At 40.2% G+C, this 57,671-nt stretch carries 49 protein-coding genes (1 of these 49 running past the window's edge); 42 read left to right on the forward strand and 7 right to left on the reverse strand.

Going from position 1 to position 57,671, the window contains the following annotated elements; translation table 11 throughout:
• The first annotated feature begins 277 nt into the window (after positions 1-277).
• The 19 genes from AAV98_RS12875 to AAV98_RS12970 all read left to right on the forward strand — a co-directional run bounded on the left by AAV98_RS12875 (position 278) and on the right by AAV98_RS12970 (position 26,363).
• Positions 278-841, forward strand: coding sequence for a hypothetical protein (locus tag AAV98_RS12875; RefSeq protein ID WP_060665978.1), 564 nt, complete (start codon positions 278-280; stop codon positions 839-841).
• Between the two features lie 396 nt (positions 842-1,237).
• A complete protein-coding gene (locus AAV98_RS12880) occupies positions 1,238-1,888 on the forward strand; it encodes a hypothetical protein (protein WP_060665979.1) in 651 nt (216 codons plus the stop codon).
• Between the two features lie 11 nt (positions 1,889-1,899).
• Positions 1,900-3,939, forward strand: coding sequence for a DUF6792 domain-containing protein (locus AAV98_RS12885; RefSeq protein ID WP_060665980.1), 2,040 nt, complete (start codon positions 1,900-1,902; stop codon positions 3,937-3,939).
• 59 nt (positions 3,940-3,998) lie between these two features.
• Positions 3,999-4,283, forward strand: coding sequence for a hypothetical protein (locus tag AAV98_RS12890; RefSeq protein WP_156317758.1), 285 nt, complete (start codon positions 3,999-4,001; stop codon positions 4,281-4,283).
• A 192-nt stretch (positions 4,284-4,475) separates the two neighbouring features.
• Positions 4,476-4,769 carry a WXG100 family type VII secretion target gene (locus tag AAV98_RS12895; protein ID WP_010192515.1) on the forward strand — a complete coding sequence of 98 codons (294 nt, stop codon included), beginning with the start codon at positions 4,476-4,478 and terminating at the stop codon, positions 4,767-4,769.
• 108 nt (positions 4,770-4,877) lie between these two features.
• Positions 4,878-5,117, forward strand: coding sequence for an EsaB/YukD family protein (locus AAV98_RS12900; RefSeq protein WP_060665982.1), 240 nt, complete (start codon positions 4,878-4,880; stop codon positions 5,115-5,117).
• A gap of 14 nt (positions 5,118-5,131) precedes the next feature.
• Positions 5,132-6,319, forward strand: a complete 1,188-nt coding sequence (gene essB, locus AAV98_RS12905; RefSeq protein ID WP_060665983.1) for a type VII secretion protein EssB — start codon at positions 5,132-5,134, stop codon at positions 6,317-6,319.
• A 26-nt stretch (positions 6,320-6,345) separates the two neighbouring features.
• Positions 6,346-10,767, forward strand: a complete 4,422-nt coding sequence (gene essC, locus AAV98_RS12910) for a type VII secretion protein EssC (RefSeq protein WP_060665984.1) — start codon at positions 6,346-6,348, stop codon at positions 10,765-10,767.
• Positions 10,764-13,625 carry a type VII secretion protein EsaA gene (gene esaA / locus AAV98_RS12915; RefSeq protein WP_060665985.1) on the forward strand — a complete coding sequence of 954 codons (2,862 nt, stop codon included), beginning with the start codon at positions 10,764-10,766 and terminating at the stop codon, positions 13,623-13,625. The genes essC and esaA overlap by 4 nt, the downstream gene beginning before the upstream one ends.
• Positions 13,615-14,097: a type VII secretion protein EssA gene (gene essA / locus AAV98_RS12920; protein WP_060665986.1), complete on the forward strand. Its 483-nt coding sequence runs from the start codon at positions 13,615-13,617 to the stop codon at positions 14,095-14,097. Before esaA ends, essA begins: the two co-directional genes overlap by 11 nt.
• Before the next feature lie 181 nt (positions 14,098-14,278).
• Positions 14,279-16,027, forward strand: a complete 1,749-nt coding sequence (locus tag AAV98_RS12925; protein WP_060665987.1) for a sigma-54-dependent Fis family transcriptional regulator — start codon at positions 14,279-14,281, stop codon at positions 16,025-16,027.
• A gap of 383 nt (positions 16,028-16,410) precedes the next feature.
• The gene (locus AAV98_RS12935; RefSeq protein WP_060665989.1) at positions 16,411-17,934 is read left to right on the forward strand and encodes a class I adenylate-forming enzyme family protein; all 1,524 of its coding nucleotides are present in this window, start codon (positions 16,411-16,413) and stop codon (positions 17,932-17,934) included.
• Positions 17,935-17,946: 12 nt separating this feature from the next.
• A complete protein-coding gene (locus tag AAV98_RS12940) occupies positions 17,947-19,122 on the forward strand; it encodes an acyl-CoA dehydrogenase family protein (RefSeq protein WP_060665990.1) in 1,176 nt (391 codons plus the stop codon).
• Between the two features lie 18 nt (positions 19,123-19,140).
• Positions 19,141-20,289: a thiolase family protein gene (locus AAV98_RS12945; protein ID WP_060665991.1), complete on the forward strand. Its 1,149-nt coding sequence runs from the start codon at positions 19,141-19,143 to the stop codon at positions 20,287-20,289.
• 172 nt (positions 20,290-20,461) lie between these two features.
• Entirely contained in the window at positions 20,462-22,036 is a 1,575-nt protein-coding gene (locus tag AAV98_RS12950) for a fatty acid--CoA ligase (RefSeq protein ID WP_060665992.1), read from the forward strand.
• Positions 22,033-23,139, forward strand: a complete 1,107-nt coding sequence (locus AAV98_RS12955) for a CaiB/BaiF CoA transferase family protein (protein ID WP_156317760.1) — start codon at positions 22,033-22,035, stop codon at positions 23,137-23,139. Before AAV98_RS12950 ends, AAV98_RS12955 begins: the two co-directional genes overlap by 4 nt.
• A 29-nt stretch (positions 23,140-23,168) precedes the next feature.
• Positions 23,169-24,791, forward strand: a complete 1,623-nt coding sequence (locus AAV98_RS12960; protein WP_060665993.1) for a long-chain fatty acid--CoA ligase — start codon at positions 23,169-23,171, stop codon at positions 24,789-24,791.
• 441 nt (positions 24,792-25,232) lie between these two features.
• Positions 25,233-25,901 carry a DNA alkylation repair protein gene (locus AAV98_RS12965; protein ID WP_060665994.1) on the forward strand — a complete coding sequence of 223 codons (669 nt, stop codon included), beginning with the start codon at positions 25,233-25,235 and terminating at the stop codon, positions 25,899-25,901.
• 177 nt (positions 25,902-26,078) lie between these two features.
• A complete protein-coding gene (locus AAV98_RS12970; protein ID WP_060665995.1) occupies positions 26,079-26,363 on the forward strand; it encodes a hypothetical protein in 285 nt (94 codons plus the stop codon).
• 84 nt (positions 26,364-26,447) lie between these two features.
• Here AAV98_RS12970 and AAV98_RS12975 read toward each other — a convergent pair whose 3' ends face one another.
• Complete coding sequence (locus AAV98_RS12975) at positions 26,448-26,876, reverse strand: VOC family protein (RefSeq protein WP_060665996.1); 429 nt, start codon at positions 26,874-26,876, stop codon at positions 26,448-26,450.
• Between the two features lie 94 nt (positions 26,877-26,970).
• On the opposite strand from AAV98_RS12975, the gene AAV98_RS12980 reads away from it, so the two are divergent.
• From AAV98_RS12980 to AAV98_RS13000, 5 genes are all read left to right on the forward strand, one after another.
• Entirely contained in the window at positions 26,971-27,621 is a 651-nt protein-coding gene (locus AAV98_RS12980; RefSeq protein WP_060665997.1) for an RNA polymerase sigma factor, read from the forward strand.
• A 44-nt stretch (positions 27,622-27,665) separates the two neighbouring features.
• The gene (locus AAV98_RS12985; protein ID WP_060665998.1) at positions 27,666-28,544 is read left to right on the forward strand and encodes an alpha/beta hydrolase; all 879 of its coding nucleotides are present in this window, start codon (positions 27,666-27,668) and stop codon (positions 28,542-28,544) included.
• 90 nt (positions 28,545-28,634) lie between these two features.
• Positions 28,635-29,492 (forward strand): STAS domain-containing protein, encoded by an 858-nt coding sequence (locus AAV98_RS12990; RefSeq protein ID WP_060665999.1) that lies wholly within the window; start codon positions 28,635-28,637, stop codon positions 29,490-29,492.
• 64 nt (positions 29,493-29,556) lie between these two features.
• A complete protein-coding gene (locus AAV98_RS12995) occupies positions 29,557-30,444 on the forward strand; it encodes a TIGR01777 family oxidoreductase (protein WP_060666000.1) in 888 nt (295 codons plus the stop codon).
• Between the two features lie 65 nt (positions 30,445-30,509).
• Positions 30,510-30,884: a TraR/DksA family transcriptional regulator gene (locus AAV98_RS13000; RefSeq protein WP_060666001.1), complete on the forward strand. Its 375-nt coding sequence runs from the start codon at positions 30,510-30,512 to the stop codon at positions 30,882-30,884.
• Positions 30,885-30,953: 69 nt separating this feature from the next.
• On the opposite strand, the gene AAV98_RS13005 is transcribed toward AAV98_RS13000, so the two are convergent.
• From AAV98_RS13005 to AAV98_RS13015, 3 genes are all read right to left on the reverse strand, one after another.
• A complete protein-coding gene (locus AAV98_RS13005; protein ID WP_060666002.1) occupies positions 30,954-32,228 on the reverse strand; it encodes an ATP-binding protein in 1,275 nt (424 codons plus the stop codon).
• 312 nt (positions 32,229-32,540) lie between these two features.
• Positions 32,541-33,902 carry an MFS transporter gene (locus AAV98_RS13010; protein ID WP_060666003.1) on the reverse strand — a complete coding sequence of 454 codons (1,362 nt, stop codon included), beginning with the start codon at positions 33,900-33,902 and terminating at the stop codon, positions 32,541-32,543.
• A 20-nt stretch (positions 33,903-33,922) separates the two neighbouring features.
• Complete coding sequence (locus tag AAV98_RS13015) at positions 33,923-34,768, reverse strand: patatin-like phospholipase family protein (protein ID WP_060666004.1); 846 nt, start codon at positions 34,766-34,768, stop codon at positions 33,923-33,925.
• Between the two features lie 470 nt (positions 34,769-35,238).
• Here AAV98_RS13015 and AAV98_RS13020 point away from each other — a divergent pair, with 470 nt between their 5' ends.
• The 12 genes from AAV98_RS13020 to AAV98_RS13075 all read left to right on the forward strand — a co-directional run bounded on the left by AAV98_RS13020 (position 35,239) and on the right by AAV98_RS13075 (position 50,018).
• Positions 35,239-36,033 (forward strand): (2Fe-2S)-binding protein, encoded by a 795-nt coding sequence (locus AAV98_RS13020; RefSeq protein ID WP_060666005.1) that lies wholly within the window; start codon positions 35,239-35,241, stop codon positions 36,031-36,033.
• 119 nt (positions 36,034-36,152) lie between these two features.
• Entirely contained in the window at positions 36,153-37,415 is a 1,263-nt protein-coding gene (gene ilvA, locus AAV98_RS13025) for a threonine ammonia-lyase IlvA (RefSeq protein ID WP_060666006.1), read from the forward strand.
• Positions 37,416-37,943: 528 nt separating this feature from the next.
• Positions 37,944-38,888: a branched-chain-amino-acid transaminase gene (gene ilvE / locus AAV98_RS13030; protein WP_060666007.1), complete on the forward strand. Its 945-nt coding sequence runs from the start codon at positions 37,944-37,946 to the stop codon at positions 38,886-38,888.
• Positions 38,889-38,992: 104 nt separating this feature from the next.
• A complete protein-coding gene (gene ilvD / locus AAV98_RS13035; RefSeq protein WP_060666008.1) occupies positions 38,993-40,660 on the forward strand; it encodes a dihydroxy-acid dehydratase in 1,668 nt (555 codons plus the stop codon).
• 27 nt (positions 40,661-40,687) lie between these two features.
• A complete protein-coding gene (gene ilvB / locus AAV98_RS13040; RefSeq protein ID WP_060666009.1) occupies positions 40,688-42,403 on the forward strand; it encodes a biosynthetic-type acetolactate synthase large subunit in 1,716 nt (571 codons plus the stop codon).
• Complete coding sequence (gene ilvN, locus AAV98_RS13045; RefSeq protein WP_010192589.1) at positions 42,400-42,657, forward strand: acetolactate synthase small subunit; 258 nt, start codon at positions 42,400-42,402, stop codon at positions 42,655-42,657. Before ilvB ends, ilvN begins: the two co-directional genes overlap by 4 nt.
• A 199-nt stretch (positions 42,658-42,856) precedes the next feature.
• A complete protein-coding gene (gene ilvC / locus AAV98_RS13050) occupies positions 42,857-43,882 on the forward strand; it encodes a ketol-acid reductoisomerase (RefSeq protein WP_060666010.1) in 1,026 nt (341 codons plus the stop codon).
• On the forward strand, positions 43,869-45,419 hold the full coding sequence (locus AAV98_RS13055; RefSeq protein ID WP_060666011.1) for a 2-isopropylmalate synthase: 1,551 nt from the start codon (positions 43,869-43,871) through the stop codon (positions 45,417-45,419). Before ilvC ends, AAV98_RS13055 begins: the two co-directional genes overlap by 14 nt.
• Positions 45,416-46,507 (forward strand): 3-isopropylmalate dehydrogenase, encoded by a 1,092-nt coding sequence (leuB, locus tag AAV98_RS13060; protein ID WP_060666012.1) that lies wholly within the window; start codon positions 45,416-45,418, stop codon positions 46,505-46,507. The genes AAV98_RS13055 and leuB overlap by 4 nt, the downstream gene beginning before the upstream one ends.
• A gap of 221 nt (positions 46,508-46,728) precedes the next feature.
• Positions 46,729-48,150: a 3-isopropylmalate dehydratase large subunit gene (gene leuC, locus AAV98_RS13065; protein WP_060666013.1), complete on the forward strand. Its 1,422-nt coding sequence runs from the start codon at positions 46,729-46,731 to the stop codon at positions 48,148-48,150.
• Positions 48,150-48,740: a 3-isopropylmalate dehydratase small subunit gene (gene leuD / locus AAV98_RS13070; RefSeq protein ID WP_060666014.1), complete on the forward strand. Its 591-nt coding sequence runs from the start codon at positions 48,150-48,152 to the stop codon at positions 48,738-48,740. The genes leuC and leuD overlap by 1 nt, the downstream gene beginning before the upstream one ends.
• A gap of 312 nt (positions 48,741-49,052) precedes the next feature.
• Entirely contained in the window at positions 49,053-50,018 is a 966-nt protein-coding gene (locus AAV98_RS13075; protein ID WP_060666015.1) for a DUF6612 family protein, read from the forward strand.
• Positions 50,019-50,061: 43 nt separating this feature from the next.
• Here the strand turns inward: AAV98_RS13075 and AAV98_RS13080 are convergent, their stop codons facing one another.
• Positions 50,062-50,613, reverse strand: coding sequence for a hypothetical protein (locus tag AAV98_RS13080; RefSeq protein ID WP_060666016.1), 552 nt, complete (start codon positions 50,611-50,613; stop codon positions 50,062-50,064).
• 106 nt (positions 50,614-50,719) lie between these two features.
• Here AAV98_RS13080 and AAV98_RS13085 point away from each other — a divergent pair, with 106 nt between their 5' ends.
• The 4 genes from AAV98_RS13085 (at position 50,720) to AAV98_RS13100 (ending at position 53,789) form a co-directional block, all read left to right on the forward strand.
• Complete coding sequence (locus AAV98_RS13085) at positions 50,720-51,646, forward strand: phosphatidate cytidylyltransferase (RefSeq protein WP_060666017.1); 927 nt, start codon at positions 50,720-50,722, stop codon at positions 51,644-51,646.
• An 85-nt stretch (positions 51,647-51,731) separates the two neighbouring features.
• Positions 51,732-52,664, forward strand: coding sequence for a nucleoside hydrolase (locus AAV98_RS13090; RefSeq protein ID WP_060666018.1), 933 nt, complete (start codon positions 51,732-51,734; stop codon positions 52,662-52,664).
• Positions 52,665-52,700: 36 nt separating this feature from the next.
• On the forward strand, positions 52,701-53,264 hold the full coding sequence (locus AAV98_RS13095; RefSeq protein ID WP_156317764.1) for a sugar O-acetyltransferase: 564 nt from the start codon (positions 52,701-52,703) through the stop codon (positions 53,262-53,264).
• Positions 53,265-53,396: 132 nt separating this feature from the next.
• Entirely contained in the window at positions 53,397-53,789 is a 393-nt protein-coding gene (locus tag AAV98_RS13100; RefSeq protein ID WP_060666020.1) for a hypothetical protein, read from the forward strand.
• A gap of 20 nt (positions 53,790-53,809) precedes the next feature.
• On the opposite strand, the gene AAV98_RS13105 is transcribed toward AAV98_RS13100, so the two are convergent.
• On the reverse strand, positions 53,810-54,952 hold the full coding sequence (locus tag AAV98_RS13105; RefSeq protein WP_060666021.1) for a glycosyltransferase: 1,143 nt from the start codon (positions 54,950-54,952) through the stop codon (positions 53,810-53,812).
• A 456-nt stretch (positions 54,953-55,408) separates the two neighbouring features.
• Here AAV98_RS13105 and AAV98_RS13110 point away from each other — a divergent pair, with 456 nt between their 5' ends.
• Entirely contained in the window at positions 55,409-56,206 is a 798-nt protein-coding gene (locus AAV98_RS13110) for a nucleotidyltransferase domain-containing protein (protein WP_231687744.1), read from the forward strand.
• A gap of 132 nt (positions 56,207-56,338) precedes the next feature.
• Positions 56,339-56,983: an SDR family oxidoreductase gene (locus tag AAV98_RS13115; RefSeq protein WP_060666023.1), complete on the forward strand. Its 645-nt coding sequence runs from the start codon at positions 56,339-56,341 to the stop codon at positions 56,981-56,983.
• Between the two features lie 373 nt (positions 56,984-57,356).
• On the opposite strand, the gene AAV98_RS13120 is transcribed toward AAV98_RS13115, so the two are convergent.
• Positions 57,357-57,671 carry the 3' end of a GerAB/ArcD/ProY family transporter gene (locus AAV98_RS13120; protein WP_060666024.1) on the reverse strand. The gene runs 768 nt beyond the window's last position, so only the last 315 of its 1,083 coding nucleotides appear in the window; its start codon lies beyond the right edge, outside the window; its stop codon occupies positions 57,357-57,359.

Here is a 57,671-nt window from a genome sequence, read left to right on the forward strand (position 1 = left end):
GGCGTCTCAAGCCCGGAAGCAGTGGAAGAGAAGTTCAAACGGTAAGAGAGAAGGCGTCTCAAGACCTAAAGCAGTGGAAGTTAGTTTATACGGACGTGAAACCTAGTACAAGTAGTACTAAAGAAAGATGTTATTTTTTTAGAAAAGTTTTACTATGATAAGGTCCCATATAAGTGTTGTAACTTCAAATATTTACAATAAAAGGGGATTATTTGTTTAATACATAGGGAATCGTTTTATAGAAATTTAAAGATTGATTGTTGAAAGAAGGTAAACAATGAATATAAAGATGTTATTAGGAGTTTTAAGTTTAGTAACAATACTAGTTGGTTGTGGGATGCAAAATAAAGAAGATGTGCCTGATACAGTAGCTTTCCAAGATGAGTTTACAAAAGACTTTCTACAATCGTCTGAAGAAGTTGTAGAGGGACACTATCTCTTTAAGTCCCGAACGGACGGATATACCGTTCTCTTCCCTGTAAATGCTTCAATGGACAAAGCTGTATATGAAAGAACAGGAGATGAATTTGAGTCAGTAGGTTTTGTAGAAAATGTTGAAGAACAAAATCTATCATTCGTCTACAACATTTATTACGATGACCAACCAAGAGCAAACGATATTGAATTTAAGTTAAGTTTGTTTGAAACTTATATAAATTATACGGGGTATTTTGAAGAGTATACAAAAGATAAAATTTCCTACTATTATGCAGAAAATATATTTGAATATAAAGGCATGAAGAGCTACAGGTATTTTGCATATATTAAGCCAGACATTAAAAATAAAGGGATTAATTTCATTGGTAGAATAACTTGTATAGATAATGGTAAATCCTACTAAATGAACTATATTCTGTCTATTCTCCTTTTGTAAAAAGATAGTAAAAATGATTCGTAAGACCCGAAATTATATTTACAAATTAAAATCTATAAATTTTTAAGTAAAAAATCTACATTAATAAACAATTAATCATGCTAATGAACTATAAAATACGTACAACATTAATTTCCGGTTAGTTCCTAACTAACAGACAGGATTCGACAATTGTTTCAGTCAAATTGACTACTTTTAAATCACGTGGTAATTATTATATAGCTATAAAAAAGACCGAAAAAATCTTTTTGTAAATTAATATATTTTTTAATAAAAGGGATTATTTGTATAACGTATAGGGAATAAGTCTTTTAGAAAATACATATTATGCCACGTTGATGGCGTTGCCTAGGGGGAAGGGCTATGAAGAAATCAATGCTTCTAGGACTAATAAGTTCCATATTTTTGCTGGGAGGGTGCGGAGGAATGGTAAACCAAAATGGTTCAGAAAATTTCACAGATGCTCCAGATACTGCAGCATTTAAGGATGAGTTTACAAAAGACTTTTTAGTTTCTAATAAAGAGGTTAAAGAAGGCTTTTATTTATTTGATTCCGCAACAAAAGGCTATCAATTTCACTTTCCTGTCAACGGGTTCATTGAGAAGGAAATTTATGAAAGAAATGGAGACGAATTCGAATCTGTTAGCTTTTTTGATAACAAATTAAAAGAAGAGAATCTTCTGATGTACTATCGAATTATTTATGAAGATAGTAAACTTTCGAGTGATATTGAATTAAGCCTAGACCTACTCAAATCTAAGGTGGATTTTGAGGGAGAATACGAAGAATATACCATTAATAATAGTACATATTACTATGGCGAGAATATATCTGAATATGAGGGGCATAAAAGTTATCTTTTTTTCACCCTTATAAAACCCGATGGTAATGACAAAGGAGTTAGCTTTGTTGCAGAAATAAGTTGTGATGATATTTCTAAACAATGTACACCGGACAGTAGTCATGTAAAAGATAGAATAAAAGAAATAATGCATTCTTTTGACTTTGAATAATGGTGATAGAAATGAATGAGAATAAAGAAATATTATCAGAAATACTTAAAGCAAGAGTTGCTGAGATAGAGTATCGAGGCATAACTATTGAAGATATTAGAAGGATCTATATCGAAGAAACCGGTGAGGAACCTCCAGCTGAAATCACATTATATCATGCTAAGGATTATGCCCAGATCAATAATCAAGTAGATTCTGGATTTGATGGAACAGTAATTCATTTCTTAAATATAGAAACTGGCATCAATCAATCCTTTACAATTATAAGAGGTAGTGAAAAAAGAGAAAATTATGGTGAACCTGCAGAAGGGCCCCCTCATGATTGGTTTTATAACATGTTTGGTATTTTTGGAGGGAATATTCAAAGCCAATACAATCATGCAGAGGCATTTGATAAAAAGGTCACAGAAGAAATTAATGAAATGGTAGAAAAAGAAATGAACACATTAAGAAATGAAGGGAAGCCTGTAGCTGAAGTTAATTTGGTTAAACAAGGAATTGGGCATTCTCTAGGGGGGAATTTAATTCAAACTTTGCAAATCATTGAACAACCTTTTGAAGGGGTGTTTGTAATTAATGATGCACCTCCAAGTGTTTACCAACTCGCATATATAGATAGGAACTTTAGACAGGCAATTCGGATCAAGCTCGGGGCAACTACTATGAATGATATCTATAAAATGAATCCAAGAAAACTTACTGAATTTGGGGAAAAGTATTACAAAGAACGTGGCAAAACAATTCATCATCTTACAGTGCAAGAAGATATTTTGTATTCTTTGTTATCTTTAAGAGGATTTATGGATCTTGGTACACGAAGAGTCCTGGATACTTATCATTATACAGATGGCATTGCAAGATATATGAACAAAATATCAGACCAACATTTACACAATATCCAACAATTCGTCGCCAAACACGCCCCAGCCTATGAAAAAGCAGGAGTAGACGGCCTTAATAGAAGCATGTTCGGGTTCGACCAGGAATTCTTCACTCTCATTAGTAACATGAAACAGGATTGGAAAAAAATCTTCGAACCGCCGAAATGGAAGCGTGGAGCGGTACCGATGACGATTGGTGTCATCGGATTTGGAAGCTTTACAGTGGACATGCCGTTCGCATATCCAGTTAAAGAATTTCCAAGTGATTTCTTTTCGAGACAACAGGAGTTTGTCTCAAGGGCTTTAGAGATCAGAGCTAAACTGCAAGATTTGACAGAAGTTCTTCCTTCCTTACTTGCCTTGGTTGGAGAGATTAGTGAGGACCTGTTAAAGCTGATTAAGGTTCATGTAGAGGAAATGTCAGGTAGCATAGAGCGTATGATTGAAGCAATTGGCGGTGCTGCATTGGACATTGGAAAGAATCTGGTTAAAGGTTCCTTTACCAATAACTTGTCTCAACATGAGAATATCCTGACCTTAATTGAGCTGTCAGAAACAATAAAGCTTGAAAGCGGTAATATTCAAAATAGCTATCAAGCAATTATAAACGATACGAATGACTTTGTTGGAGAGTTTGGGGATGCTGCCCATGCACATGGCATGGAACATGTAGTTAACTCATTAAATCAGGTAAAAGGAAGACGGTACGAGGGATCTGATTTAATTCGTTATAAAAACGCCACAGATGGTAGGACCATTGAGGTCAACCTTTCTTCTGCTGTAAGGATTTATCAACTTGGTCTCGATAAATGCATGGAAAAGGAAGAAGCACTCTCTGCCTGGAGGAGACTGTATTATACGGAATATGTCGACGACCTGGAATTCAGGAAACAACGTGTGATGAACTCTATTCATCAGATGGAAGCAAACCCAAGGAATTACAGCCACCTTCTCCCGGTTTCAAATATTGATGTGAAAGTTACCAAGATTAATGTTCACGATTTTTTAAGGCCCCTTGATCCTATGTTTCAGGATTCCTTTGAAGGAATGTATCACTACCTTCGGGAGGAAATTGAAAAAAATAAAGCCATGATTAGCCGGGTCCGAAAGTCTATTGAAGAACTGTTTGAAAAAGATCAAAGTATTTCAAAGTTGTTTGAATTAAGGTAAAGGGGGTGGTAGGAATAGGACAGTATAAAACTTCGTATGTTTTTGCACCATATGAGGACTTGAGATTTAAGTATTTTCCTTTCAATGCCGAGTTAGGAAGAGTTCGAGAAATCAGTGATGAGTTGGCAAGTATTATCAATGCGGAACTCGAACTAAGTAAAGGTAAGTTTATTGAACAATCATTATTAGAATTTAATAAAAATCACCGGCTGTTTACGATTATCGCCAGTGATCAGTTAAGGCTGATGACTACCCTTTCCAACAAATACCACGAACATGTGGACGAGATGAACAGGCAAGAGTTGACAATCTTCTATGAAGAGGTCAATGAAACCATCCGTTGATACAATCAAAATATTTAGAAAAATAGCAATCTGTGAAAAAAATACTATTCTTAGAGGTTTTGTTTTTTTGAGTTAGGGGTATGAGTGGGTATATATTACTTATTTTACTAAAATTCCTAGTTGTAAATTGACCTTTAAGTTGTGTGTTTTTTACAATAAAAGTAACCTATTAAAGAAATGGAGCGATGTTAAATGTCAGGAATCATTCGCGTTACCCCTGCAGAGTTAGTTGGAATGTCCACTCGTTACAGAAGTGAAAGCAGCCAGGTTGGAGATCAAATCAACCGTTTGGATAACATGATTCGTGAGCTTGAAAGTGTATGGGAAGGTGAATCTAGCCGCGCATTCAGCGATCAATACCAATCCTTGAAGCCTTCTATCATTCAAATGCAACAATTACTTGAGGATATCTCCGTTCAGCTTAGCAACACAGCTAGAGCTCTTGAAGATGCTGATACTCAAATTGCAAGCCAGATCCGCGGGTAAATTGTTCTAATACAAATAGCTCCCTTCAAAAAAGGGCAGCCAAAAAGGAAGAAGGAGCGCCATTCTATAACAGTTGAATGCGTTCCTTCTTTTATGAGGTGAAAAACAATGTACATAGAAATAACAATCGATCTGAAAAACTACCAAAAGGAATCGTTTGATCTTCGTCTATCTAATTACCATACCGTGAAAAAAATGGTCGATATCGTGTGGCAAGCCGTTTCTCTCGCATCACCTCCAAGGGATGGGGAATGGGTAAGAGTAGTAAACAAACAATTGATATTATCAGGCTCAGACAAGCTTGTAGACCATGGTATTACGTCTGGCGACCGTTTGGAAATTTTATAAAGGAGCAATCTATCATGGCAGATCAAAGTCGAACATATCTGGAAGAAGAAATAGGCGCAACACTTTCTAGAGAAGGTGAAACGATCAAGCTGGTCTTTCAAAAAGAGAAAATCAAATTGGAAGATGCTGCTGAAATTCGGATGCTTCAAGAAATAAACTCAGTCATACATAAGAAAATGAAAGAAACAGAAGACGAGTTAACACTCATCTATCATCCCCCTCCTGCCTTTTCGTCTTTTGCAAAACTAAAAAAGAAGGATGAGAAAAGCAGATGGATTTTTTCCTCTCAATTAATTAAGAGTGTTAGGAATCACTCTCTTTCAAGACTACATCTTCTTATTTGTCCCGAAAATATGGTGGTGGATGAAAGTTTAACGCCCTATTTTCTTCACTATGGGGTGATGGAAAGTCTACCACCTTATGAAAAAGAGTCAGAAAAGCTATGGCAGGAAACCAAATCGGTCATTGCTTCTGCCATTGACGGGAAATACTCCTTTAAAGAATATCTCAAACTCTACCAAACATTGGAACTTTCACCTGCAGCCAAATCCATTATGAACGCTAAGGACGAAGAAGAACTATTAACATTTATCCATAATGGAATAAAAGGGTTGGAAGAGAAGGAGAAACAATTTATTCGACTACCTGAAAAACGATGGAAGTTCACCAAGTATGCCACCATCGGACTGACTGTTCTTTTGTTACCTGCGCTCGTATTAGTGATATATTCCTTTCTTTTCGTTCAACCGAAACAGGCGGCGTATGTACAGAGTTCTGAACATTTTTTACAAAGTGAATACAGTGAGGTAGTCGATACATTAAATGGATATGAGGCACAAGAGATGCCAAGAGTGGTGCAATATAAGTTGGCAACATCCTATATCATTAATGAATCTTTAAATGAAGAGCAAAAAGATGCTCTCCAAAACAGGATAACCTTGCAATCCGATCCGCAGTACTATCAGTATTGGATACATATTGGTCGCGGAGAGGCACAAGCGGCGTTAGATATCGCGAGATCTTTAGAAGATTCGGAGATTATTCTATATGGCTTATTGAAATATAAAGAACAAATCAGAGCTCAGGACGATCTTACAGGGGAAGAAAAACAGAATCAACTTAAAGAAGTCCAAGATGAGATTGATGAGTATGCAAAGGCAATTCAAGCTTTAGAAGAAGAGCAAGAGGAAGAGTCCAACTAACTGTAAGGTTGAAATGAGGTGAGTATATGAGTAATTTCTGGTTGTTCTATCAAGACAACTATCAGAAGCTATCTATAGAGACTGGGATTATAAGTGTAGGTTCTGAGGTTGAGGACCAACTTACTGTACGTAATTTTCCATTTTCGGAGGGCCCTTTGCTTGTCGATATCCAACATGACAAATTCACTGTAAAACAAAAGGGTGGAATGATAGGAAGCGGTACATACGCTCAACCGTTTGAATGGAAAGATAAAGAGAACGAGTTAAAAATGGTACTTTCTCCTAGTCCATTCTATTCCAAAACCTATTATTTAGGTAGTAGAGAACAGGTAGATTTTTCCTTCCGTGAAGGAGAAATGATTTCGTTTACTAGAAACTTTTCAAGAAAATGGGTTGTCCATATTACGGATGAAAATTGTTTCTTGAATGGCCATAAGCTTTATCAAGATATAATTCTAGAGGTAGGGGATCTTCTGCTCTTTTCTTATATGGAGATAAGGATCAGAGAAGAGGATATATTGGAAGTTTCAAGCTTCAAAGAGTATGACACAGACCTCTCTGAGATAATGTCACCACAATCAGAAATGCAAAAGAAGTATCCAAGCTATCGTCGAACTCCGAGGATGGTCTATGAGCTGCCTGATGATAAGGTTTCGCTGCAATTTCCTACACAGGAATCGGACGATAATAATAAGGGTCTGTGGCTGATTATCATGCCTCCCCTTATCATGCTTATTGTAATGGGAGTGGTTGCTCTTGTTGCACCGCGGGGCATATTCATCATCATTTCCATGGTTATGTTTATGACCACACTTATTACGTCCACGGTCCAATTCTTTAAAGAAAAAGCAAACCGTAAAAGAAGCGAAGAGCGTAGAAAAAGAGTTTATACCCTTTATTTGGAAAATAAGCGAAGAGAGCTACAAGCGTTAGCAGATAAGCAGACTAATGTACTCACGTTTCATTTCCCATCCTTTGAACGAATGAAATATCTGACAAGACAAATTTCCGATCGAATATGGGAAAGGTCATTGGAAAGCCATGATTTCTTACAATTCCGTTTAGGACGAGGCAAAGTACCATCCAGTTATGAAATATCCATTAATTCCGGTGATATGGCTAATAGAGAGATTGATGATTTACTAGAGCAATCTCAGCATTTAGAAAAGGTTTATAGGGAAATAGACCATGTTCCGGTGGTAGCGGATTTATCTAAAGGTGCGATCGGATTAATTGGAAAAGAGTCCGTCATGAAAAATGAAATCCATCAGATTATCGGTCAGTTATCCTTCTTTCATAGTTACCATGACCTGCGATTTGTATTTATTTTTAATGAAAAAGAATATGAACAATGGGAATGGGTGAAGTGGCTTCCGCATTTTCAAATACCGCAATCCTTTGCAAAGGGTTTAATCTATAATGAACAGACAAGAGATCAGTTGCTTTCTTCCATTTATGAAATGCTCAGAGAAAGAGATTTATTGGAAGACAAAGAGAAGGTAGCCTTTTCACCGCATATCGTTTTTATTATTACAGAACAGCAATTAATAGCAGATCATGTCATTCTTGAATATCTCGAGGGAGATCATAAAGACCTTGGTATTTCAGTCATTTTCGCTGCGGATTCCAAAGAAAGTCTGTCCGATAACATAGAAACCCTTGTGAGGTATATCAATACCCAAGAGGGAGACATTCTAATCCAAGATAAAAAAGCAGTTTCCATCCCTTTTAGATTGGATTCTCATAAAAGAGAAGGGAACGAAGTCTTCTCAAGAATGCTTAGAACTCTTGATCACCAGGTGGGAATGACCAACTCCATCCCAAATAGCATTTCTTTCTTAGAAATGATGAAAGTAAAAGAAGTGGGGATGCTGCCGATACAAGAAAACTGGCTTACAAGGAAGTCCTCTAAATCTTTGGCTGTACCTATCGGGTTAAAAGGTAAAGAAGACATTTCAGTACTAAACCTACATGAAAAAGCACATGGTCCACATGGCCTTTTAGCAGGTACAACGGGATCTGGGAAAAGTGAATTTTTGCAAACTTATATTCTGTCACTTGCTATTCACTATCACCCGCATGAAGTAGCGTTCCTGCTCATTGACTACAAAGGTGGAGGAATGGCCCAGCCGTTTGAAAAAATGCCTCATTTACTAGGAGTCATCACTAATATTGAAGGAAGCAAGAACTTCAGCGCAAGGGCGCTTGCTTCCATAAAAAGTGAACTGAAAAGGCGCCAGCGATTGTTTGATCAATACAAAGTCAATCATATTAATGCTTACACAGACCTGTATAAGCAAAATAAAGCAGAAGAACCTTTGCCGCATTTGTTCCTCATTTCCGATGAGTTTGCAGAATTGAAAGCGGAAGAACCAGAGTTTATCCGCGAGTTGGTTAGTGCCGCCCGTATAGGAAGAAGTTTAGGTGTGCATCTTATCCTCGCTACTCAAAAACCAGGTGGAGTCATTGATGAACAGATCTGGAGTAACGCCCGCTTTAAAGTCGCGTTAAAAGTACAAGATGCAGATGATAGCAGGGAGATTCTGAAAAATGGAGACGCCGCATCCATTACCGTTACCGGTAGAGGTTATCTTCAAGTAGGGAATAACGAAGTTTATGAACTGTTCCAGTCAGCTTGGAGCGGGGCACCTTATCAAGAGGATACTTCTGAATCAGAAGATGAGGTAGCTTTTGTTACTGACCTTGGGCTTGTCCCGTTGTCTGATGTATCAACATCCAAAAAGAAAAAGAAAAGTGCACAAACGGAAATTGGAGCTGTAGTGGAAGAAATCCATTCCGTTCAGCAACATATGGGCATCCGACAACTTAACAGCCCATGGCTCCCTCCTTTAGAAGGAAGACTTTCACGCAAGAACTATATGGCAGAGGAGCAAGGTTTCATTCCGCTTGCATTGATGGATGAGCCTGAAAAACAATCGCAAACAGTGTATGAATATGAACTTGTGGAGGATGGAAACATCGGGATATTCGGTTCATCCGGGTATGGGAAGTCCCATACGATTCTAACGCTATTGTTAAGTATGGCAGAAAAGTATACGCCAGAAGAGTTGCACTATTATATCTTTGATTTCGGTAATGGAACCTTACTGCCAATGCGTCAGCTTCCACATACGGCAGATTTTTTCTTGATGGATGAGGAACGGAAGATTGAGAAGTTCATGCGAATCTTGAAGGATGAAATGGCTAGACGTAAAAACCTGTTCCAACAGCAAGAAGTGAGTTCCATAAAAATGTTCAATTCTCTGAGTGAAGAAAAACTACCTATCATTTTTATGACGATTGATAATTTTGATCTGATCAAAGAGGAAATGCAAGATCTTGAAATGCAAATCAACCAGTTTGTCCGTGATGGTCAGTCACTGGGAATCTACATGATATTTACGGCCACAAGGGTCAACTCTATCAGACAATCGTTAATGAACAATCTGAAAACAAAAATTGTTCACTATCTGATGGATAATAGTGAAGCCTTCACTATTTTAGGAAGGGTCCCCTATAATCCTGAACCAATTCCAGGTAGAGCGATTATAAAAAAAGATGAAGCGTACTTCTCACAAGTCTTTTTACCAGGAGAAGGGAAAGACGATTTTGAAATACTAGATGCCATTCGAAGAGATGTCGAATCGATGAAAGAAAAGTATCGAGATTACAAGGAACCACAAGCCGTTCCAATGCTTCCTTCTGATCTTAATGTCATTAATTTTGCAAAATATACAGAAGGCAAGCTAAGAAAAGGCCTAGTTCCTATCGGACTGGATGATGAGCATGTCCAACCTGTATTTATTAATTTTGAAAAATATAAGCATTGCATCGTGGTAGCACAAGCTCAAAAAGGCAAAACAAATGTGATGAAAGTAATATTGAATACGACACTAGATCAGGGTGCTGAATCTATTGGACTTTTTGATTCCTTTGACAGAAGCCTTTCCAATTATACGGAAGAAGACAATGTCACCTACTTAGAAACAAAAGAACAGATAACCAATTGGGTGGAACAAGTGGAACAGAAGTTGTTTGCTAGAGAAAGTGATTACCTAGAAAAGGTTCAATTTGGCGACACATCGATGGATTATCCGCCAATTTTCCTTGTAATTGACGGGTATGCAAGGTTTATTCAAACACTTGACCCGATGCTGCAAGACAAATTTGCAAGGCTGATTAAAAACTACAGCCACTTAGGATTTAACATTGTTGCCTCAGGCAGTAACAATGATCTGTCAAAAGGCTACGATACACTAACAATGGAAGTAAAACAGATTCGTCAAGCACTGGTACTGATGAAAAAGTCAGAGCAGAATATTTTCACTCTTCCCTATGAGCGAAACGAAGAAGAAATACATCCAGGATATGGTTATTATGTAATCAACGGAAAAGAAATGAAAATTCAGATTCCGCTTTGTACAACGGAAAGGAAGGTATTTACATGACGGGAAAAACCACCTATATCATAAAAATGGTGTTGGTTATTCTCCTAATCCTTGTGACACCTGCAGTTTTCTTTGGATCTGTCGGGGAAAACCCGATGGAAGTGAAAAGAACCGCTTCAAGAGTAATTGCAGTAGTAAATGAAGACACAGGAATGGAAAAGGATGAAAAAGCCCTAGAGTTTGGAAAGGAGATTTCCTCCATTTTTGAGGAAGATTCCAAATATGAATGGACAGTAATGGGCAGGAGTGCAGCAGCAAATGGCCTGAAGGATTCCAAATATGATGCAGTTGTTTATATTCCTTCCAATTTCTCTACCAACATCATGACTTTTGAAAGTAATCAGCCAGTTAAAGCAGATTTTGAATACACGGTTCAAGATCAATTGAATGTCATTGATCGTGAAAAGGTACTTCGTGAAATAGAAAAAGCGACTGGTAAAGTCAATAGCAGGATTTCAACGCTTTATTGGACATATGTTTCACAGGACTTAGAAAACGTCCGAACTCATTTTGATACGATTTTACAAAAGGAAATAGATTTTCAGAATGCCATGCTAGCATTCTATAAACCTACTTCCTTAAATCTAGCATCTGAAATTGAAAGACAACGTTCAATGCTCGAAAGCCTCCAATCAACTGTTGCAACTGTCAGCCAAGACGCACCAGGAAGAGAAAACACCGTCCAACAGTTCGAAGACAACCTAACATCTTTTGTGCAATTTGTTGAAGAGTTTAGAGAATATCAAGCTAACCAACAATTGGTTTTACAAGAACTGCAGGATGAGAGCATGGGAAGTATTCAGCTCTTAGCGACGGCTCAACCTTCCAGATATGCACAGGTGCAGGATTATTTGTCTCAAGAAGGTACAGAGATCAATAACGGGTTAGAGTCTATTAATAGTAGTATGGAGAATAACAATACTGCGTTTTCCGAGCTGTCTGAATTAAGAAAGTCAGAAGTTGACAGGCAAACTGGGGATATGCAAGTATTCTTTGAACAACAAGAACAGATTGCTTTTTCACAAAAGAATGCGGACTTAAGTGAATTGGAAGTCACGATAGAAAATCTTAAAGGTGAACTGGAAAAGGAAGGAGATAAAGAACCTGGAAAGCCTGAAAATCCTAACCCAGCTGTAACCATTTCCTCTAAGAACAAAGTGAAGAATAATGAAGCAGAAGTAGTGGTCCCAGAAAACAGAAGTTTTGAGAATGAGATAAAAGAATTAAATGCGATTGCAGCCGATATGAACACCATCAAAACAAATATTGATAATCTCGGAGAAAGAGTTCCAGAAGAAGTAATGACAGTCTTAACTCCCTTAGAAAGTTTATCTTCAAGAATATCAGCTGTTGAAGAAAGCCTTAAAGGTGTAGAAGGTGAAAATCCTTTATTAAAAATAATTGAGGAGCTGGAGGCAGAAAAACAAGCATTAGAAGAAGAAGTTGTAGGATATCTGGAACAAATCTCTGAACTGGAAGAGGCTATTGAGGCTTTAAAAGGGGACAAAGAATCCTTATCCAATAACCTACAAACCGTCATTAATGAGATCGAGAAACAAGAAGAAGAAATCTTGGATCAGATTCAGAGTGGAGAAAGAAAAGCAAGGTTGGAAACTATTTTTCAACAGGAAATCAATAATAATAACACAAAAGACTTATTGGATTATCATGCTTCCCTTGTTCAATATGACCAAACGTTGAATAGAAATATTGATGAAGATGTTGAGGCGCTGATAAAGGACATTCAAACTATATTAAATGTGTCTGACCCCGAACAAGAAGGATGGAACAGTATTACAGCTGCCCTGCCATCTACCATGGAACAGATGCAGGCCCTTCAGGACAATTTCACCGTCTTTATGGAAGGATACAGAGCAAATATTGAAGAGCAGCAGACAGCTATCATGAATGATATCTCTACCCTTGAAAAGAGTGCAAACAATGTAATGGAGCAGGTTCAATTATTTGCTACTAATGAACCAACTCCAACGAATGGCAATGATGGGAATACGGTAGTAACCAGACAGCAGACCATTAGCCAGGAATTATTGACATTGAATGAGCTGGTCACTTCCGTAGGGGAAAGTCAGTCCAACATAGTCTCTTATACGACAGAGCTTCAAACAAATGTGGAAAATGTACAAAATGATGCAGACACACTAAATGCCAAGTGGGCAGAGAATGTTGATGCAACTAGAATGTATAGAGATGATATCTTTAATGTCCTAGGAAATGCTTATGTGGACGGACAGAAGAATGGACCTGTTTATGAGCACCTTTCTAATCCATTGCAAATAAGCGGAGATGCGGCTAGTGGCACAGAAGATAATAGAATTCCTCCAGTTGTAGTACTTGCGATTATCTTGATTAGCAGTCTATTAATCGGGTATTTCAGCCATTATTTCAACAGTGCACCAATGCTCGTGCAAGGATCCATGTTTATTCTATTAAATATCATTGTTGGCTTGATCATTAGTCTCTATGGATTAAACATCTACCCATTAGCAGAAGATCGTGCAATACAATGGTCCATTTTCACCATCCTTTTGCTTACCACTGCTTCTGCAGTTGTGCTTGCAGGGTTCAGCATGGGTAAATTAGTTGGATGGATTGCAAGTGTTGGACTGGTTATTTTCTTTATCAGCCCATTCCTTACACTGACAGCTCCAAATATTAATTATGAAGATCCAATGTCACGAGTGTACATGTCCATTCAATACGGTGCTAGCTCACTCTTTATGACAGCGGTAATCACCTTAATTGTCATTCTCTTGTTGCTGCTTGTTTTACCGCAAATAGTGAAATATTTTAAGAGTAGTAACGATAAAAAGAATGAAGATGAAGTGTATGAAGGCTAAGGTTGCATTACATTTCATATCCGTATCTGTACTGATTGCTATAATGCCCTTTACTGGGACAGTTACTTTGGCTGAATCAGATATTGAATCTCTCAAGCCGAACAGTTATGAGAAAAAGGATTTTAAAGAAAATACAGATTTCCTGCGTGAAAATAATCTCAATGAACGCAGGGAATCTGTACCAGAAGAACAGAAACTACTAACGTTCCAAAAACGTGAAAAAAAAGCGGAAGATGACTTTGCAGGAACATTGTTTATGACTGGTGAAAAAAAATCTACCACCATACAAGCTACCTCTCAAGAGTTGAAACTTTTCACAGAAGATGACAACTCCAGGTACCAAACGGCGGTTGCCTCCGAAAGCTCGTCCAAAACCAACAGTATCACCATTCTCTTATTTGGATTCTTAGTCATAGCCTTGATCCTAATGCTAGCAATCATCTTACCAAGAATGGCAAAAGAAAAAGCATAGCACGAACCCCCTTCTCCATAGGAGAGGGGGGTTCATTGTGTTAGTTGACCATTAAGAATAATAGCCTGGAACAGAATTCAGCAGATAGAGGAAGTTTAATCTGTTAAAAAGATAAAATATTCTAAAAAATATAAAAATAAGCTACAATAGAGTTACACTGTGACAAGAAGGTGGAAATTCTGTGATCTCCTTAAAAGAAATGTTAACGCCAATTCCTTATCAAATAAAAGAAAGCACTACACTCGTGGAAGCATTAAATATAATGAATGAAGAAAAATATGGTATCTTGCCTGTTGTGGATACACACGAAAAATTAATCGGTGTCTTTACAAGAAGCAGACTTTTTCAAATGGTGAAACAAGAGAGGCCGCTAACCACTCCTATCAAGAATTACATCAAAAGAGATGTCTATTCACTAAAGGAAGATACTCCATTTAAAGAATTGGAGGAAATAGTACGAAATAGTTCAGTAGGAACTGGTGTCGTTGTTGATGCTGAAAACAGAGTCCTTGGTCTATTTACCAAAGCGGATATGGTGATGGGGCTTCTGAATGTTACCAGAACATTAAATTTGAAACAATCACTACAGACGGCAATGGACCATGCCTATGACGGAATACTATTGGCAGATGATACACAAACAATCCAAATGGTGAGCCCTTCACTTTTGGAATTGTTCAACATGGAGTATCAGGATGTTTTACATAAACAAACAGATAAAGTATTTCCGCATTTCCAACTATCAAAAATTTTTGAATCAGAAGAAGCCGAAGTTAGTGATTTCCAAGAAATCAATGGAATTAAGTATATTATTCATCGCATCCCGGTTTTACAAGAGGGACGTATGGTCGGTGCAATCGTTAAGATTATGTACAGGCAACTTAATGAAGTCAATGAACTTTTCAAAAGACTTCAAAAAGCCGAAAACAAAGCAAGCTTCTATCATACAGAACTGAAAAAATCTGAGAGTGCAAGATTTACTTGGGATCATATCACAACCGTAAACCCAGTGATGGAAAAAATAAAAAAGAGTGCGGCAAAAGCAGCTAAAGGTCGCTCTACCATATTAATAAGAGGAGAGAGCGGGACAGGTAAGGAGCTATTTGCACATGCAGCTCATAACAGTTCGGCAAGGAAAGATGGAAAGTTTATTGTGGTGAACTGTGCAGCGATACCAGAAGATCTGTTAGAATCCGAGTTTTTTGGATACGAAGATGGTGCTTTTACAGGGGCAAGATCTAAAGGGAAAATTGGTAAGTTCGACTTAGCAAATGGAGGCACCCTATTTTTAGATGAAATAGGGGACATGTCCTTGAATCTACAGGCCAAGCTATTAAGGGTGCTCCAAGAGAGAGAATTCTATCGTGTAGGTGGTACCAAAAGGATTCATGTAGATGTGAGAATAATAGCAGCTACCAATCGTAACTTAGAAGAGATGGTGAAGGAAGGAACATTCCGTGAAGATCTTTACTACCGTTTGAACGTCATTTCTTTATTCATTCCACCTCTACGGGAAAGGATGAGGGATATACACATTCTTTCCGAAAAAATGATGTGCGACCTAAACCGCATTATTGGTACGAGTATTACCGGTATTGAGGCACGTGCAAAGGATATTTTGTTGTCCTATCATTGGCCAGGAAACGTTCGTGAACTTAGAAATGTGATGGAGAGAGCGATGACTTTTGCAGAGCATGGGAAGATTAAAGTAGAAGATCTGCCGGACTATATGCTCGGAGGTGCTCAGGTATTAGTGGAAGAAGTTGCAGCTACGCATGAGGAATCGATGGTTGAGAGTGCACAGAGGCTTGCAATTGAAACAGCTTTGACAAAAACAAAAGGAAATAAAGCGAAAGCTGCGAAGATGCTGGGAATCAGCAGGTCAAGTCTTTATGATAAATTGAAGAAGTACCAACTGAATGAGAAGTGAATGGTAAAAAGGCGGATTCTTTAGGAATTCGCCTTTTATGGTTTGGAATTCCCCTGTCCAATAATATCGATTGGAATTATAGAAAAATTCCGCTCACAACGGTGTTTGGACAACTTACAAGCTACTTCGGTCAGCTTTTACTACTTGTATTTTGAGGTTCGGTCAAAAATGCAAAATCTTCGGTCAACTATCGGAAAACTTCGGCCAACTTTTGAAAAACTTCTAGGTCGAATACAGTGTAAACAAAGAAGTGTCCAGATATTGGACGCTTTTTTTATTTCAGAACAAATGATGGAAGGTAACATCCCCTTGCAGACAGTCTATCAGTCTTGGCATACTTCTTGCATAAATACAGTTGTATTAAAAAAAGGGGAGGAAAGTGTATGAACATTGGAATGTATCTATCACAAAATGCTAGAAAGGTACCAGAGAAGCTTGCCATTGATTGTGAAGGGAGGCAGTATAATTACGACCAGTTCAACAGGGAAGTAAATAAGCTCTCTCACGGACTGTTAAAGCTGGGTATCTCTAAAGGCGAGAAAGTGGCTTTCATGATGAAAAACTCGGATACCTTTGTTTTCTCTTATTTTGCAGGTGCAAAAATCGGTGCCGTGATCGTACCGATGAACTTTCGATTAACCTCCTCTGAAATTCAATATATTTTAGAGCAGTCTGAAGCGAAAGTTGTAATCTGTGACGATGAATTTGAAGAAACTATTTCAAAGGCAATCGCAGGCAGTGCCGTGGAACACGTAATTGTGGTAGGGACGCCAAGCATTGCTGAAAACCGGTCTTATAAGGAAGTACTTTCAACCAATGAAGAGGATCCAAAAGTGGAAGTGCTTGAAACGGATGATTTAGAAATTTTGTACACTTCTGGAACGACAGGACGCCCTAAAGGTGCTTTGTTTGACCACAGAAGAATCTTCAATGTAGGCCTTTCTATGATGATCAGTATGGGCATCAATCAGCAAGAGCGCTTTTTACATATTGCACCGTTGTTCCATTCTGCACAGCTGAATTTATTCCTTGTATCGGGAACGGTACTTGGAGCGACACACTTCATTCATCGTGATTTTCATCCAGTTCATACACTGCAAGCGATACACAAACATAAGATCACTCATTTCTTTGGAGTGCCAGCCATGTTCAATTTTCTTTTACAAGTACCAAATGTTGATAGCTATGATCTCTCCTCCATCAAGCGTTGTGGATATGGAGCGGCACCAATGGCACCAGAACTTGTAAAAAAGAGTATGAGTTTATTTAATAATGATCAATTCTACAATCTATGCGGCTTAACGGAGGCTGGGCCAAACGGAATCCTATTAGATCCACTCGGCCACAAAAAACATCTAGGTAAAAATGGCAAACCTTCATTTTTAACGGAAGCAAGAGTTGTCGATGAAACTGGAACGGACATAGAAGTTGGGGCCGTGGGAGAACTGGTTCTAAAAGGTGAATCTATTATGAAAGATTACTATAAAAAACCGGAAGAAACAAAAGCTGCGTTAAAAGATGGATGGTTATATACAGGAGATTTGGCCACCGTTGACGAAGAAGGTAATATCACCTTAGTAGATCGCAAAAAAGACATGATTATCTCGGGAGGGGAAAACGTCTATTCTATTGAAGTAGAGGAAGTGTTGTATGAACACCCTCAAGTTCTTGAGGCTGCTATTATCGGACTGCCGGATGAGGTATGGGGAGAAGCGGTATGTGCAGTTGTGGTTCCTCATAAAGATCAAGTGGTCAATAAAGAGGAACTTAAACAGTTCTGCCGTCAAAAGCTTGCTGGTTACAAGGTCCCCCGTAAAATATTTATAGAAGAGATGCTGCCGAGAAATGCTTCTGGAAAAATACTGAAATATCAACTGAGACAGCAATTAAATCAAGTAAAAGCATAGGAGTGAAGTAATTTGAAATCGCTTTCATCAAAACGAGAACCAAGAAAACATCCATACTTAACAGAGGACCATCAACAATTTAGAAAGTCTTTACGCAAGTTTTTGGAAAGAGAAGCAGTTCCTTTTTATGATGAGTGGGAAAATGACCGTATTATTCCTCGCTCGTTTTGGACGAAGATGGGGGAACAGGGCTATCTTTGTCCTGATATTGATGAAAAGTATGGTGGAAGCGAGACGGACTGGGGTTATTCTGTAGTCATTAACGAAGAACTAGAACGTGTCGGAACAGGCCTAATTGGAGTTGCACTTCATAATGATATCGTGGTCCCTTATATCACAAGCTTTGGGACAGAGGAGCAGAAACAAAGATGGCTGCCATCCTGCGTAACTGGTCAATCCATTACGGCCATTGCAATGACAGAACCTGGGACGGGATCAGATTTAGCCAATATCAAAACAACTGCTAGACTTGAAGGTGACCATTATATTGTTAATGGTGCTAAAACGTTCATTACTAACGGTATCCATGCCGATTTAGTGATAGTGGCAGTCAAGACGGATACAGATATACGCCCGCAGCATAAAGGAGTCAGTCTGCTTGTAATGGAAAGGGGACATTCAGGCTTTTATAGAGGCAGGAAGCTAGACAAAGTGGGATTACATTCTCAAGACACGGCCGAGTTATTTTTTGAAGATTGTAAGGTTCCTAAGGAAAACCTCCTTGGTGAAGAAGGTCGCGGGTTCTTATACTTAATGGATAAACTTCAGCAAGAAAGGCTGTTAGTGGGCATTGGAGCCCAGATTGCTTCAGAAGAAATGCTGCAATCCACGATTGACTATGTTAAAAGCAGGGAAGCGTTCGGGAGACCTGTTAGCCAATTTCAGAATACTCAGTTTAAAATAGCGGAAATGGCAACTGAAGTAGAGATGGGAAGAGCTTTTCTTGACCAGCTAATCTCCGATCATATTGCCGGCGAAGATGTGGTGACAAAGGTATCGATGGCGAAATGGAAGCTAACAGAGATTGCAAGAAACATTGCAACCCAGTGTATGCAGCTTCATGGCGGTTACGGTTATATGGAAGAATACAAGATTGCAAGAAGATATCGTGACATTCCAGTTGCCAGTATTTATGCAGGAACCAATGACATTATGAAAACGATCATTGCCAAAAACTTAGGATTGTAGGAAGGGAGACTATTCACCATGAGAGAAGTTGTCATTGTTGAAGGGGTTCGAACACCTGTCGGTAGAAGGAAAGGGTTATTGAAAGATTACAGGCCTGATGATCTAGCTGGGGAAGTACTGAAGGAGCTTGTAAATCGAGCAGGGATAGACGCTGGACTTGTTGAAGACGTCATCCTTGGGTGTGTGACTCAGTCTGGAGAACAGGCCGGGGACATCGCAAGGGTTGCCGCATTAATTGCAGGTTTCCCGATAGAAGTGCCTGGAACTACGCTTGACCGCCAGTGCGGCTCTAGTCAACAGGCTGTTCACTTTGCGGCACAGGCCATTCTTTCAGGTGACATGGACGTCGTCATTGCAGGCGGAGTTGAGAATATGACAAGAGTGCCGATGGGCTCTAACTATCAAAAGGCTCCATTCAGTGACAGACTGCAGGAAAAATATGAAATCATTAATCAAGGGCTGTCTGCGGAAAGAATTGCGGAGAAATACGGGTTTACCCGAGAGGAGTTAGATACCTTCTCTTATGAAAGCCATCAAAAAGCATTAAAAGCGCAAGCAGAGGGTTATTTTGAAAAAGAGATCATGCCGGTTGAAGTGACATTGGAAGATGGCTCGACATTTATGATGAAAGAAGATTCCGGTCCTCGCAAGGAAACATCCGTGGAGGCGCTTGGTGGATTAAAAACCGTGTTCAAAGAAGATGGCGTAATCCATGCGGGTAATGCAAGCCAGATCAGTGACGGAGCAGCTGCCCTTCTTTTGATGACGAAGGAAAAGGCATTGGAGCTTGGATTAAAGCCCCGATTCAAGGTGCATACAAGAGTGGTGGTCGGGTCTGATCCAACCTTGATGTTGACAGGGCCGATTCCCGCTACAGAAAAAGTGTTGCAAAAATCAGGCCTGTCCATTGATGACATTGATGTATTTGAAGTCAATGAAGCATTTGCTCCGGTACCGATGGCATGGTTGAAAGAAACAGGCGCAGATCCAGCAAAACTTAATCCGAACGGAGGAGCTATTGCATTAGGTCATCCATTGGGAGCAAGTGGTGCAAGAATTATGATCAGCTTGATGCATGAACTCGAACGCAAAGGTGGAAGGTACGGATTACAGACTATGTGTGAAGGGCATGGAATGGCCAACGCAACCATCATTGAAAGGCTCTAACCGCCCGAAGCCTATCTGGAAGAGGTGGAATTGTCTAATAGACTTGTAATTGAAGGTCTCTAAAAATCTATAACTGGTCCTGAAACAGTGCAACTGTCTGATAAATTCATAGGCACCTTTGTTGATTTTGACGAAATGACAAACCAATTCATGAAAAGTAGGAGGATGAAAGATGTCGATAACGATTGGAAAAATCTTTGATCTTACAGTACAAAAGTTTCCTGATAAAGAAGCGCTTTATGATGTGAAGAAAAATGTACGTTTTACCTACAAAGAATGGAATTTGGAAGTGAACAAGTTAGCCAATGCGCTTCTGGAAGAAGGAGTAAAAAAAGGGGACAGAGTTTCCACGCTACTTTTTAACACAGAGGAACTGGCAACGACGATGCTTGCTTGTGCAAAGATTGGAGCAGTCTTCAATCCGATCAATTTCCGTTTGCAGCCTGAAGAAGTAGCATTCATTCTAAACGACGCAAAGCCGAAAGTCGTGATGTATGAAAAAGCGTTGGAGCCTGTAGTGGCTTCTATCGCAGCTCGCTTTGAAGAAATAGGGTTTTGGGTTATTGATGGGGAAACTACCGTTTATTCCTCCTCTTATCATCAAAAATTGAAGTCTTCTTCCACTAATGAAGTATCAATTAATGTTTTGGAAAACGACACATATGCGATCATGTACACGAGCGGAACAACGGGAAGACCAAAAGGAGTTGTTCACCGACATAGGAACATGGCGGAACAAAGCCTAATTGTCATTTCTGCAACCAAGCTGGAAGCAGAGGATATCGGCCTAGTGACCGCGCCGATGTTTCATTGCGCGGAACTCCACTGTGCTGTTATTCCGCGAATTCATGTTGGTGGAAAAAATGTCATCTTACATCATTTTGAACCAAAAAAGGTGCTTCAACTAATTCAAGAAGAAAAAGTAACGAAGTTTTTTGCCGCCCCAACTATGTGGAATATGCTGCTACAAGAAAATTTTAATGAGTATGACTTAAGCAGCCTGAATCTTGGATTATACGGAGCCGCCCCTATGGCACCCGCACTTGTCAGGGCGTGTCACGATTTATTGAAAATTTCCCTTGTCCAAGCATATGGCATGACGGAAATGGGACCAGCGATCACATTTTTATCTGAAAAAGATCAGCTAAGGAAAGCCGGTTCTGCTGGACAGGCATGTTTGAATCATGAAATTCGAATTGTACGTCCGAACGAAGATGGACCAAGTGACCCAGAGGATAGGTTGCCAGAAGGAGAGGCAGGAGAAATCATTGTAAAAGGCCCATGCATCATGAGCGCATATTTTAACAGGGAAGAAGCAACAGCAGCTGCCATGTATAAAGGGTGGTACCATTCAGGCGACATTGGTTATTTGGATGAGGAAGGCTTTTTATATGTAAAAGACCGGGTAGATGACATGATTATCAGCGGCGGGGAGAATATTTATCCACGAGAAGTCGAGGATGTCCTTTATGAGCACCCTGCAGTTCTGGATGTAGCCATTGTCGGCTTACCAGATGACCGTTGGGGAGAGACGGTGACTGCGTTTGTGGTGAAAAAAAATGGTGAAGTGACAGAGGAAGAACTAGATGCTTTCTGTTTAAACAGTTCGGAGCTTGCTCGTTATAAACGCCCTCGTAAATACATGTTTGTGGAAGCTTTGCCACGAAATGCGAGCGGAAAGATTCAAAAGTTTGTGTTGAGAAAGCAGATGGAAGAGTTAGTGACAGGAGAAACACCATCCCGATGATAGAGAAATTGCTTGAAGGAATTAGAATATTAGATTTTACCAACTATTTACCAGGTCCGTTTGCCACCCAACGGCTCGCTGATCTTGGAGCAGAGGTTATTAAAGTGGAACCATTGGCAGGAGATCCCGCCCGTCACACCGGAATAAAGCGTGAAGGAACTGGTGTAGTTTATCTGTCTAATAATCGTGGGAAATTGAGTGTGGCCGTCGATTTAAAAAAAGAGGAAGACAGGGAAAAAATTTTGAGTTTGGTTGAACGCTGCGACGTAATGATGGAAAGTTTCAGGCCAGGTGTAATGTCCAGGTTTGGACTAGACTATGAAACGCTTAAAATCAGAAAGAATGACGTCATCTATTGTTCTATTACAGGGTACGGAAACAAAGGTGAGTGGAGCAAGCTTGGAAGCCATGATATTAACTATATGGCGCTAAGTGGATTGCTTGCTCAATTAAAGGATAGATCTGGTCGCCCCATTCACCCTTCTATCACTATAGCCGACTATCTTGGCAGTATGGCGGCTTGTGAAATGGTGCTGGCACTATTATGGAAAAAGGAGCGGTCGGGTCTAGGAGGCTACCATTCTATCAGTCTGACAGATGTTGCCACTTCTATAATGGGGACGCACCTGTCCATTCATCAGGAGGTAGGAGAAGAGCAAGGCATCACGCTGCTGAACGGGGAACTTATCAGCTATGGAATTTATGAAACGAAGAACGGACGATATATGGCTCTCGGCGCACTGGAATATAAATTCTGGCAGAATTTCTGTGAAGCGGTGGACCGGGAGGAATGGCTTGGAGCGCATTTTTCGGTAAGAAGGGCCACCAACCCTGTTGCACAAGGGATGGAAGAGTTATTTACTAGTCGCACTTTTGAAGAATGGACAATATTTAGTCAACGGGTTGATTGCTGCTTAACACCGGTGTTGGAAGTAGGGGAACTTTCAAGGTATCCATATTTTATAGAAAATAAAAGTGTTTTTCAGGATAAAGCAGGAAATGTAAAGGTTACGATGCATGGTGGAAGTCCTAATGGATACAAGCATGCACCAACTGTGGGGGAACACACAGTGAGGTTGCTGGACGAGCTTAACGAAAGTTGAATTCATTCAATGGAGAGGGGTAATGTTAGATGATGAATGTACCAATGACCGTCAGTTCCATGATGGAGAGAGCGGAGAAATTTTTCCCAAATAAAGAGGTTGTCTCTAGAACTCTATCAGGTGTACAGCGTTTGTCCTACAGGAAAATTGGGGAACGGACACGCCGATTATCCAGTGCGCTAGAAAAGCTAGGGGTGCAAAAAGGCGATAGAGTAGGAACGTTTGCTTGGAATCATCACCGCCATTTAGAAACCTACTTTGGAATTCCAGGAATGGGGGCAGTGCTCCATACAATTAATATTAGGCTTGCTCCGGAGCATGTGTCTTATATTGTCAATCATGCAGAAGATGTGGTGCTTTTTGTGGATGAAGATCTGCTTCCGTTAGTGGAACGGGTAAAGGATCAACTGGGAACAGTGAAAGCATTTATCATTATGACAGATAAAGAAGAACTCCCTGCGACTTCCTTACATCCTGTTTTCTCTTATGAAGATTTATTAGAAGAAGGAGACCCCAACTTCTCCTTTATAAAAGATATCGATGAAAACGACGCGGCCGGCATATGTTACACTTCCGCCACTACGGGTAATCCAAAAGGTGTTGTATATTCCCACCGTTCATTGGTGCTTCATAGCTATGCACTTGGATTAGCGGATACCGCAGGGCTATCAGAATATGATACATGCATGCCGGTAGTCCCGATGTTTCATGCAAATGCGTGGGGATTACCGTTTGCCGCCACATGGTTTGGCACGACACAAGTGCTTCCTGGACCACAGTTTACACCACAACTTTTGGCAGAGTTGATAGAAAGCGAGAACATTACATTGACTGCAGGAGTACCAACTATCTGGCTGGGTTTATTGAATGAATTGGAAAAAGGATCGTATGACACATCAAGCCTGCGGGCAATATTGTGTGGAGGGTCGGCTGCACCTCGGGGAATGATTAAGGCCTTTGAAACAAAATACGGAATACCTTTCTTACATGCATATGGCATGACGGAAACGACCCCACTTGCCACAGTTTCCAGGTTAAAAAGTCATCAAACAGATTTAGATGAAGAAAAAATGCTGGATATCCGTTCCATGCAAGGGTTGTTGGTACCGGGCCTTGAGATGAAAATTGTCGGTGCAGAAGGCGAGGTAAATTGGAATGGAGTGGAAATGGGAGAACTATGCCTACGCGGTCCATGGATTGCAGATGAGTACTATAAAGACGAGCGATCTGCAGATGCCTTTATCAATGGGTGGCTCCATACAGGCGATGTTGTCACAGTAGATGAAGAGGGTGTCGTCAAAATTGTCGATCGTACAAAAGACTTAATAAAAAGCGGTGGCGAATGGATCTCCTCTGTGGACCTTGAGAACGCCATCATGGCTCATGAGGCGGTATTCGAAGCAAGCGTCGTCGCCATTCCACATGACGAGTGGCAGGAAAGACCAGTCGCGTGCGTCGTACTGAAAGAAGCATATGTAGGAAAAGTAGACAAGCAGGAGATCATGGACTTCATCTCCCCTCAGTTCGCCAAATGGTGGTTGCCAGATGAAGTAATCTTTATGGAAGAAATACCAAAGACATCGGTTGGGAAATTTCTGAAGCGGGCTTTACGGGACATTGTGGAGAAAGAGATGAGAAGTATAGTCGATTAAAAACTCATTAGGGAATGATAAGCCTTTCTTTTATTAAGGCCACTGAAAAACTGATATAATATAATGTTTTGTGTTTTCGAGCTGTGGATTGGAGCAATAGGCGTAGACTCCTGAGGGAGATAGCGCCAGGTGGAGACCCCGCAGGCTTGCCGAGGAGGCTCCAGTAGCGCCCCTAGGAAAGCGAAGCCAATTGCGGAAATACACAGCGGCGTCTAAACAATATCTAGATTCAAAGACTTTTTCAGTGGCCTTCTTTTATTGGGAGGCTTATTTTTTAATGGAAGTGGAGGGCAACAGTTTTCAACAAATGGGCCATTTTGGGAGAGGTAGTTTAGCATAAGAAACCTTACCATAAGTATTATTGTGAGCGGAGTCACTCCTTACACATTGATATGGTAAAATTGTGCTATATGACTTTTAACGATAAAGGAGTTGTGTTAATTGATTGAAAATAATAGCACAGACATAGAACGCTCTTCAAAAGCTGAAAACATTCTACAGCAAATCGATAGTAAAACGAAACTTGGAGACTTAAGAAAAATCGCGAAGGACATTAAAATAGATCACGAACTAGCTATGGAACTTTGGTCAACCGGAGAGTTTTTGCACAGACTATTGGCAATTTTGATCATGGATAAAAAACTTCTTTCTCAAGATGTTCTAAATGAGCTTGATAATGGGATGCAGACTCACACATATAATGAGCGAAATAACTTAATGGATTGGTTAATGGCTAATCAGCTCACCAAAGACAAGAAGAACATTGCATTGATGGAATCATGGGAAAACAGTCCTTCTGCTCTTCAAAGGAGAGCTTTTTGGTATTATCAAGGCCGTTTAAGATGGACTGGACAAACACCGCCTGATAACACGGCAGACTTACTATCTGCAATCGAAGCAAATATTACGCAGGAAGAGCCGGAAGTTCAATGGGCCATGAATTTTACCGCAGGCTGGATAGGCGTTTATGATGAAAAATATCGAGCACGTTGTATTAAACTTGGTGAGAATACGGGTCTTTACAAAGATGAAATGGTATCAAAAGGATGTACACCCAGTTATTTGCCGGAGTTTATTACCATTGAAGTTAACAAACGAGTTAACAATTAGTACTTAATTTTCTCAGAAGCCAGCTAGTAATGATACAAAATCACGTTTATATAAAAGCGTGATTTTTCTTTTTGAAGGAAAATAAAAGATTGAGTTTATTACTTTTTTTTGAAATAATTGGTACTAAACAATATAGTAAAGAATGTGTAAGGAACAGAATTATATGGAGGAATAGTGATGTGGGTAATTTTAGGGGTCATTGCAATAGTAGTAACTATTATTAATCTTATAATGTACGCAGCAGGAAAGGATTATAAACTTGCTATGGCCTTAGGATTATCATTTACAGCGTTAACACTTTGTGCTGAATACAGTTTAGTATCGGACTGGGTAGAAGTGAAAGATTGGGCAGCTTTAATGGATGTAGTACCTGGAATGGAAAGGGCTTTATGGTTTATGACAATTGTTTCTATTTTACTAAATTTAGCACCGATATTTTTAGAAAGAAAAAGTAAGAAATAATAGCATAGTGTCGCATCAATTAACTTTTCATTTTAAAATCAAAAGAATTACCTATCCTAATTGAATGGTAATTCTTTTTCCCTATTATAGATGTTTGAAGTCTTGTTCCTGCATCTTTCTAACATGATCTGAGTGGTAGGGGGAGCCGACAACTTCATTTACCACACTAAATGGATTACCATCTAAGTCAAAGAAATCAAAAAACTTCATTCCGCCAAAATCATCAATCTCAGAGGTAACGATCCCATTATTTTTAAAATGTTGGTGGGTTCGTTCAATATCATCTACTACAAAATTAAAATAACCATTTTTCTGATCACCTTTGGTTCTGAACTCAGTAGGTTGAGGAGATTCCACTTTTACCAGGGCTAATTGTGTTGGTCCTGTTGGTAAATAAAATCCAACTCCATCTCCCCAACTATCAATTATTTTTGCATCAAGAAACTTTTCATACCATTTTGTTGATTCTTCCATGTTTGTAACTGGAATAAATATACTACCTACTCTAAACATAATCTTCCACCTCCAAATGAAATTCTTACTATTAACGTTAATTATAGTGTAAAAGTTACAGGAAAAATAAAAATAAATGAAAAGGTGCACAAACATGTTTCTAGAAGATTTAGAGTATGTGATTAAAAAACTTTATAACTATTGCTTAAAATTGTCAGGTTCACCATGGACAGCTGAAGATTTAGTACAAGAAACGCTGCTAAAGGTTTATAAGATTAAAAAGTCCGAACCGAATAGAACATTTAATTTTTCGTTTTTATGTACCGTAGCAAAAAATCTGTTTATTGATGAAAAAAGAAAGTACAAAGAAAGTATGCAATTTAATGAAAATATATTGGGTGAAGAATACGATTTTTTAGAATACTACGGTCTAATTGAAGTATTATTTACCAGTTTGCCTTTGAAACAGTCCATCCTAATTACCTTAAAGGATGTATTTGAATACACTTCAAAAGAAATAGCAACCATGTTAAGAGTAAGTGATGAGTCAATCAAAACAGCACTTCATCGTTCTAGAAAGAAACTAACATTAACAAATACATCTAGTGTGGAAAAGGAAGTTATAATGCCTAATCATCAAATAATTATGGCACTCTCTAAATCAATTCGAGAATCTAAGCCCATGGAGATTTTCTATTATTATCGACTGTTAGAATCACGAAACTTTCAAGTGAAAAGAAGTTCTTTGCATTCTGTATTCCATGTTATAGATCCAGACGGAAATATTTTAGAAGTTGTATCTTAATAAGTTCATCCAATACTATTGGCTTTGAAAGTGAGGTTTTGCTGATGTTGACGTCTGTTATCGCGAAATTATTACGCCTCTTACCTAATAAAGCATTAAAAACACCAATGATTCCTCAGGAAAAAGTGAAAATGAAAAAGGATGTATTAATGGAAACATCTGTTCAACGTACTTCTATCTCTTTATATTATCCCCTAAAAGCTAACCCGAGGAAGCTTCCTGTCTACATAAACTTCCATGGAGGAGCGTTTATCATGAACGATAAGGAGATGGATGATCCTTATTGTCGCTTCCTATCCAACCGGGCAGAATGTGTTGTTCTTAATGTTGACTATGTGAAAGCACCCGAACATCGTTTCCCTAAACAAATTGAACAGGGTTATGACATTATTCAATGGCTGAATAACAGGGCGGATGAGTTAAATATTGACGTAGGAAAAATGATGGTTGGCGGCCAAAGTTCAGGTGCCAATATTGCAGCTGCGCTATGCCTGTACCTAGAAGAGAAAGGTGAAGTTCAGCCACTTCTCCAAGTGCTATCTTGCCCTATGCTGGATTTTGTTACTCCTCATGCAGACAAACCAGAGCCAGACCGGTGGCGTTCTCGATACCCTCAAGTAGCAAATTTTATCAATATGTGTTATTTAGCTGATAAAGAACATGCCGGCCATCCACTTGCATCCCCTGTTTTAGCTGAGGTTAGTGAGCATTTAGCTCCTGCACTTATTCTAAATGCAGAATATGATGCATTTAGACCTGAGGCAGAATGTTATGCTGAGAAATTAAAAGCGGCAGGGGTAGACGTTCAATATGAACTATTTAAAGATTGTGCGCATGCGTTTACCCATTTAGGTCCAAAAGAAAAAGCAGAAGAGGCTTGGACCTTGATAGCAAGGAAAGTGAAAAAAGTAGTAGAATTTTAACAACCCTTTACTAGATCGTGCTAAGGGATAGTGCTCTTCAAGTCTGATAGGGTTATAATATATAAAAAAATATTTATTAAGGGGCTTTTTATGGAAAAAAACGTAGCATTACATGATTTTATTGTGAAAAATACGGATTCCTTGACTAACGCTTGGTTCCAGTCTAAAAAAGCGAAGGAAGGTAGTATTTATTCTAGTACTGCTCCTACCATTAGTGAGAAGTTACGTGTGCAAAATAAGAAGTTCATTACTACCATGGCCCAAATTTTCATCAATCCTGATACAGATTCCAATTATGATGCTATTAAACAATGGGCTTCTGATGTTGCAAAAGATAGAGTTTCCACCAATACGGAGTTAAACGAGATCATTCCTCAGTTTAAAGTGTTCCGTCAGATATATTGGAATAAAATTAATGAATATGCTTCAGATACTACCAATCTAATTACTCCTGAGAAGCTGTTAACTTGGTCTAATTTATTCCATTATGCGTTCGACAACGTGATCGAGGAATTCGTGGCAACTTATACAGCTTATCACCGTTCGACACTATTGGCACAACAAGAAATGATATCAGAATTAAGCTCTCCAATTATTAAATTGACGAATGAAATCAGTGTACTGCCTTTGATTGGAAGCATTGATACACAAAGAGCGAAAGTAATTACAGAGACAAGCCTTAAACAGTGTCAGGAAAAGAATGTTGAGTGTCTTGTCATCGATTTATCTGGTGTACCTATTGTGGATACAATGGTAGCCAATCAGTTATTTATTGTTGTTACCGCTTTAGAACTCATTGGAGTAAAAAGCATTATTACAGGTGTTCGTCCAGAAGTAGCACAAACAGCCATCCATCTGGGACTTGATTTCTCCCATATCACTATTTACTCTACTCTTCAAAAAGCACTGGAGAAATGGGAGTTTCGAAAAAAGAGAATTACAAAATAAGGCTTTGGAGTGAGATTAAATCATTTCTTGCTATTTAAATAATGATTAGAAAAGAGGTACACCCTTGAAGAAAAAAGTTGTCCTCGCTGGAGGAACCGGATTTATTGGGAAATACTTAGAAAAGCAGTTCATTCAACAAAACTATGAAGTTATCATCATTTCAAGACAGCCTCAACACGTGGCCTGGACAGATACGAAGAGAATTGCCAAAGCGGTCGACAATGCAGAGCTCGTCATCAATTTGGCTGGAAAATCGGTTGATTGCCGCTATAATGAAAAAAATAAACAGGAAATTTTTGATTCTAGGACGGAGACGACAAGAGTTCTCGGAGAAGCAATCGAATCTTCTTTAAATCCTCCTGAATTATGGATCAACTCTAGTACAGCAACAATCTACCGACATGCTGAGGACAGACCAATGTCGGAAGCAACCGGGGAGATCGGAGAAGGTTTTTCCGTCGAGGTTGCAAAAAAGTGGGAGAAATCATTCTTTGATTTTAACTTGCCACAAACAAGACAAGCTGCATTACGGATTGCCATTGTCTTAGGAAAAGATGGTGGTGTGATGACTCCATTTAAAAACTTGGTCACATATGGACTGGGGGGAATTCAGGGGCCAGGTACACAAATGTTCAGCTGGGTACATATAGAGGATGTCTTTCAAATCATGCTTTTCATTAGAGACAGAAAAGACTTACAAGGGTTGTTCAACTGCTCTGCTCCAAATCCTATCCCTAACAAGCAATTCATGGCTGAGATGAGAGAGAAAATGAATAGAAAGATTGGACTGCCTTCCCCAAGGTGGATGCTCGAGATTGGTGCTGTCATCATAAGGACGGAAACAGAGTTGATCTTGAAAAGCAGGTGGGTCATCCCTGAGAGGTTGGAAAAAGAGGGATATCAATTCAAGTATCCTAAAATAGATGAAGCATTAGCTGAAGTTTTATCCTAGAAACGGTTTGTTTTATTTCGTACTCCTAAGGGTATACCTTCACTAGATGAAGGGAGTAGATAGAAATGACACTAACGAAAGATAAGCAGAAAACACTACAAACCAAACTGGAAAAGATGAAAGAAAGCATAGAGAGAAAGCAGGAAAACAGTATATTGGACGAGTCCATGCGCGAATCTTCCGGTGAAATTACTACTGGGATCGGCAATCACTTAGCAGAAGGTAAGGCGGAGAGAGTAGATAGAGAACAGGAACAGACCTTTGAACAGATCGATGAAAAATTGCTAGGTGAGATTGAAGAAGCATTAACTAGAATAGAAGAAGGGACATATGGTATTTGTATCGATACTGGAGAAGAGATTCCTTACGAGCGGCTTGAAGCGCTGCCATATGCGAAGCGAACTGCACGAGCGCAGGAGAAGTTTGATAAAGGTGAATAACTAATAATTCTCATAATCAATAAAAAAGCCTGAGACCTCCACTAATCAGCAGAAGGTCTCAGGCTTTTCTTATCTAATAAATCCTACTTGTTCAGCATCCGTGTCCCATTTGAAGTTTTTCTTTTTCTTGTTATCTGCCTGCAGATCCGCACATATCTTTTCCACGTCGACTGCCTTTTCATAATGCCACTGCAGGGCGACAGAGGTGTACAACTCATTCAACTGTGCATAGGAGAATCCATCTGTCAGCTGATTAATCTTCATTAATTCTTCCTCTGAAATAAATTGAAGCATATTCTTCTTTTTCAAATAGCCCATTCTTAACTCCAGAGTAGGTAGTTTAATTTCGTATGCTCTGTCAAAACGTCCGGAACGATTGATGAGGGCAGGGTCAATTTTCTCCGGATAGTTGGTTGTTCCAATGAGGAAGATGCCTTCCTTAGATGTTGCACCATCCAGTGTGTTCAAAAAGACGGACCTGACCTCTATTGGCATTGAATCAATATCTTCAATCACCAAAGCCATCGGTGTCATCCTGTTTACAGTGGAAAACACTTCATGTATGGAGTAGCTGGAAGTATGCTCTGTGATCTGCCAGTATGCAACAGGAGCGGTAATGCTGTTGGCAATGGACTTCACTAGAGTAGTTTTTCCATTACCAGGCTTTCCGTAAAGCAAGATCCCTCTTTTATAGGGAATGTCATACGTTTTAAAGAAAGAGCCGCTATCTGTAAAGAATTCGTCGATAGAACGATAGATTTCTTTTTTAAGAGATTCTTCTAAAAAGACATCATCACGTGTAACAAACGTGGTGATTTTCTCTTTGGTGCTTTCAATCCCGTTTTCCGTATCCGTAAATACTGTGACATAGTTCTTGGTGTAGTCCCGCTTCCTTTTAATTACATAGTTGAGAAAGGTTAAGAGGCCCTCATTGCTTTTAGCCAAAATGAAATCATGATTGGTCTCGGTATGAGTTTGAAATATGGGGCATCTGACAACAGCCACTTCATACTCTTTATAGTAATATAGAGTGTTGGAAAGACGTGGTTTGATGATAAACTCGAGCCGGTCATGGTTATGATTGGATGAGATTGTTCTCGTTTCCAACCCATCAAATACATGAGTAACCGCTTCCACTTTTTCTGGATAGATCTCCAAGTCCTCTTCAAGTACTTCCCAAATCTCATTGGATGTCTCATCATCCGCGTATAGGTGAAAGTTGGTGCCATATTTGTTTTGTAGGGCATTTTTTAGTTTGCTGACCACATAGCCGAAATCATAATAGCTTCCAATCTTTTCGCGGTCTTTTTCATTGAAATGAATTAAGTAGGGTGTTTTTTGCATGCATGTCCTTCTTCCATTTTTTGTAGTTATTCTTCACCTATTGTACTGAGAAAATGAAATGTAGGCAATAACAAAAGACAGTCTTGATTGGACTTTCGAATTATCCTGTTTTATGAAGACCTCTCTAGAGTGAAAACGGGGGGAGAGCAGTTTTCATTTGGCTTATGAAAACCTTTCTAGTGTGAAAACGTAGGGGTAGCAGTCTTCATGGGGCTTATGAAGACCTTTCTTCTAGTGTGAAAAGAAAATGGAGAGGTCTTCATTCAATGTCAAAAGGATCACCGGTGGGAGAGTTAACAAAAGACAGCCAAATCAAGACTGTCTTCCTTTCCTTCTTTTATACTGATAAAACACAATGGAGGTTAGTAATAATAGCCCTGTAACTCCAAGGAAAATATTTCGATATATCTCTACCTCAGGCAAGTTTCCTTGCCACACAATCAACAACCCAGTCAATGCCACTCCAAAAGCACCGCCGAAAAATTGAACAAGTTGGGCAATCCCCATTCCTGCACCCAGCTCTGACTTATCCAATATCCTTGAAATCTCATTGGAAATACTGGATGTGAGTGCTGAAAATCCTGTGCTCATAAACATATAGGTGACCAAAATGACATACGCTGATAAATTTCCAAGTAGTCCGAATGATAAAGTGGAGATGATTAAAAACACCTGACCGAACAAAATCAGTGGTATGTTGCCAAAGCGGTCGATAAATCTGCCGATAAATTGAGCGGCAATGGCAGAAAGAATTGCCCCGGGAAAGATAAGCAAGCCGATGGTTGCCGGCTCCTTGTTGAATAGCACTGCCAACATAATCGGCATTAGGAATAACGCTGAAAAATGCGAGACAAATGCACCAAATCCAATTCCGAGCAGTCTCACAAACTGATCATTTTTTAATAATGCAGGTTGGATAAACGGCGAGGAAACCTTTTGAATATGTCGCCAAAGCCACAATAGTGCTGCAATACTTACCAGTAAAATTGGCGTTTTAAAAGTGGATAGATAAAGTAAAAGTCCCGTTACACCAACACCAATTAATAATCCGCCAAGGTAGTCAAATTTAATTTTTTGTGTTTCTTCTTGAGGTAACAGCTTTCGAAACAGTGGCAGTAGCAGTAATACAAATCCTGTCACGACGAAAAGATAATGCCAGCCCAAGTATTGGGTGATCAGTCCCCCGATTACCGGACCAAGTCCAAATCCAAGCGAGGCGGCAGAAGAGATGAAGGCCATCGCTTTTCCTCTTCTTGAAATAGGGATATAACGTCCCGCCAACACCATAGCAAGCCCTGGTACAGCCCCGGCACCTGCAGCTTGTAATAGTCTTGCGGATAATAACCAGACAAAATTTTGTGAAAAGAAACCGATTAAGGAGGAAATGGCCAACAAGCCAAGTCCAATGCTTAGTAATTTCCTAATTGGTAAAAAATCCGACAATCTGCTATAGGTCAAAGTTGAAAGCGCGAAAACGATCGAATAGCCAGATACAATCCAAGAAGCGGTGGAAGAGGACAGGCTCAGCTCGCTCAATACACTTGGCAAGGCAACATTGAACATCGTTGTATTCATGACTACAAGCCAAACGGTCGCGCTCCAGATAAGGATGATTTTATTTTCTTCTAAAACAGGTTGATTTAATTCTTTAATATCGGCAGCGTGTGATGCCATTTGTCTCACCAGTTTCTATCTTAGTTTTGTAAAAAATCTTGTAGTGCTTTGTAATTTTTTTCTGCATCTTCATACCCTAGTTCATAAAGTGCTTGAAGGCGTTCCTTTTTTCGTTCCATTCTGCCTACAGGGAGAGGCTTGCTTGGTTGAAATACAAAAGTAGAGCCAGTATTCTTCTCTGATGCCACATAGTCCAACGTGTCATTATAGAGCTTATAACGTGTCTGAAGACGATCTGAGATAATCGGATACGGCTTGTATTTGAAAAGAGAAGAAAATCTGCTTGCTTTCTTTTTGTAGCCAACAGGCTTTGTCAAGATAACAACATTTTTCTCAAAGCCATCTTTTTGTGCTTTTTTTAATGGAATAGGATCAATGATTCCCCCGTCTAAGAGTATTCTGTCCTGATAGGCTACACTTGGTGCAATAAAGGGAAGAGAGCTTGATGCACGGATGAGTTGGAGCATATCTTCTCCATGTTGATCCATGTTGTAATAGATCGGTTCGCCAGACAAACAATCCGTCGTTACTACCACAAATCGCTCTTTTCTGTTCAAGAAAGTCTCATAGTCATAAGGAACAAGTTTATTCGGGATTTCATCAAATAAAAAGTCCATGTCAAACATCTGTCGTTTTTTCCAATAGTTTCGATAGGAAAGATATCTAGGGTCTCCAACGAAGTCGATATTAACCTTTTTGTTTCTACCTGGCTGTCTGGATAGATAGGAAGCTGCCATACAAGCTCCGGCAGAAACGCCAATCACATATGGAAAGTATAAGTCTCTTTCCATAAAATATTCTAAAATTCCGGCAGTATATACTCCGCGCATACCTCCGCCTTCAAGCACTAACCCACTGTTCAACAACTTCTATCCCTCTTTTCTTAAGCTTTAAGGTTCCTTTCTTTTCATAAAGCATATTGTAACAAACCACTCCTCTCTTTGTCCGAAACCATGCCTGTAAATTCGTTCATGCTTATAGATAAAAAAGTCTATAGCTTTTCTAGTCTTTGCGACCTATAATCAAAGTAGAATGTTCTAATTGAAAATCTATATCGTTAAAAGAAAGGTTGACATTTGGAGGCCACTGAAAAACTGATATCGTAAATTTTTTTTGATTCCTAGCTGGTGGTTGTAGCAAAAGGCGAAGACTCCTTAGGGAAATAGCGCTAGGTGGAGACCCCGCAGGCGAAGCCGAAGGAGGCTCTCGTCAGCCCCTAGGAAAGCGAAGCCATTTGCGGAAATCAACAGCAATGTTTATAAAAATACTAAAATCAAGACTTTTTCAATGGCCTCGACATTTGCCGTCAGCCTTTTTCTTTAAATGGAGGGACAATATGAAACCACAAGAACAAGAGTGGACATGGGAACACATGGAAAATTTCTTTTACATGTCAAACCAAGAAAAAGCGGATATTCTGTGGAATTGTCGGATAACTGAGTTGGAAGATCCAGCTATTCTGCAAAAATTAATAGACATTTATGGAGAAGGAATTAAGGCAACGACTAAGGATGTTACTATGATGTATCTTGCAGGCTGGTTTGGATATTTATGTGGAGCTATGCACTTTCTGTCCGCCGATGGCTGCGAGATAAATCCAGATAATATTCAACTTCAAGTATATAAAAATCATCGAGGAACCATGGTGATCTCATTTTACGTTAATTCCGAGGAGATAGTTGAAACAAGGGACAGAGAATGGGTGGAGAAATTTTATAAAGTAATTATGAATCCTGTATACAAGCAAATGCACTGTTTGTCAGATAGCAACAATCTACTACATATGTGGTACCAGGCCACTCATAGTCTTTATTGGATTTCAGACCGTATGAAGCATTCCAATCTTCTAGAAAGATACATATTGCAATACGAAAAAACGGTGGAAATGTTTAAAAATGTAAATCCTTCCACTTGTATGGGAGTGAATACGAAAAAACACCCCTATGCAAAAGAATTTATATTTATTGATAATCCATGGAATTTAAATGACCCGTTGCCTTTAAAGCCCTCATGTTGTCTGGCCTATCAAACAGAAGGTGGACACCTATGTTATACCTGTCCAAGAATGAAAAAATCAGAGCGACAAGAAAAATTTGATAAAGTGTTAGCAGAGCATTCGACAACGAACTAAATATGTCGAATGCTTTTTTACATATACGAGCAGAAAATTCATCGTGACTTTTTAAAACAACTTGTTGTACAATAATTCACAATATTCGTTTTTTTTGATTGAAGGAAGGAGCGGTCAGATTGGCAAAAGCATTACAGACAAGAGTAAAAACAGAAGAAGTGGAGCGTGCTTATAAGGTACTAAAGGATGTGGTTGCCAGAACCCCGCTTCAGCTCGATACCATCTTATCAGAAAGATATAACTGTAACGTGTACCTGAAAAGGGAAGATCAACAGGTTGTTCGGTCATTTAAAATTAGAGGAGCCTATTATTCGGTTCATAGTTTAACGGAGGAACAACGAGCAAAAGGGGTGGTGTGTGCGAGTGCAGGCAACCATGCACAAGGCGTTGCTTATGCGTGCAAAAAGCTTGGAATAAAAGGGAAGATTTTTATGCCGACTACTACCCCACGTCAAAAAGTGTCGCGCGTTGAGTTTTTTGGCGGCGAGTTTACAGAAGTCGTTCTTACGGGCGACACATATGACGATTCCTATCAGCAGGCGATGAAAGTGTGTGAAAGGGAAGGAATGAAATTTATACACCCCTTTGACGACAAGTTAACCATTACCGGCCAGGCAACTGTAGGCTTGGAAATTTCTGAGCAACTGCAGGAAGAGTGTTCTCACGTGTTTATGAGTATAGGCGGAGGAGGACTGATCTCCGGTGTCGGATCTTATCTGAAAGAAAAACGTCCTCATACAAAATTGATTGGCGTAGAACCGTTCGGTGCTCCAGGAATGAAGCAATCATTGGCGCAAAATAAAGTGGTGCGACTAAATGAAATTGATAGCTTTGTAGATGGAGCCGCTGTAAAACAGGTGGGAGAACTGCCGTTTGAAATGACCAAAGGCCTCGCAGATGATGTGGTATTGGTACCAGAAGGGAAAGTTTGTACGACCATCCTGAATTTGTATAATGAGAATGCGATTATAGCAGAGCCGGCAGGAGCGTTGTCTATTGCAGCACTGGATTTTTACAAAGATGAAATTGCCGGTAAGACGGTAGTCTGTATTGTGAGCGGCGGCAACAATGATTTAGACCGCATGCAGGAAATGAAAGAAAGGTCCCTGATCTATGAAGGCCTTAAGCACTATTTTATTGTTAATTTCCCTCAGCGTGCAGGAGCCTTACGGGAATTTATGGAGGATGTACTTGGAGAAACAGACGATATTACACGCTTTGAGTACACGAAAAAAAATAACCGAGACAAGGGACCGGTGTTGGTCGGTGTCGAACTGCGCAAACCTGACGATTACTTTGCTATTATTGATCGAATGGAAAAGAAAGGATTTACCTATATCGAGATAAATAAAGACAAACAATTATTTAATTTATTGATATAATTTTACCGTGTTTTAAAAAAGAGCGGGGTAACTCGTTCTTTTTTTTGTGTTTAGAGAGAAAAAAAGAGGATATGTAAAAAAAATTAACATACATTTGTAAGCGTTTTCTTTGTTAATAGGACAAAAATGAAAGCGTTTTTATATTGTCTGTAAAATTCGAATTATCTGAAATTAAGTGTTGACGACCTGTATGGACGGTATTAAAATAACATCAACTCAAAGAAACATTGATAAATGAAATAACATTTCCCTTATCAGAAGGGTGTCTAGGGTTCCGGTGATTTCAGGAAAGTAAAGTGGTAGTGCGAGAAAGAAAAATCTCTGCACTATCAGCCCAATTTTCCAATCATGTCTGGTCCGAGCGATACCAGCACGATCTTGACAGATGGTGTACACCGCGAGGAAAAAAGCCTCTACGGATAGGTTCTGATGAACGCTTGACGTTTATTCAACCTGACCAAGGGGCAACTTTTAAACTATTATATGTCAGAATATTCAAACAATAAAAGTGAAAAGAGGAGATTAGTTATGTGTAGATACATCTATATGAATGGGCAGCTAGTTGAAAAAGAGAAGGCAGTTGTATCTGTATATGATCACGGATTCCTATATGGCGATGGCGTTTTTGAAGGAATCCGAATGTACAACGGAAATGTATTCCGTCTTCGCGAACATCTTGAAAGATTATATGATTCTGCAAGATCTGTATTATTGGATGTCCCCTATACCATGTCTGAACTGGAGAATATTATCGTTGAGACTCTAAGAAAGAACAAATTGCATGATACGGCCTATATTCGACTAGTCCTATCAAGAGGAGTCGGCGATCTCGGTTTAGATCCCACAAAATGCAAAACTCCAAACCTAATTGTCATTGCTGAGCAACTGGCATTATTCCCTAAAGAACTCTATGACGTAGGCATTACGATGGTAACCGTTCCTACTAGAAGAAACCGCCCGGATATCTTAAGTCCAAAAGTAAAATCACTGAACTACTTAAACAACATCATGGTAAAAGCAGAGGCAAATATGGCAGGAGCCAACGAGGCACTTACACTTAACACCGAAGGGTATGTAGCGGAAGGATCAGGACAGAACATCTTTATCCTAAAAGGCAACAAATTATTAACACCTCCAAGTTATGTTGGAGCATTGGAAGGCATTACAAGAAATGCCATCATCGATCTCGCTAATGAAATGGGTTATGACGTTCGAGAAGAACCGTTTACAAGGCATGATGTGTATGTAGCTGACGAAGTGTTCTTAACAGGAACTGCAGCAGAAGTAATCCCGGTTATCAGTCTTGATGCAAGAAAAATTGCAGACGGAAAACCAGGAAAAGAAACCCACAAAATCCTTAATCGCTTCCGCCAGCTAGTTGTAGAAGACGGCCACAAAGTCTACCCAGAAGAAACGCAAGTGGGCTGGGAAATCAACGGTGGAGTGCTGTTGGGTGAAGCGTTGAATCATTAAAGCATTGAAGAGGGGTCTGACCCTCACTACGTTAAAGCATTAAAAAGGGGCCATGTCATCACTAGTATATTGTCAAGGTCCCTTCTAAAGGAGTGAAGCAACCGATGAGAAGTAATACGATTAAGAGAGGAATTGACAGAGCACCACATCGAAGTTTGTTGCATGCAGCAGGGGTAAAGCCGGAGGATATGGATAAGCCGTTCATCGGTGTCTGTAACTCTTACGTGGATATTATCCCGGGGCATATGCATTTAAATAAATTTGCAGAAGTGGTGAAGGATGCAATCAGGGAAGCGGGAGGTGTGCCTTTCGAATTCAATACGATTGGAGTGGATGACGGAATTGCCATGGGTCATATTGGAATGCGTTATTCCCTGCCAAGTCGGGAGCTGATCGCAGACTCAGCAGAAACAGTTATCAACGCTCACTGGTTTGACGGCGTATTTTATATCCCGAACTGTGACAAAATCACACCAGGTATGCTAATGGCAGCGGCTAGAACCAATGTCCCAGCAGTATTTGTATCAGGGGGACCAATGGAAGCAGGAAGAACCAAAGACGGTAGGCCATTATCGCTTGTTTCCGTTTTTGAAGGAGTTGGAAGCGTCCTTTCCGGAAAAATGTCCCGAGAAGAACTGCTAGAAATTGAGTCTAGTGCGTGTCCAACATGCGGTTCTTGTTCTGGAATGTTCACGGCAAATTCCATGAACACCCTAATGGAAATGCTAGGAGTGGCACTTCCTGGTAACGGTACCATGGTGGCAACTTCTAATGAGCGCCACCAACTGATCAAAGAGGCAGCCAAGCACCTCATGAGACAAATTGAAGAAGATGTAAGACCAAGAGATATCATCACTAAAGAAGCAATAGACGACGCTTTTGCACTTGATATGGCAATGGGCGGATCGACTAATACCGTTCTACATACACTTGCCATCGCTCATGAAGCTGGAATTGAGTACAAATTAGAAGACATTAATGAAATCGCAGAAAGGATTCCTTATCTATGCAAAGTAAGTCCTGCATCAGACTACTCTATGCAGGATGTCCATGAAGCAGGTGGAGTAAGTGCCATCATCAAGGAACTTTGTCGTATTGAAGGTGCCATTCATCCTGACCGTCTCACCATCTCCGGTCAATCCATTCAAGAAGTGGTGGATCATGCACAGATTGTCAATAATCAGGTCATCAGGACAAAAGATAATCCTTATAGTCCTGTGGGTGGATTGAGTATATTGTTTGGAAACCTTGCACCTAACGGTAGTGTCATAAAAGTTGGAGCAGTAGATCCATCTATCAAAACGTTTACAGGAGAAGCCATCATTTTTGAATCACAAGATGAGGCCCAGGAAGGCATTAATAATGGTCAAGTCCGAGAAGGGCATGTAGTAGTCATTAGGTATGAAGGGCCAAAAGGCGGACCTGGAATGCCGGAAATGCTTGCACCAACTTCTTCTATTGCTGGGAGGGGGTTATCCACTAAAGTGGCTCTCATCACAGATGGCAGGTTCTCTGGTGCATCAAGGGGTATCTCTATTGGACATATTTCCCCGGAAGCAGCAGAAGGCGGTCCAATCGCTTTTGTGGAAAATGGCGATATCATTCAAATAGACTTACCAAAACGAACCATACATTTATTGGTTGAATCGGAAGAATTAGAAGCGAGAAAAATGAACTGGCAACCACCGGAATCTAAAGTGAAAAGTGGTTACCTTGCAAGATATGCAGCACTTGTAACGTCAGCAAATACTGGAGGAATCCTTAAAGTATAGCACTGAACACAAGGAGGTGGAGAACGAATGAGTACAGTTGAAAAGAGTGGAACAAAGGTGGCCCAGAAACTGCTGACAGGTTCAAGGATGATTGTGGAAGCGTTAAAAGAAGAGAAAGTGGAAGTAATATTCGGGTATCCAGGTGGCGCTGTACTAAACATTTACGACGCACTATATGACGGTGGAATTCCACATCTTTTAACCAGACATGAACAAGGTGCAATCCATGCAGCAGAAGGGTATGCAAGGGTTACTGGGAAACCTGGAGTGGTCATTGCCACTTCCGGTCCCGGTGCCACCAATATCGTCACTGGCCTTGCAGATGCCATGATTGATTCCCTGCCACTTGTTGTGATTACTGGTCAGGTTAATTCGCAGGTCCTTGGATCAGATGCCTTTCAAGAAGCACCGATTTTAGGGATTTCGATGCCAATTACCAAGCATAATTTTCAAGTCCAGGATGTCAAGGATCTCCCAAGAATTTTTAAGGAAGCGTTCCATATTGCATCGACTGGAAGACCAGGACCGGTATTGATTGATATTCCAAAAGACATCACTGCCACTTCAGGTATATACGACTATTCAAAAGAAGTACACCTCCCGGGTTATAAGCTCCAAATTGAGCCGGATCCGCAAGCAGTGAAAAAAGTAGCACAGGCTTTGAAGAAAGCGGAAAAACCCGTCATTTTGGCTGGCGCAGGCGTTCTCCACAGTAAAGCAACAGATGAATTGAAGGAACTGGTTGCTAAAACGACCATTCCAGTAGCCAATACATTACTAGGACTTGGCAGCTTTCCGGCAGACCATCCTCTTTTTCTTGGGATGGCTGGCATGCACGGAACATATACAGCCAATATGGCCTTGTATGAAGCGGACTTGATTATCAATATCGGTGCAAGGTTTGATGATAGACTAACAGGAAACTTGCAAGAGTTTGCCAAGTTTGCGAAGGTGGTTCATTTTGATATTGATCCTTCTGAAATTGGCAAAAATGTGAAGACGGATTACCCTGTTATCGGGGATGCTGCAAAGTCACTACAATTACTAATAAAAGAATTAACAGAAACGGCGAATACAAGTAGTTGGCTGGAGCAGCTTTTGCAATCGAAAGAAGATTATCCACTGTGGTATGTAGAAGATGGAGAAACATTCAAGCCTCAAAAACTTGTAGAGCTTGTTCATGAACTTACAAAAGGAGAAGCGATTGTCACAACAGACGTTGGACAGCACCAAATGTGGGCAGCGCAATTCCACGGATTTCAAAAGCCAGATCGCTGGGTGACGTCAGGTGGCCTTGGAACTATGGGCTTTGGATTACCGGCAGCCATTGGTGCGCAGGTGGCAGAACGTCCCTCTACAGTTGTAGCAGTCCTTGGGGATGCTGGATTCCAAATGACACTGCAGGAGCTGGCTGTCCTAAAAGAATACAAACTTCCGGTAAAAGTAGTGCTCGTAAACAATCAATCTATGGGAATGGTACGACAATGGCAGCAGCTCTTTTATAAGGAAAGATATTCGGAATCCTTACTTCCGAATCAACCGGATTACGTGAAACTGTCCGATGCTTTTGGTATCAAGGCGGCAGTTGTTCAAAGTGAAGAAGAGTTCCGTGTGGCATTTGCCGAAGCACTTGCTACAGATGAACCTTATCTATTAGATTGCCGGGTAACTCCTATGGAAAATGTTTATCCAATGATAGCTCCTGGAAAAGGAATTCAACAAATGGAAGGTGTGAAGCCATGAAGCGTACATTGTCGCTCCTCGTAAACAACCAGCTTGGAGTATTGAACAGATTGACCAATCTGTTCTTGCGAAAGGGATTAAACATTGAAAGCCTGGCAGTAGCGCCTGTCAATGAGTCATCTATTTCCCTTATGACCATCGTTGTTAACGTGGTGGAGGAACAAGAAGTGGAGAAAATAAAGCTCCAACTAGACAAACAAATCGACGTCATCCAAATTACTGACATTTCCGAGCAAATCGCTCTAACAAATTAACCGAATATTCTTAATAATAATGCAGTTTTACCCGTTGACTGGAGTGCAAGGTGTGAGACTCCTGGGGGGGATAACGGTAGGTTGAGACCCCGCAACGAAGTGAGGAGGCTCAAGCACCGTCCCCCGGAAAGCGACGCCTGGAACGAAAGTCATCGGGAGTTCGTTCAAATACTTATATTTTCCCAAGGAGGAATTTCAAATGGCAGCAAACATGTATTATAACGACGACATCTCCCAAGCAGCACTTAACGGAAAAAAGGTAGCAGTAGTAGGCTACGGATCCCAAGGACATGCGCACGCACAAAACTTACGTGACAGCGGCGTAGAAGTAGTAGTAGGCGTTCGACCCGGAGGCTCTTGGGATAAAGCAAAAGAAGACGGATTCCAAGTATACTCCGTGGGAGAAGCAGTCGCCCAATCAGACGTCGTAATGGTCTTACTTCCTGACGAAAGGCAGCCGGAAGTATATAAACAAGAAATTGAACCACATCTAACAGAAGGAAAAGCATTAGCATTTGCCCATGGCTTCAATGTCCATTTCCATCAAGTGGTTCCTCCAAAAGACGTGGACGTATTTCTAGTCGCACCCAAAGGTCCAGGCCACTTAGTAAGACGCGTTTATGAAGAGGGCGGAGGTGTACCTGCACTCTTTGCAGTCCATCAAAATGCATCAGGAGAAGCAAAAGAAGTCGCTTTGGCTTACAGCAAAGCAGTTGGTGCGGGAAGAGCAGCCGTAATGGAAACAACTTTTAAAGAAGAAACAGAAACAGATCTATTCGGAGAACAAGCAGTACTTTGCGGTGGAACAACTGCGTTAGTAAAAGCAGGATTTGAAACGTTAGTGGAAGCAGGTTACCAGCCAGAAGTCGCCTACTTTGAATGTCTGCATGAATTAAAATTAATCGTTGATCTTTTATATGAAAATGGATTAGAAGGAATGCGTTACTCTATCTCAGACACAGCTCAGTGGGGTGATTTTACCGCAGGACCACGCGTAGTCAATAACGGTACAAAAGATGAAATGAGAAAGATCCTTTCGGAAATCCAATCCGGACAATTTGCCAAAGGATGGGTACTTGAAAACCAGGCTAACCGCCCAATGTTCCACTCTATCAATGAACAAGAAAAACAACACCCACTCGAAGTGGTTGGAAGGGAGCTCCGCGCGAAAATGCCATTCATCCAATCGAAGAAGAAAGGAGTCGTTGGCAGTGCGAAAGGTTGACATATTTGATACTACACTACGAGACGGTGAACAGTCAGCAGGAGTGAACCTTCATCCCCACGAGAAACTGGAGATTGCCATTCAGTTAGAAAGATACGGTGTAGATGTGATGGAGGCAGGGTTTCCTGCTTCCTCCTATGGGGACTTCCAAGCAGTCCAACAAATTGCTAGGACCATCAAAAAGTCAAGAGTGGTCGGTCTTGCCCGTTCCGTGAAATCGGATATTGATACCGTCTATGAAGCGGTAAAGGATGCCGAAATAAACGGAATCCATGTGTTTTTAGCAACCTCTCCCATTCATATGGAATACAAATTAAAGAAAAAGCCGAAAGAAGTGGTGGAAGCAGCTGTTCAGGCAGTCGAATACGCAAAACGTTTTTTCGATCATGTTCAATGGTCTGCTGAAGACGCAACAAGAAGTGAATGGCCGTTTTTGGCTCATATTATCGAAAAGGTCATTGATGCTGGCGCAAATGTCATCAATCTTCCTGACACGGTAGGATACACGACTCCAGTTGAATATGCTCAACTAATCACATATATTCGGGAACATGTACCGAATATCCATAAAGTTAAACTATCTGCCCATTGCCACGACGACCTTGGAATGGCTGTTTCCAATTCTCTAGCGGCCATTCAAAGCGGGGTCGATCAGATTGAAGGAACCATTAATGGAATTGGGGAACGTGCAGGAAATGCTTCCTTGGAAGAAATCATCGTAGCCCTTCAAATTAGAAAAGACGTGTACGAGGTGGAAACAAATATTGATTTAAAACAAACGATTAGAACTAGCAATCTTGTCAGTAAACTGACCGGCATGATTGTTCCTCAAAATAAAGCGGTCGTAGGAGCGAACGCTTTCGCTCATGAGTCAGGAATTCACCAGGATGGAGTATTGAAAAACAAGAGTACCTATGAAGTGATCAATCCAGAGATGGTAGGGCTGCATTCAAATAAAATGGTCCTTGGCAAACATTCCGGCAGTCATGCCTTTAAGCAAAGATGTGAGGAACTGGGACTTTTCTTAAACGAAGAAGAAGGTAAAAAGCTGTTTAAAGCGTTCAAGGATCTTACAGTGAAAAAGAAAGAAGTAACCGAGGACGATATTTTTGCCTTAATGATGGATTCATCCGTTAAGGGACTTTTCCCGCATTACCGGATGGAAACTTTACAAATTTCTTACGGCTCCAATATTATCCCAACCACCACTATTGCCATCAAAACAGAAGACGGGGAGGTGCTCCAAGAATCTGCTACAGGCAAAGGAAGTGTGGAATCTGTTTATAATACCATCTCTAGGATATTGCAAAAAGAAATCTCGCTACTTGATTATCGCATTCAATCTACCACAAACGGTAGTGACGCTCTTGCAGAGGTGTATGTAAAAATAAGTTGCGATGGTGAGGTTTCAAGCGGAAGAGGAATCGAACACGATGTGTTGGAAGCTTCTGCAAAAGCATATCTAGATGCAGTTAATCGCTTATCTATAAAAGAAAAGTTTGCAAGATACTCAGCAAAAGGGGTGGAGGTAGGATGAGTCAGTTTACAATCAGTGTCCTGCCTGGTGACGGAATCGGCCCGGAAGTCGTAAGGGAAGCGATTCTTGTATTAGAGCAGGTGGCCAGTAACTTTCAACATACATTTACGTTTAATTATGGCAAGATCGGGGGAGTTGCTGTCGATGAGACAGGAACTCCTCTTCCTCAAGAAACGGTAGAACTATGTAAAAACAGCCAAGCAGTCCTATTAGGAGCCGTAGGAGGACCAAAATGGGATCAAGAAACACCGGATAGAAGGCCCGAAGCTGGTTTGCTCGGAATTCGTAAAGCATTAGAACTTTATGCCAATCTCCGTCCTGTCACCTTATTTGAATCTCTTATCCATGCTTCTCCCTTAAAAAGAGAAGTAGTTTTAGATACAGATATTTTGATTGTCAGGGAACTGACAGGCGGCATTTATTTTGGAGCTCCACGGGAAAGAAGACAGGGGAAGGATGGTCTAGAAGTAATTGATACCCTTCACTATACGGAAAAAGAAATGGAACGCATCATTCGAAAAGGATTTGAAGTCGCACAAGGAAGAAAGAAAAAACTTACATCAGTTGATAAAGCAAATGTGTTGGAGAGCAGCAGGCTTTGGAGGGAAACGGCCAACCGGATTGCAAAAGAATATCCTGATGTTCAATTGGATCATATGCTAGTAGACAATGCGGCCATGCAATTGGTCAGAAATCCACGGCACTTTGACGTTATCGTGACAGAAAACATGTTTGGAGACATTTTAAGCGATGAAGCCTCCATGCTAACAGGCTCCCTTGGCATGTTACCTTCCGCAAGTCTCGGGGTAGACGGTCCAGGCCTTTACGAACCGATCCACGGTTCTGCACCTGATATTGCCGGCAAAAATATTGCCAATCCGTTGGCTACCATCTTGTCAGCCGCCATGCTACTCAGGCATTCCCTCGGATTAGAAGAAGAAGCAGCATCTGTCGAAAAAGCAGTAGACCTAGCACTAGAAGAAGGCTACCGCACCCATGACATCGGCACAGAATGGGAACGCGTTCTAGGAACAACCCAAATGGGAGAAGCCGTTAGGAGTTATCTGAGAGCGTCAATAAAGAGTTAGCAAGTTCCAAAGTAAGTAGTATTTACCTGTAGATTGAAGTGCAAGGTGTGAGACTCCAGCGGGGGAGTAACGGTTGGTTGAGACCCCGCAACGAAGTGAGGAGGCTCAAGCACCGTCCCGCGGAAAGCGAACACCTGGAACGGAAATCGAAAGGAGTTTCAAAGAAAACCAAACTTTTTGTAACAAATTAATACACATATAAAACACGGAAGGTGAGTGACATGCAGCCAAGAACACTATTCGAGAAAATTTGGGATCGTCATACAGTAGTAAAAGAAGAGAACAAACCAAGCCTGTTGTACATCGACCTCCACTTAGTGCACGAAGTCACCTCTCCTCAAGCATTTGAGGGACTCCGTCTGTCAGGAAGAAAAGTAAGACAACCAGACCTAACATTTGCAACCATGGACCATAACGTCCCAACTATCAACCCGTTCCATGTGACAGACGAAATCGCCTCCAAACAAATGACGACATTGGAAGCAAACTGCAAAGAGTTTGGAATTAGACTTGCAGATCTTCACAGCACAGAACAGGGAATTGTCCATGTAATCGGACCGGAACTAGGCTTAACATTACCAGGCAAAACCATCGTTTGTGGCGATAGCCATACCTCCACACATGGAGCTTTTGGTGCATTGGCATTTGGAATTGGTACAAGTGAAGTCGAGCATGTTCTTGCCACCCAATGCCTGTGGCAGTCAAAACCTAAGACATTAAAGATTGATTTTACTGGACTCAGACCACTAGGAGTCTCTGCCAAAGATCTTATCTTAGCTGTAATTGCAAAATTTGGTACAGATTTTGGAACTGGGTATGTACTTGAATTTACTGGTAAGGTAATAGAAGAGATGTCCATGGAGGAACGGATGACCATTTGTAATATGGCAATTGAAGCAGGTGCCCGCGCTGGACTTGTGGCACCGGATGAAACGACTTTCTCCTATTTAAAAGGAAGAAAATATGCGCCTGTTGGAGAAGAGCGAGACAAGGCGGAAGTGGAATGGTACGCATTACGCTCAGATGAAGGTGCGGTTTATGATAAAGAAATCCAATTTGACATAACAAACTTAGAACCACAGGTGACATGGGGGACGAATCCCTCTATGGGTACAAGTATCAGTGGTAGGGTGCCTGATCCTGCTACTATAGAAAATGAAGGGGAAAGAAAATCAGTCGCACAAGCAATAGACTATATGGGGCTGACCCCTGGAATGAAAATCTCAGATATCACGATTGATTATGTGTTCATCGGTTCCTGTACCAATTCCCGTATTGAAGATTTGAGGAAAGCTGCTGAAGTCGTGAAAGGCAGAACCGTCTCTTCTCATGTTACAGCGCTTGTCGTTCCCGGCTCCAAACAGGTAAAAAAACAAGCCGAGGAAGAAGGACTTCACGAGGTGTTTTTAGAGGCAGGATTTGAATGGAGAGAAGCAGGATGCAGTATGTGTCTCAGTATGAACCCAGATGTTGTTCCTCCAGGGAAAAGATGTGCTTCTACCTCTAACCGCAATTTTGAAGGCAGACAAGGAAGAGGTGCCCGAACGCATTTGGTCAGTCCTGCAATGGCCGCTGCTGCAGCGATTAGCGGCAGATTTGTCAATGTGAATGAATGGCGATATGAAAAAGAGGAGGTGGTCTGATGGAAGCACTCATCAACCATATCGGCAAAGTAATTCCTTTGGACAAGGCAAACGTTGATACAGATCAAATTATTCCGAAGCAGTTTCTAAAGAGAATAGAACGAACAGGGTTTGGTCAATTTCTCTTTTATGATTGGCGCTTTGAAGCAAATGGAGAAAAGAACGATTCTTTTATCATGAATGATCCCAAATTGAAAGGTGCTTCTATTCTTCTGGCTCGAAAGAATTTTGGCTGTGGATCTTCTCGTGAACATGCACCATGGGCACTGAAGGATTATGGAATCAAGGTGGTCATTGCATCATCCTTTGCAGATATCTTTTACAACAACTGCTTTAAGAATGGAATTTTACCGGTTGTTTTAAAAGAAGAAGAGGTGGAGGAGCTTTTTAAGAAAACAACTAAACAGGCTCTTGAACTGGAGGTGGACTTAGAGTTCCAGGAGGTTTGTGTTGGAGAAGATGTACGGTTTCATTTTGAAGCAGATGAATATCCGAAGCAGATGCTGTTGAAAGGACTGGACGATATTGGTCTGACAGAAATGTACATGAAAGAGATTTATCAATATGAGCAAACAAGAAGAGTCTACTAAATTTGAGAAGGCCATCATCTCGTACGAATGGGTGATGGTTTTTGTTGTGGAGACGTGTGTGACAGGTAAGCTTTAAACGCCAGAACCGCCGGCTGAAGTTGAAGAACAGTCTAATAGAATTTCACTAGATAGGTATATTTAACTATTTATCCCCATTTCTGAAACTAAATAACATCCCATATCGTATCATCTATAGGAAAACAAAGAGTTTACTAGAAAGATATAACTTTTTGTTCATATTGTTATTTTTATCCTGTATGAGGGTAAAAGAAAATAGTCAATAAAACACAACAGGGAACAGGAGAGGATTATGTGAAAGCTTTGAAAATGATGTTGGTGGGAATCCTGGCTGTCATGTTACTAACAGCTTGTGGCAATTCCTCCAATGGGGCAAGTGGGAATGCTGAGGGAAATGCAGAAGCCGAAGAGACGACTAACCAGGAAACAACCAATGCGGCTTCTGAGGAAGAAAAAGTTGATACGACAGAAGAAACTGAAGCACAAAAAGCGCTGACTGCCGAAGAAGTTTTACAAAAATCCACTGAAGCCATGTCTGGACTTTCTAGCTACTCAATGGAAATGATCTCAGATCAGGAAATTTCCATGGCAAATGAAGAGACTATTAAAATGGTTACCACCACGAAAACTGATATGTCTTTAAATCCTATGGCCATGTATCAGGTGACTTCCATTGAAGATGCTGATGGAATGATGGAGGGCATGGAAAATGTATCGTATTTCTCTGAAGCCGGTTTCTTTGTATATGATTCCATGGCAGGTCAATGGTATAAAATGCCGGAAGAATTTACAGCTCAGTTAAACGCAATGTCTGAAATGCAAGGAAATCCCGCAGAACAGTTAGAGATGCTGAAAGACTACACGGATAAGATTACAATGACAGAAGAAGAAGACCACTATGTGTTGAACTTTGAAGGATCTGGTGAACAATTTAATGAAATGGCTGGAATAATTGGTGGTATGATGGGAGACGGCATGGGGGAAATGATGCAGGAGATGCTCTCCATGATGACAGTTAATCAATTAAATTATTTGGTTCATATTGATAAAGAAAGTTTTTATCAAACTAAGGTTTTATTAAATATGGATATGGAAATGGATGTTGACGGGGAAAAGGTGTCAAGTATTCAGGTAATGGATTCAACCTTAACGAACTTCGATGAAGTTGGGGAAATTACTGTCCCTCAAGAAGTCATTGACAGTGCACAAGAAATGACACAAGAAGATCTTGAACAAATGGAACAGCAAGGCAGTTATTAAAAAAGATACGGGAGGAGCCATCTAAAGGTTCCTCCCTATTCATTTAAGTCAATCTCGATTTTACAGGATGATAGTCATAAAGTTTTCCTTCGTAAATCCATTCTAGTCGGTCGCTTTGCCTGAAATCATCAGGTGTAACAAGGGAGGGGAGTTTATCCCATAACTTGATACCGGATCGGTGAAGAACATCTGAGACGAACTGGGAACAGAAATAACTGGAATCAATTTCTACAGGCTCGTTTATAGAAACGCCAATCACGCCTAGCAAATTATAGAACCACTTTGTTTCTTTCTTTTGAAAGACCCCTATGATTCTCCGCATTTTTTCCACTTCCCGATGAGTCACGGCCATTTTATATATCACACATGTTGTGCCAGGATACTTTCTATACGTTCCATTTTCCACATCTTCCTGAACAAAGCCACCGTTGAAAGGGTTACTTGGCCGTTTTCTGCCAAAGCTATATAACTCCTTTAAATCACTGTCAAACGAAAGGGAGACGTGATTATATGGGGCTTTCGTGTACTTCTTTATGGACTTGGTAAATAAGGTACCAGTATCAGTAAGTAATATGTATACATATGTATCTCCCACATTCCCCACACCTTTGAAAGAATTATTTCTATTATTATATTATATAATTTCTCTTGACCAAAATTAACCATTAATTTCATAATAATAGGTAGATAGGGGGATTATTATGTTTATCTTTGAGAAAGAGGCAGTCATAACATTATTGGTTATTGCATTAGGCTTAAGTGTGTTTAGTATGACCTTTTACATAGTGAAAAGGAATACCACTTCTAAGGATTTCTCAGATTTATCAGTGCGGGTGAAAACATGGTGGGGGATGCTTGCTGTATTTAGCATTGCGACGTTGTTTCATCCAATGGTATCTTTATTAGCCCTTATGTTTTTATGTTTTTTTTCATTAAAAGAGTATTTCTCGATATTGCGAACCCGTAAGGTCGACAGGCAATTATTCTTATGGGCGTATCTCTCCATCCCTATTCAGTTTTATTGGATCTATATCGGATGGTACGGAATGTTCATCGTGTTTATTCCAGTCTATGTATTCCTCTTCCTGCCGCTTCCGAGGATTCTTGGGAAAGGAACGGTTGGTTTCCTTCGCTCCGTCTCCTCCACACAGTGGGGATTGATGCTCATGGTATTCGGTCTAAGTCACCTGGCATTTTATCAGGTTGCAAGCCCGGAATATGGTGCAAACCTTGTCTTATATTTGGTTGTACTGACACAATTACATGATGTGATTCAGTATTTGATTTCACTTTATATCGGGAAAAAGAAGGTTATTCCATCATCCAACCCGAACATCACCTGGGAGGGCTTTTTGATTTCTACTTTTGTCACTACAGGAGTTTCCTACAATCTGTTTGCCTATTTAACTCCATTGAATGAGTTGTTTGGGTTGTTATCAGGTTTAATTGTTAGTGTTGCTTGTTTTGGAGGCAGTTTAGCAGTATCAGTATTGAAACGTGATCTGTTAGTGGGGGATGATGAGAAAGCATCTGTGCTGAAGAAAAGCTATTTAACGAGGGTAGATAGCCTTGCATACTCTGCTCCGATTTTCTTTCATGTTATCCGGTATTATTTTGATTTTATGTAGATTTAAACAAATCCTTCTTTTGTATCACATAATTTTACATGTCGCCTAATATTTTACAGTAATAGGATATTGGGAGGAATGATGTATGAAGCTGCTTATTTTCTGTGATCCAGGTATTGATGATGCGGTGGCTTTAATCTATGCGCTACTTCATCCCGAAATAGAAGTACTGGGACTTGTATGCAGTTATGGAAATGTGGATAAGATCACTGCAGCAAATAATGCAGCGCATATTTTGAAAATGGCTGGCAGGTTGGACATCCCAATATTCAATGGTGCAGAAATGCCAGTCTCCGGAGAACTTGCCAACTACTATCCTGAAATTCATGGACAGGACGGTATTGGTCCTATAAAAGTAAAAAAAGGTTCCTGGAATCTTAGAATTCGAAACCTTGGTGAAGTATTTGAAATTATTAAGCGTAATAAAGATTTAGTCATTGCTGACCTAGGTAGATCGACTACTTTGGCTGCGTGTTTTTTATTAAACAGAAAAGTAATGGGAGAGGTAAAAGAGCTTCATATTATGGGCGGAGCTTTCATGGTCCCTGGAAATGTTACCCCTGTAGCCGAAGCAAATTTCTTTGGAGACCCTACCTCAGCCAATTTATTATTAGCTCACGGTAAGAAAGTGTATCTTACCCCTCTAAATGTCACTCAAAAGGCAATTATTACAAGTGATTATGCGGAGGCCCTTGAGTACTATACTAAAAATAAATTTAAAGAAATGTACATTCCGATAATTAACTATTATGCGAAAGCCTATTCAAAACTAATGCCTGGAATTGAAGGGGCTCCGTTTCATGATTTGTTAACGGTTTATTCTGCCGCTCATCCAGATAGGATGCAGTACTTGGCTAAAAATGTGCATGTCGTTGTAGAAGGCAAAACACGTGGGAAATCATTTGCCGACTTCCGTCATATGGAAGAGGATAGTGAGAGTAAACATTACATCGCCTTGGGATTCGATTATGAGCATTTTTTGCAAGAAGTTTTTCAAGTATTAACAAGACCCCTATAATAAGAGAAGTTACAACAATGAAAGGGGAAAATAAAAATGATTTCTGAAAAAGAAAAAATGCTCGCTGGCGAGTTGTACGAACCCTGGGATACAGAGTTAATGAAGGAAAGAGCCAATGCTAGAAGACTAAGTCGACTAATCAATGAAACTACTGAAACTCAAAGTGACCGGAGAGTAGAACTCCTTAAGGAACTTTTTGGATCCACGGGGGAAAATGTCTTTCTCGAACCGAACTTTCGTTGTGACTATGGATACAATATCCATGTAGGCGAAAACTTTTTTGCCAACTTTGACTGCTGCATCCTTGATGTGTGCAAAGTAGAGTTTGGCGATAATTGTATGCTTGCGCCAGGGGTACATATTTATACCGCAACTCATCCCATCGATCCTGTTGAAAGAAACAAAGGACCTGAATACGGAATTCCAGTCAAAATAGGCAACAACGTCTGGATCGGCGGTAGTGCCGTCATTAATCCGGGTATCACAATCGGGGACAACGTGGTTGTCGCATCCGGCGCTGTTGTGACGAAAGATGTGCCTCCAAATGTAGTCGTCGGAGGAAATCCAGCCCGAATCATAAAAGAAATAAAAGTAAAATAAAGAATCTATCATGTTTTCTAGTAATCGTTGCATATAATGTAACGATTCTTCTTTTGTATTTTTTTATGTATCAGGGCTTCTAGTCTAGTTACGGAACTGTACATACTAGTGTTTTTGGTGGGAGGGACGGTTTTGGAAAAAGAAGAGCATTCCTTTTATGATCAACCAATAATAGCCTTTGGCTTGCCAATACTAATTATGCTGTTTGGAGTATTTTTGCTTGTGGAAGCACACAGTTCAGGGAAACTGAAATACATCCCTGTGGTATTCATTCTACTTGGGTTATCCGAAATTATCCGTGCTGTGATGAGACGTCATTACCGTCCGACAAAGAGGAAACGTGCTGAAATTAATCAAAAAAGTGGACATGTTGCTTATATTCTTATGGCATCAAGTGTGGTATGTTCAGTGTTGCTTTTGATTATGGAGCGTATTTCGGTGGAAATGGTGTTGTATGTGCAGTTGTCTATGGCAATTGTGGTATATCCATTGTTGAAATTAATTTTTCTTGTGCGGCACTATTAAAGTGACGGGGGGGGTTCCCGTCACTTTTTAAGTTCTTTAATGGAGTAGAATGTTCCTCTCCAAATGATGCCGCCTCTTTGGAGAGTGAGGATGGTTGCTCTTGCTATACTGTACATAAAAAGTAAGACAGTAAGAGGAAAGACTATTAAATATATATTTGCACCTTTTGCCATCTTGTTTGCTGTTTCGTTGTAAGCTAGAACTAACATCCATATACTGAGAGCGTATACCAGTTGAGTGGTTCCGGTCGTCATTAACAAAGCGATAAAAGGGAAAAGTTGTGATAAAAATAAACCGCTTATGGCAAATAACACCATAAAGTAGCTGTAAAAGAGGCCTGCAAAGGTGTTCTTCTCCAATCCGATAAGTGCCGAACGCAGGTCAGGGTACCATTCTACTTGAAGGTGTTCCAACGCCAGAGCCAAATGTTGTTTCATTCCTGCCTCTTTAATCTGCCTGCCAAGCATCAGGTCATCATCTGGTCTCATTTTTATATTTTTATGGGTACCTATTTTCTCATAAGCGTCTCGAGATAAAAGGTTGAAAGCTCCAATGCCAATGGCAGACTTACTTTTAGGATCAATGGATTTCCAAGGCCTTTTAAAAAAACCAAAGCCAAAAAGGAAGAAGGATACAAAGGCGTTGGTCCAGAAACTGCTTCCTTTTAAATTTGGAGCAAGCGTTAAATGGTCGAGATTCTTGTCTTGAAAATTTGTTAGGGCTTTTGAGATGGTATCTATTTTGAATAGAATGTCTGCATCGGTAAAAAGGATATAATCACCTTTGCTTTGAAGGAAGCCTTCATACAATGCATGATTTTTTCCTAACCATCCATCTTTTAGTTTTTTTATATGAATACATTTCATTCTCGGTTCTTTTTCGGCCAACTGTTCCATAAGGGTGCCAGTACGATCAGTAGAACGGTCGTTAACGACAATCCATTCTATATTGTGATAAGTTTGCTGAAATTGAGATAGCAAACTAGCTTCTACATATTTCTCTTCATCCTTGGCAGCAACAATAATAGACAGAAGAGGACCATCACTATCTAAAGATCTATCTTCTTGAATATTTTCCAATTTAGCTATTTTTTTCATACCTAGCTTAGCATCCATCCAAACAGCAAACCAGAAAAGAAGGGTGAATATTGCTAAATAAAGCATCCTTTTCCCTCCAGTAGTTGATTCCTGTATTTTACCAGAAGCATGGTGGAAATAGCACCTATGGAGGTGTAATCGTAAATAAGAAGTTGACTATGAGTATTCTAACTTAAACAGAGGCTATTACTTGGGAAAAGGTATAAGAAAGTTGTAGATTTGTATGGGTTGGGTAATCAAATTTGTCTTTTTTGCGCAGCACAGATTAAACTTCTACCTTTTATCTCTACCTTCTACCTTAAATGTTCGACCATCTACATTTCCCAGCCGTACTTCTACCTTTTTTTCTAACTGTTATACCATTAAGCTATTTTTGTCTAGATCAAATTAAGATTCAAATAAGTTATTCCACTCTTATGAAGGAATTTACATATTTTTGTAGAAATATAAACCAACAACCAGCTAGAAGTTGATTTATTATGTGTGGGATTTTTAACTAAACATGAACAAAGAGATGCTTGCTTGCCGACAGAACGGGAAAAATTGAGAGAGGCGATATACAAGGATTTAGTTCAAGACACAAAAATTTTAGCTTTCTTCTATGGAGGTTCTCTTGCTAAAGGCAATGCCGACTTGTATTCCGATTTAGATTTACGAATTGTTGTGGAGGACTCTGCCTACGAAACTTATCGCTTGAATAAAAAAGAACGCGCAACAAACTGGGGTGATGTGTTATATTATGAAGATTTTCCGTGGGCATCATATTCCATCGCTCATTTTCGTTCTTTTATTAAAGTAGACACATTTTATTACCGGCAATCTGATTTGCACCCTTCTCCTTATTTGAAGTACCTTTTAATTGAACATGATCCTAATGGGATTATCTCTCAGTTAAGAGACAAGTCCCAATCAATAGACTATCCATTTTCAGAAGAAGAATTCGAAGTTTGGCGAGGCAAATTCTTTGCTTATCTGCATGAAGTTTATCGACGGGTTCAACGTGGTGAGTATCTTTATGCTTTTCAGATGGTTCATTCCTTGAGCTATTCCATAGTAATCGGTTGGTATGTAGAAGCAGGGGAAGTCCCTAACTCATTTGGGGACTGGTCTAAAGTTGAAGGCCCGAGAAGTCCATTGAGTTTGCAGCAGCTGAGCCTACTAAAACAATGGGATACTGGAAAGCGAGATGCGAAAGAATTGTTTTCTATTGCAAGAAGTCAGACAGAAGAGTTTATACGAATTCAAGGTGTTCTTGCTGAGAGAGTTGGTTCCCCAGTAAATCAAGATTTGCTTCATGAAATAATGGATATGGTTCTCTGAGTGAAAAGCAGCATGTGCTATAGCATGTTGCTTTTTTCCCTTTTTAGGGAATAGTATCTGAGAGCAATTTATTTGCAATCCATATATGCATTTGCAATAATGCATTACAAAAGTTAAGGGAGAGTGTTATCGATGAAAGTAACTGTAGTAGGAGCTAACGGACAGATTGGAAAACAACTCGTGCATTTTTTAAAAAAGGAAGATGGATACACTCCTATCGCGATGGTTCGGAAAGAAGAGCAAGCAGATAGTTTCGCAAAAGAGGGGATTGAATCAGTATTGGCTGATTTGGAAGGTTCCGTAGATGATCTTGTGAAGGCTTTTAGTGGCAGCGATGCAGTGGTGTTCACTGCGGGATCTGGCGGAAGCACAGGCTCAGATATGACATTGTTGATCGATTTAGATGGAGCGGCAAAAACAGTCGAAGCAGCTGAAAAAGCTGGTATTTCCCGTTATGTGATGGTAAGTGCATTTCAGGCTGACAACCGGGAAAACTGGAATGACGAGCTTCGTCCCTATTATGTCGCCAAACATTATGCGGATAAGGTATTAATGGCAAGTGACTTGGACTACACCATTGTGCGACCTGGTGGTTTAGTCAATGATGCAGGTACTGGCAAGGTGAAAATTGGGGATAATATTGAACCTGGATCCATCGCTAGAGAAGATGTGGCGAAAGTATTGCTTGCGGTACTGGGTGCTAAAAACACGTATGGCGCTTCTTTTGACGTAGTTGGTGGTGACCATGGTATAGAGGAAGCTGTTAGTGGTGTTTAATTAAGGCAAAGACTGTCTCAAAAGATGAGGCCACTGAAAAAGTCATTGATTTTAGATGTTTTTTTGACGCCGCTGTTGATTTCCGCAAAAGGCTTCGCTTTCCTAGGGGCACTGCTGGAGCCTCCTCGGCAAGCCTGCGGGGTCTCCAGCTAGCGCTATATCCCTAAGGAGTCTTCGCCTTTTGCTCCAATCACCAGCTAGGAATCAATAAAAACTTTACGTTTTCAGTTATTCAGTGGCCTCAAAGAATGAGGCAGCCTTTTGTGTGTTTCGTAGCGCATCGAGTTAGAGGGTGACAAATAAAACGGGCTTCTATTATAGAACAAAGGAGGCAACATACTCAACATACTCCTTTCTGCAACATTATCTTTCTTTAATTTTTCTTGAAAAAGCCAACCAGCCATATCAATAAAGGAAAACCTAATCCAAATATTAATGTATACAATTCAAAAACCGGTGTAAATTCTATTAAGTATGAAGAGTTTGGAAAAATGATTAAAGATAAGATAAAGAGGATCATTCCTATCGGAAAGGTCAAACGCTTGTAATCTCTAATTTCCAAAGTCTCCGCAAGCCCTGACGTAACAACATAAGTAAGAATGGTGAGTTTAATAAAAACAGTGATAAACCAAATCAATGCCATCATTGCTTCAATCCGTTGAAAGAACTCTCCGATGTTTATTCCTTT

The organism is Bacillus sp. CHD6a (assembly GCF_001293645.1).
In the GTDB taxonomy this organism is placed as follows: domain Bacteria; phylum Bacillota; class Bacilli; order Bacillales; family Bacillaceae_I; genus Sutcliffiella_A.

Coding starts and splice junctions, on each gene's coding strand:
- AAV98_RS12875 (WP_060665978.1), top strand. CDS start 278: ATGAATATAAAGATGTTATTAGGAGTTTTAAGTTTAGTAACAATACTA.
- AAV98_RS12880 (WP_060665979.1), top strand. CDS start 1,238: ATGAAGAAATCAATGCTTCTAGGACTAATAAGTTCCATATTTTTGCTG.
- AAV98_RS12885 (WP_060665980.1), top strand. CDS start 1,900: ATGAATGAGAATAAAGAAATATTATCAGAAATACTTAAAGCAAGAGTT.
- AAV98_RS12895 (WP_010192515.1), top strand. CDS start 4,476: ATGTCAGGAATCATTCGCGTTACCCCTGCAGAGTTAGTTGGAATGTCC.
- AAV98_RS12900 (WP_060665982.1), top strand. CDS start 4,878: ATGTACATAGAAATAACAATCGATCTGAAAAACTACCAAAAGGAATCG.
- essB (WP_060665983.1), top strand. CDS start 5,132: ATGGCAGATCAAAGTCGAACATATCTGGAAGAAGAAATAGGCGCAACA.
- essC (WP_060665984.1), top strand. CDS start 6,346: ATGAGTAATTTCTGGTTGTTCTATCAAGACAACTATCAGAAGCTATCT.
- esaA (WP_060665985.1), top strand. CDS start 10,764: ATGACGGGAAAAACCACCTATATCATAAAAATGGTGTTGGTTATTCTC.
- essA (WP_060665986.1), top strand. CDS start 13,615: ATGAAGGCTAAGGTTGCATTACATTTCATATCCGTATCTGTACTGATT.
- AAV98_RS12935 (WP_060665989.1), top strand. CDS start 16,411: ATGAACATTGGAATGTATCTATCACAAAATGCTAGAAAGGTACCAGAG.
- AAV98_RS12945 (WP_060665991.1), top strand. CDS start 19,141: ATGAGAGAAGTTGTCATTGTTGAAGGGGTTCGAACACCTGTCGGTAGA.
- AAV98_RS12950 (WP_060665992.1), top strand. CDS start 20,462: ATGTCGATAACGATTGGAAAAATCTTTGATCTTACAGTACAAAAGTTT.
- AAV98_RS12955 (WP_156317760.1), top strand. CDS start 22,033: ATGATAGAGAAATTGCTTGAAGGAATTAGAATATTAGATTTTACCAAC.
- AAV98_RS12960 (WP_060665993.1), top strand. CDS start 23,169: ATGATGAATGTACCAATGACCGTCAGTTCCATGATGGAGAGAGCGGAG.
- AAV98_RS12970 (WP_060665995.1), top strand. CDS start 26,079: ATGTGGGTAATTTTAGGGGTCATTGCAATAGTAGTAACTATTATTAAT.
- AAV98_RS12975 (WP_060665996.1), bottom strand. CDS start 26,876: ATGTTTAGAGTAGGTAGTATATTTATTCCAGTTACAAACATGGAAGAA.
- AAV98_RS12980 (WP_060665997.1), top strand. CDS start 26,971: ATGTTTCTAGAAGATTTAGAGTATGTGATTAAAAAACTTTATAACTAT.
- AAV98_RS12985 (WP_060665998.1), top strand. CDS start 27,666: ATGTTGACGTCTGTTATCGCGAAATTATTACGCCTCTTACCTAATAAA.
- AAV98_RS12990 (WP_060665999.1), top strand. CDS start 28,635: ATGGAAAAAAACGTAGCATTACATGATTTTATTGTGAAAAATACGGAT.
- AAV98_RS13000 (WP_060666001.1), top strand. CDS start 30,510: ATGACACTAACGAAAGATAAGCAGAAAACACTACAAACCAAACTGGAA.
- AAV98_RS13005 (WP_060666002.1), bottom strand. CDS start 32,228: ATGCAAAAAACACCCTACTTAATTCATTTCAATGAAAAAGACCGCGAA.
- AAV98_RS13010 (WP_060666003.1), bottom strand. CDS start 33,902: ATGGCATCACACGCTGCCGATATTAAAGAATTAAATCAACCTGTTTTA.
- AAV98_RS13020 (WP_060666005.1), top strand. CDS start 35,239: ATGAAACCACAAGAACAAGAGTGGACATGGGAACACATGGAAAATTTC.
- ilvE (WP_060666007.1), top strand. CDS start 37,944: ATGTGTAGATACATCTATATGAATGGGCAGCTAGTTGAAAAAGAGAAG.
- ilvD (WP_060666008.1), top strand. CDS start 38,993: ATGAGAAGTAATACGATTAAGAGAGGAATTGACAGAGCACCACATCGA.
- ilvB (WP_060666009.1), top strand. CDS start 40,688: ATGAGTACAGTTGAAAAGAGTGGAACAAAGGTGGCCCAGAAACTGCTG.
- ilvN (WP_010192589.1), top strand. CDS start 42,400: ATGAAGCGTACATTGTCGCTCCTCGTAAACAACCAGCTTGGAGTATTG.
- ilvC (WP_060666010.1), top strand. CDS start 42,857: ATGGCAGCAAACATGTATTATAACGACGACATCTCCCAAGCAGCACTT.
- leuB (WP_060666012.1), top strand. CDS start 45,416: ATGAGTCAGTTTACAATCAGTGTCCTGCCTGGTGACGGAATCGGCCCG.
- leuC (WP_060666013.1), top strand. CDS start 46,729: ATGCAGCCAAGAACACTATTCGAGAAAATTTGGGATCGTCATACAGTA.
- leuD (WP_060666014.1), top strand. CDS start 48,150: ATGGAAGCACTCATCAACCATATCGGCAAAGTAATTCCTTTGGACAAG.
- AAV98_RS13085 (WP_060666017.1), top strand. CDS start 50,720: ATGTTTATCTTTGAGAAAGAGGCAGTCATAACATTATTGGTTATTGCA.
- AAV98_RS13090 (WP_060666018.1), top strand. CDS start 51,732: ATGAAGCTGCTTATTTTCTGTGATCCAGGTATTGATGATGCGGTGGCT.
- AAV98_RS13095 (WP_156317764.1), top strand. CDS start 52,701: ATGATTTCTGAAAAAGAAAAAATGCTCGCTGGCGAGTTGTACGAACCC.
- AAV98_RS13105 (WP_060666021.1), bottom strand. CDS start 54,952: ATGCTTTATTTAGCAATATTCACCCTTCTTTTCTGGTTTGCTGTTTGG.
- AAV98_RS13115 (WP_060666023.1), top strand. CDS start 56,339: ATGAAAGTAACTGTAGTAGGAGCTAACGGACAGATTGGAAAACAACTC.